At 68.4% G+C, this 57,671-nt stretch carries 48 protein-coding genes (2 of these 48 running past the window's edge); 26 read left to right on the plus strand and 22 right to left on the minus strand.

Annotation, left to right across the window (positions count from 1 at the left end):
* Positions 1–1,112, plus strand: partial view of a Tet(A)/Tet(B)/Tet(C) family tetracycline efflux MFS transporter gene (tet, locus tag HWX03_RS12980; protein WP_175871498.1) — the 3' portion only. The gene continues 88 nt to the left of window position 1, outside the view; the window shows 1,112 of its 1,200 coding nt (coding positions 89–1,200); its start codon lies beyond the left edge, outside the window; the stop codon is at positions 1,110–1,112.
* 22 nt (positions 1,113–1,134) lie between these two features.
* Here the strand turns inward: tet and HWX03_RS12985 are convergent, their stop codons facing one another.
* Both HWX03_RS12985 and purM read right to left on the minus strand, forming a co-directional pair.
* Positions 1,135–1,530, minus strand: coding sequence for an SgcJ/EcaC family oxidoreductase (locus HWX03_RS12985; protein ID WP_175871499.1), 396 nt, complete (start codon positions 1,528–1,530; stop codon positions 1,135–1,137).
* Positions 1,531–1,642: 112 nt separating this feature from the next.
* Positions 1,643–2,698, minus strand: a complete 1,056-nt coding sequence (purM, locus tag HWX03_RS12990) for a phosphoribosylformylglycinamidine cyclo-ligase (protein WP_069255850.1) — start codon at positions 2,696–2,698, stop codon at positions 1,643–1,645.
* A gap of 247 nt (positions 2,699–2,945) precedes the next feature.
* Here purM and hda point away from each other — a divergent pair, with 247 nt between their 5' ends.
* Genes hda through panB form a run of 6 tightly spaced genes read left to right on the plus strand, consistent with a single transcriptional unit; the run spans position 2,946 to position 8,052 of the window.
* Entirely contained in the window at positions 2,946–3,680 is a 735-nt protein-coding gene (hda, locus tag HWX03_RS12995) for a DnaA regulatory inactivator Hda (RefSeq protein WP_012327945.1), read from the plus strand.
* 11 nt (positions 3,681–3,691) lie between these two features.
* Positions 3,692–4,369, plus strand: coding sequence for an HAD family hydrolase (locus HWX03_RS13000; RefSeq protein ID WP_175871500.1), 678 nt, complete (start codon positions 3,692–3,694; stop codon positions 4,367–4,369).
* 5 nt (positions 4,370–4,374) lie between these two features.
* The gene (gene pcnB, locus HWX03_RS13005) at positions 4,375–5,931 is read left to right on the plus strand and encodes a polynucleotide adenylyltransferase PcnB (RefSeq protein WP_175871501.1); all 1,557 of its coding nucleotides are present in this window, start codon (positions 4,375–4,377) and stop codon (positions 5,929–5,931) included.
* Positions 5,932–5,966: 35 nt separating this feature from the next.
* Positions 5,967–6,509 carry a 2-amino-4-hydroxy-6-hydroxymethyldihydropteridine diphosphokinase gene (gene folK / locus HWX03_RS13010; RefSeq protein ID WP_175820507.1) on the plus strand — a complete coding sequence of 181 codons (543 nt, stop codon included), beginning with the start codon at positions 5,967–5,969 and terminating at the stop codon, positions 6,507–6,509.
* Positions 6,506–7,192 (plus strand): deoxynucleoside kinase, encoded by a 687-nt coding sequence (locus HWX03_RS13015; protein ID WP_175871502.1) that lies wholly within the window; start codon positions 6,506–6,508, stop codon positions 7,190–7,192. Before folK ends, HWX03_RS13015 begins: the two co-directional genes overlap by 4 nt.
* 44 nt (positions 7,193–7,236) lie before the next feature.
* A complete protein-coding gene (gene panB / locus HWX03_RS13020; RefSeq protein WP_175820509.1) occupies positions 7,237–8,052 on the plus strand; it encodes a 3-methyl-2-oxobutanoate hydroxymethyltransferase in 816 nt (271 codons plus the stop codon).
* Between the two features lie 126 nt (positions 8,053–8,178).
* Here the strand turns inward: panB and HWX03_RS13025 are convergent, their stop codons facing one another.
* The 5 genes from HWX03_RS13025 to grpE all read right to left on the minus strand — a co-directional run bounded on the left by HWX03_RS13025 (position 8,179) and on the right by grpE (position 14,624).
* Entirely contained in the window at positions 8,179–10,101 is a 1,923-nt protein-coding gene (locus tag HWX03_RS13025) for a bifunctional anthranilate synthase component I family protein/class IV aminotransferase (protein ID WP_175871503.1), read from the minus strand.
* 4 nt (positions 10,102–10,105) lie between these two features.
* Entirely contained in the window at positions 10,106–11,242 is a 1,137-nt protein-coding gene (gene dnaJ, locus HWX03_RS13030) for a molecular chaperone DnaJ (RefSeq protein ID WP_174433010.1), read from the minus strand.
* A gap of 266 nt (positions 11,243–11,508) precedes the next feature.
* The gene (gene dnaK, locus HWX03_RS13035) at positions 11,509–13,461 is read right to left on the minus strand and encodes a molecular chaperone DnaK (RefSeq protein WP_175871504.1); all 1,953 of its coding nucleotides are present in this window, start codon (positions 13,459–13,461) and stop codon (positions 11,509–11,511) included.
* Between the two features lie 148 nt (positions 13,462–13,609).
* The gene (locus HWX03_RS13040; protein WP_175871505.1) at positions 13,610–14,068 is read right to left on the minus strand and encodes a thioredoxin family protein; all 459 of its coding nucleotides are present in this window, start codon (positions 14,066–14,068) and stop codon (positions 13,610–13,612) included.
* Between the two features lie 10 nt (positions 14,069–14,078).
* Entirely contained in the window at positions 14,079–14,624 is a 546-nt protein-coding gene (gene grpE / locus HWX03_RS13045; RefSeq protein ID WP_174388791.1) for a nucleotide exchange factor GrpE, read from the minus strand.
* A 352-nt stretch (positions 14,625–14,976) separates the two neighbouring features.
* On the opposite strand from grpE, the gene HWX03_RS13050 reads away from it, so the two are divergent.
* Positions 14,977–15,138, plus strand: coding sequence for a hypothetical protein (locus tag HWX03_RS13050; RefSeq protein ID WP_006476841.1), 162 nt, complete (start codon positions 14,977–14,979; stop codon positions 15,136–15,138).
* On the opposite strand, the gene HWX03_RS13055 is transcribed toward HWX03_RS13050, so the two are convergent.
* From HWX03_RS13055 to hrcA, 3 genes are all read right to left on the minus strand, one after another.
* Positions 15,110–15,517: an RNA-binding S4 domain-containing protein gene (locus tag HWX03_RS13055; RefSeq protein WP_175871506.1), complete on the minus strand. Its 408-nt coding sequence runs from the start codon at positions 15,515–15,517 to the stop codon at positions 15,110–15,112. The genes HWX03_RS13050 and HWX03_RS13055 overlap by 29 nt on opposite strands.
* Before the next feature lie 84 nt (positions 15,518–15,601).
* Positions 15,602–16,666 carry a ferrochelatase gene (hemH, locus tag HWX03_RS13060; protein ID WP_174433007.1) on the minus strand — a complete coding sequence of 355 codons (1,065 nt, stop codon included), beginning with the start codon at positions 16,664–16,666 and terminating at the stop codon, positions 15,602–15,604.
* A gap of 145 nt (positions 16,667–16,811) precedes the next feature.
* Positions 16,812–17,834 (minus strand): heat-inducible transcriptional repressor HrcA, encoded by a 1,023-nt coding sequence (hrcA, locus tag HWX03_RS13065; RefSeq protein ID WP_011544637.1) that lies wholly within the window; start codon positions 17,832–17,834, stop codon positions 16,812–16,814.
* A gap of 131 nt (positions 17,835–17,965) precedes the next feature.
* Here hrcA and HWX03_RS13070 point away from each other — a divergent pair, with 131 nt between their 5' ends.
* Both HWX03_RS13070 and recN read left to right on the plus strand, forming a co-directional pair.
* A complete protein-coding gene (locus tag HWX03_RS13070; RefSeq protein ID WP_175820514.1) occupies positions 17,966–18,868 on the plus strand; it encodes an NAD kinase in 903 nt (300 codons plus the stop codon).
* A 20-nt stretch (positions 18,869–18,888) separates the two neighbouring features.
* On the plus strand, positions 18,889–20,538 hold the full coding sequence (gene recN / locus HWX03_RS13075; protein WP_175871507.1) for a DNA repair protein RecN: 1,650 nt from the start codon (positions 18,889–18,891) through the stop codon (positions 20,536–20,538).
* Positions 20,539–20,690: 152 nt separating this feature from the next.
* Here the strand turns inward: recN and HWX03_RS13080 are convergent, their stop codons facing one another.
* Together HWX03_RS13080 and glnE are read right to left on the minus strand one after the other, a co-directional pair.
* On the minus strand, positions 20,691–22,934 hold the full coding sequence (locus HWX03_RS13080) for a putative Ig domain-containing protein (RefSeq protein WP_244132636.1): 2,244 nt from the start codon (positions 22,932–22,934) through the stop codon (positions 20,691–20,693).
* 154 nt (positions 22,935–23,088) lie between these two features.
* Entirely contained in the window at positions 23,089–25,878 is a 2,790-nt protein-coding gene (glnE, locus tag HWX03_RS13085) for a bifunctional [glutamate--ammonia ligase]-adenylyl-L-tyrosine phosphorylase/[glutamate--ammonia-ligase] adenylyltransferase (protein ID WP_175871509.1), read from the minus strand.
* A 231-nt stretch (positions 25,879–26,109) separates the two neighbouring features.
* Here glnE and HWX03_RS13090 point away from each other — a divergent pair, with 231 nt between their 5' ends.
* The 3 genes from HWX03_RS13090 (at position 26,110) to tldD (ending at position 32,751) form a co-directional block, all read left to right on the plus strand.
* The gene (locus tag HWX03_RS13090) at positions 26,110–30,309 is read left to right on the plus strand and encodes a YhdP family protein (RefSeq protein ID WP_175871510.1); all 4,200 of its coding nucleotides are present in this window, start codon (positions 26,110–26,112) and stop codon (positions 30,307–30,309) included.
* Positions 30,310–30,371: 62 nt separating this feature from the next.
* Positions 30,372–31,199, plus strand: coding sequence for a carbon-nitrogen hydrolase family protein (locus tag HWX03_RS13095; RefSeq protein ID WP_175820519.1), 828 nt, complete (start codon positions 30,372–30,374; stop codon positions 31,197–31,199).
* 85 nt (positions 31,200–31,284) lie between these two features.
* On the plus strand, positions 31,285–32,751 hold the full coding sequence (gene tldD / locus HWX03_RS13100) for a metalloprotease TldD (RefSeq protein WP_174388782.1): 1,467 nt from the start codon (positions 31,285–31,287) through the stop codon (positions 32,749–32,751).
* A gap of 110 nt (positions 32,752–32,861) precedes the next feature.
* Here tldD and HWX03_RS13105 read toward each other — a convergent pair whose 3' ends face one another.
* Positions 32,862–33,149 (minus strand): hypothetical protein, encoded by a 288-nt coding sequence (locus tag HWX03_RS13105; RefSeq protein WP_175871511.1) that lies wholly within the window; start codon positions 33,147–33,149, stop codon positions 32,862–32,864.
* On the opposite strand from HWX03_RS13105, the gene aroG reads away from it, so the two are divergent.
* From aroG to HWX03_RS13120, 3 genes are all read left to right on the plus strand, one after another.
* A complete protein-coding gene (aroG, locus tag HWX03_RS13110; RefSeq protein ID WP_006476851.1) occupies positions 33,148–34,221 on the plus strand; it encodes a 3-deoxy-7-phosphoheptulonate synthase AroG in 1,074 nt (357 codons plus the stop codon). The two genes, HWX03_RS13105 and aroG, sit on opposite strands and share 2 nt — an antisense overlap.
* A gap of 123 nt (positions 34,222–34,344) precedes the next feature.
* Positions 34,345–34,614: a type II toxin-antitoxin system Phd/YefM family antitoxin gene (locus HWX03_RS13115; RefSeq protein WP_175820522.1), complete on the plus strand. Its 270-nt coding sequence runs from the start codon at positions 34,345–34,347 to the stop codon at positions 34,612–34,614.
* Complete coding sequence (locus HWX03_RS13120) at positions 34,611–35,000, plus strand: type II toxin-antitoxin system VapC family toxin (RefSeq protein ID WP_175871512.1); 390 nt, start codon at positions 34,611–34,613, stop codon at positions 34,998–35,000. Before HWX03_RS13115 ends, HWX03_RS13120 begins: the two co-directional genes overlap by 4 nt.
* Before the next feature lie 92 nt (positions 35,001–35,092).
* Here HWX03_RS13120 and hmpA read toward each other — a convergent pair whose 3' ends face one another.
* Together hmpA and HWX03_RS13130 are read right to left on the minus strand one after the other, a co-directional pair.
* On the minus strand, positions 35,093–36,301 hold the full coding sequence (gene hmpA / locus HWX03_RS13125) for an NO-inducible flavohemoprotein (protein WP_175871513.1): 1,209 nt from the start codon (positions 36,299–36,301) through the stop codon (positions 35,093–35,095).
* Between the two features lie 94 nt (positions 36,302–36,395).
* A complete protein-coding gene (locus HWX03_RS13130; protein WP_174388779.1) occupies positions 36,396–36,947 on the minus strand; it encodes a cob(I)yrinic acid a,c-diamide adenosyltransferase in 552 nt (183 codons plus the stop codon).
* Between the two features lie 136 nt (positions 36,948–37,083).
* Between HWX03_RS13130 and HWX03_RS13135 the strand changes: the two genes are divergently transcribed.
* The 6 genes from HWX03_RS13135 (at position 37,084) to proC (ending at position 44,343) form a co-directional block, all read left to right on the plus strand.
* On the plus strand, positions 37,084–38,493 hold the full coding sequence (locus HWX03_RS13135; protein WP_175820526.1) for an FAD-linked oxidase C-terminal domain-containing protein: 1,410 nt from the start codon (positions 37,084–37,086) through the stop codon (positions 38,491–38,493).
* Positions 38,494–38,531: 38 nt separating this feature from the next.
* The gene (locus HWX03_RS13140) at positions 38,532–40,025 is read left to right on the plus strand and encodes an FAD-linked oxidase C-terminal domain-containing protein (protein WP_175871514.1); all 1,494 of its coding nucleotides are present in this window, start codon (positions 38,532–38,534) and stop codon (positions 40,023–40,025) included.
* Positions 40,026–40,210: 185 nt separating this feature from the next.
* On the plus strand, positions 40,211–41,299 hold the full coding sequence (gene glcE, locus HWX03_RS13145; RefSeq protein WP_175871515.1) for a glycolate oxidase subunit GlcE: 1,089 nt from the start codon (positions 40,211–40,213) through the stop codon (positions 41,297–41,299).
* A gap of 7 nt (positions 41,300–41,306) precedes the next feature.
* Positions 41,307–42,533, plus strand: coding sequence for a glycolate oxidase subunit GlcF (glcF, locus tag HWX03_RS13150; RefSeq protein WP_174388775.1), 1,227 nt, complete (start codon positions 41,307–41,309; stop codon positions 42,531–42,533).
* Between the two features lie 246 nt (positions 42,534–42,779).
* Positions 42,780–43,478 (plus strand): YggS family pyridoxal phosphate-dependent enzyme, encoded by a 699-nt coding sequence (locus HWX03_RS13155; RefSeq protein WP_175871516.1) that lies wholly within the window; start codon positions 42,780–42,782, stop codon positions 43,476–43,478.
* 52 nt (positions 43,479–43,530) lie between these two features.
* Positions 43,531–44,343 carry a pyrroline-5-carboxylate reductase gene (gene proC / locus HWX03_RS13160; RefSeq protein ID WP_175820528.1) on the plus strand — a complete coding sequence of 271 codons (813 nt, stop codon included), beginning with the start codon at positions 43,531–43,533 and terminating at the stop codon, positions 44,341–44,343.
* Between the two features lie 109 nt (positions 44,344–44,452).
* Here proC and ubiA read toward each other — a convergent pair whose 3' ends face one another.
* The 7 genes from ubiA to recG all read right to left on the minus strand — a co-directional run bounded on the left by ubiA (position 44,453) and on the right by recG (position 52,641).
* Positions 44,453–45,316, minus strand: a complete 864-nt coding sequence (gene ubiA, locus HWX03_RS13165; RefSeq protein ID WP_105133637.1) for a 4-hydroxybenzoate octaprenyltransferase — start codon at positions 45,314–45,316, stop codon at positions 44,453–44,455.
* Between the two features lie 207 nt (positions 45,317–45,523).
* Positions 45,524–46,012: a non-specific DNA-binding protein DpsA gene (gene dpsA, locus HWX03_RS13170; RefSeq protein ID WP_174388771.1), complete on the minus strand. Its 489-nt coding sequence runs from the start codon at positions 46,010–46,012 to the stop codon at positions 45,524–45,526.
* Positions 46,013–46,143: 131 nt separating this feature from the next.
* Positions 46,144–46,314, minus strand: coding sequence for a hypothetical protein (locus HWX03_RS13175; protein ID WP_208456803.1), 171 nt, complete (start codon positions 46,312–46,314; stop codon positions 46,144–46,146).
* A 110-nt stretch (positions 46,315–46,424) separates the two neighbouring features.
* Positions 46,425–48,611 (minus strand): catalase/peroxidase HPI, encoded by a 2,187-nt coding sequence (gene katG / locus HWX03_RS13180; RefSeq protein WP_175871517.1) that lies wholly within the window; start codon positions 48,609–48,611, stop codon positions 46,425–46,427.
* 100 nt (positions 48,612–48,711) lie between these two features.
* Entirely contained in the window at positions 48,712–48,840 is a 129-nt protein-coding gene (locus tag HWX03_RS37220) for a hypothetical protein (protein WP_279612227.1), read from the minus strand.
* A 393-nt stretch (positions 48,841–49,233) separates the two neighbouring features.
* A complete protein-coding gene (locus HWX03_RS13185) occupies positions 49,234–50,193 on the minus strand; it encodes a LysR substrate-binding domain-containing protein (protein WP_175820532.1) in 960 nt (319 codons plus the stop codon).
* 126 nt (positions 50,194–50,319) lie between these two features.
* Complete coding sequence (gene recG / locus HWX03_RS13190) at positions 50,320–52,641, minus strand: ATP-dependent DNA helicase RecG (protein ID WP_175871518.1); 2,322 nt, start codon at positions 52,639–52,641, stop codon at positions 50,320–50,322.
* Between the two features lie 167 nt (positions 52,642–52,808).
* On the opposite strand from recG, the gene queA reads away from it, so the two are divergent.
* The 4 genes from queA to secD all read left to right on the plus strand — a co-directional run.
* Entirely contained in the window at positions 52,809–53,876 is a 1,068-nt protein-coding gene (gene queA / locus HWX03_RS13195) for a tRNA preQ1(34) S-adenosylmethionine ribosyltransferase-isomerase QueA (protein WP_175871519.1), read from the plus strand.
* Positions 53,877–54,053: 177 nt separating this feature from the next.
* Complete coding sequence (gene tgt, locus HWX03_RS13200; RefSeq protein ID WP_175871520.1) at positions 54,054–55,241, plus strand: tRNA guanosine(34) transglycosylase Tgt; 1,188 nt, start codon at positions 54,054–54,056, stop codon at positions 55,239–55,241.
* A 257-nt stretch (positions 55,242–55,498) separates the two neighbouring features.
* Entirely contained in the window at positions 55,499–55,822 is a 324-nt protein-coding gene (gene yajC / locus HWX03_RS13205) for a preprotein translocase subunit YajC (RefSeq protein ID WP_006476868.1), read from the plus strand.
* A gap of 106 nt (positions 55,823–55,928) precedes the next feature.
* A protein-coding gene (secD, locus tag HWX03_RS13210) for a protein translocase subunit SecD (RefSeq protein ID WP_175820536.1) crosses the window boundary here: on the plus strand, positions 55,929–57,671 show its 5' portion. Its footprint extends 279 nt past the window's final position; 1,743 of the gene's 2,022 nt are visible here — the first part of the coding sequence; the start codon lies at positions 55,929–55,931; its stop codon lies beyond the right edge, outside the window.

Below are 57,671 nucleotides of genomic sequence, written 5' to 3' on the forward strand. Positions count from 1 at the left end.
GGCTGCTGCGCTCGCTCGCCGCTGCGGGCAGCACCGACACCCACTACGGGATCCTGCTCGCGCTGTACGCGTTCGCGCAGTTCCTGTGCGCGCCGCTGCTCGGCGCGCTGAGCGACCGTTTCGGCCGCCGCCCGGTGCTGCTCGCATCGCTCGCGGGCGCCGCGCTTGACTATCTGCTGATGGCGCTCGCGCCGACGCTCGCGTGGCTTTACGTCGGGCGCCTGATCGCGGGTATCACCGGCGCGAACGTCGCGGTCGCGACCGCGTATGTGACCGACGTGACGGCCGAGCCGGACCGCGCACGGCGCTTCGGCCAGCTCGGCGCGATGATGGGCATCGGCTTCATCGCCGGCCCGCTGATCGGCGGGCTGCTCGGCGCGCTGCACCTGCGCGCGCCGTTCGTCGCGGCCGCGTTGCTCAACGCGCTGAATCTCGTGCTCGTGTGGCGTGTATTGCCGGAATCGCGGCCGCGTTCGGCCCGGGAAGGCCGGACGGTCGGCGCGCTCAACCCGTTCGCAAGCCTGCGCCGGCTGAGCGGCGCGCCCGCGCTCGCGCCGCTGGTCGGTATCTACGTGATCGTGGCACTCGTGTCGCAGGCGCCCGCTACGCTGTGGATCCTGTATGGCCAGGAACATTTCGGCTGGTCGACGCCGGTCGCCGGGCTGTCGCTCGCCGGCTACGGCGCGTGCCACGCGCTCGCGCAGGCGTTCGCGATCGGGCCGCTGATCGCGCGGCTCGGCGAGCGGCGCGCGCTCGCGCTGGGTCTTGCAGGCGATGCGCTCGGGCTGGCGGTCATCGCGTTCGCGACCGCCGCATGGGTGCCGTTCGCGCTGCTGCCGCTGTTCGCGGCCGGCGGCATGACGCTGCCGGCGTTGCAGGCGATGCTCGCGCGGCAGGTCGACGATGCGCGCCAGGGCGAACTGCAGGGCACGCTGGCGAGCGTCGCGAGCCTGATCGGCATCGCGGGGCCGCTGGTCGTCACCGCGACTTACGCGGCGACGCGCGCGACCTGGCCGGGGCTCGTGTGGGCCGCCGCCGCGCTGCTGTACCTGCTCGTGCCGCCGCTGTTGGCCGGCGCGCGCCCGGCGAGCGCGCCGCGAGCGTCCGCGTAAGCGTCGGCATGCGCCGTCGCGCTCAGCCCGCGAGCGTGACGAGATTCGCGTCGCGCACGAGCTGCCAGCGGCCGTCGGTCTTGCGGAAGATCGTCAGCGTGTGGCCCGACCGGCGGATCGTGTCGCCGCCCGGCGGCGTCGCGTCGATCTCGATGAAATTGCGCATGTATGCCCAGTCGCCGATCACGCGCAGCTCGTCGATCCGGTAGCGGCCGTCGATCTTCGGCGCGTGTTCCGCGCCGGCGTTCGCGTCGCGCGACGCGGCCGCGAACGCCGCCTTGTCGAACGGCGGCTTGCCGGCCACCATGAAGATCGCGTCGTCGGCGATCAGGTCGAGCACGGTCGCCAGATCGCCGCGCCGGCTCGACACGAACCAGTTGTCCACGAGCTCGCGGATCGCACGTTCGTCTTCGGTCATCGTCGCCCCTCCTTCATCGGCGCGCGTCCGACCGCACGCGGCGCCCGAAAAAAAAAACCGCCCGGATCGATTCCGGGCGGCTTTCCGTGCTGCATTCTGCTGCTGCCGTGCGTCAGACCACGACCGTCTGCGCCTCGCCTTCGCGGGTCGCACGCACGGTGCCGATCTTCCACACCTGTTCGCCGGCGGCGGTCAGGTCGGCGATCGCTGCGTCGGCATCGGCCGCCGAGACGATCACGGCCATGCCGATCCCACAGTTGAACACGCGGTGCATTTCCGCGTCGGCGACGCCGCCGTGCTCCTGCAGCCACTTGAACAGCGGCGGCAGCGGCCATGCTTTCTGGTCGAGCTCGGCGGTGAGGCCTTCGCGCAGCACGCGCGGGATGTTCTCGACGAGACCGCCGCCCGTGATGTGCGCCATGCCCTTCACCGACAGCTTCTGCATCAGCGCGAGCAGCGGCTTCACGTAGATGCGCGTGGGCGCCATCAGCGCGTCGGCCAGCGAGCGACCGTGGAAATCGGCCGACAGATCGGGATTCGCGCGCTCGATGATCTTGCGCACGAGCGAGAAGCCGTTCGAGTGGATGCCGCTCGATGCGAGGCCCAGCACCACGTCGCCTTCGGCGATCGTGCTGCCGTCGATGATCTTGCTCTTCTCGACCGCGCCGACCGCGAAGCCGGCCAGGTCGTATTCGCCGTCCGGGTACATGCCCGGCATTTCGGCCGTTTCGCCGCCGATCAGCGCGCAGCCCGACAGTTCGCAGCCCTGCGCGATGCCCTTGACGACCGTTGCGGCGGTGTCGACGTCGAGCTTGCCGCACGCGAAGTAGTCGAGGAAGAACAGCGGCTCGGCACCCTGCACGAGGATGTCGTTCACGCTCATCGCGACGAGATCCTGGCCGACGGTGTCGTGTTTGTTCAGATGAAAGGCCAGCTTGAGCTTGGTGCCCACGCCGTCGGTGCCCGACACGAGCACGGGCTCCTTGTACTTCTTCGGCACTTCGAACAGCGCGCCGAACCCGCCGATGCCGCCGAGCACGCCGTCGCGCAGGGTTTTCTTCGCAAAAGGCTTGATCTTGTCGATGAGCGCGTCGCCTGCGTCGATGTCGACACCTGCGTCGCGATAGGACAGACCCTGAGCGTCGGGAGCGGATTTCGGAGGATTCATGGGGGAATGCAAGAAGGTCGGTAAAATGCGATTTTACCCGAAGCCGGCCCGTTGGCCGGAATTCCCAGCACCGAATCGTCAGGGATTGCATCTTGGTCGACACGTCCCCGTTTTCTTCGCTACGCGAGCCGCGCCGGAACCCGCGCGTCGCCGTGCGTGCGGCCGCGTGGTCGAGCACCGGAGCACTCCCCCGCGCGTGCCCGGCGTACGGCACGCGTTTTTTCAACCGACCCGCATTGTGACTGCTGTGTCCCGTCAACTGACGCTCGATCTCGGCACGCCGCCGCCCGCCACGTTCGACAACTTCATCATGAGCGACGAGAACGACGAGCTCGTCACGCGCCTGCAGAAGCTCGATCTCGCGCTCGCGGCCGGCCCCGTGCCGGACCGGTCGTTCTATATCTGGGGCGAGCCGGGCAGCGGCCGCACCCATCTGCTCCAAGCGCTCGTGAGCGACGCGTCGTACGGCTATGCGCGCTACCTGACGCCGCAGAGCCCGCTCGGCGCGTTCACGTTCGACCCGCGCATCGGCATCTATGCGATCGACGACTGCGACCGGATGAGCGACACGCAGCAGGTCGCGCTGTTCAACCTGTTCAACGAAGTGCGCGCGCACCCGTCGAGCGCGTTCGTCGCGGCGGGCCCGGCGGCGCCGCTCGCGCTCGACGTGCGCGAGGATCTGCGCACGCGCCTCGGCTGGGGGCTGGTGTTCCACCTGTCGCCGCCGTCCGATGCCGGCAAGATCGCCGTGCTCAAGCTCGCGGCGAAGGAGCGCGGGATCGCGCTCACCGACGACATCGCCGCGTACCTGCTGACCCATTTCCGCCGCGACATGCCGAGCCTGATGGCCTTGCTCGACGCGCTCGACCGCTTCTCGCTCGAGCAGAAACGCGCGGTCACGCTGCCGCTGCTGCGCCGGATGCTCGCGCGTCCCGGCGACGACATCACACCACCGGGCACCGGCCCGAACCGCTTCGAGTAAAATGCGCTTCCATGACTAATCTGGCACTCTTTGACCTCGACCACACGCTGATCCCGACCGATAGCGACCACGAATGGGGTCGCTTCATGGTGAAGCTCGGTATCGTCGACGCGGAAAGCTTCTCGCGTCAGAACGACCAGTTCTTCGCCGACTACAAGGCCGGCCAGCTCGACATCCACGCGTACCTCACGGCGATGCTCACGCCGCTCGCGAAGTATTCGCGTGCACAGCTCGCCGAGTGGCACGCGCAGTACATGCACGAGGTGATCCGGCCCGCGATGACACCCGCCGCACTCGAACTCGTGCGCGGGCACCTCGATGCGGGCGACCTGTGCTGCGTCGTGACGGCGACCAACGAATTCATCACGCGCCCGATCGCGACCGCGTTCGGCGTCGACACGCTGATCGCGTGCGAGGTCGAAACGACCGACGGGCATCCCGATTCGCCGTACACGGGCCGCCCGACCGGCACGCCGAGCTATCGCGAAGGCAAGATCGTGCGCACCGAAGCGTGGCTCGCGTCGCTCGGCAAGCACTGGGACGACTTCGAACACAGTTATTTCTACAGCGACTCGCACAACGACATCCCGTTGCTCGAGAAAGTCACCGACCCGATCGCGACCAACCCCGACGACACGCTGCGTGCGCATGCAAGCAACCGCGGCTGGCGCATCCTGGATCTCTTCTGAACGTCGTGATCAAAAAATTCATTCGCAAGCTGCTCGGGCAGGACGAAACCGAGCAAACGTCTCCCGCCGCGGCCCAGGCCGACGAAGCGGCCCCTGCTGCCCCGCGCGCCTCGAAGGGCGCCCGCGGCGGCGGCACGAAAAAACCGCGCAGCAACCATGAGCCGACCGTCGTGCCGGCCAGCGTGCACGGCATCAACCCGGCGCTGATCTCGAAGAACGCGGTGCGCGTGACCGATACGCTGCAGCAGGCGGGTTTTCGCGCGTTCATCGTCGGCGGCGCCGTGCGCGACCTGCTGCTCGGCATCGCGCCGAAGGACTTCGACGTCGCGACCGACGCGACGCCGACCGAGGTGCAGCGCCTGTTCCGCCGCGCGCGCCTGATCGGCCGCCGCTTCCAGATCGTCCACGTGCAGTTCGGCCAGGAACTGATCGAGGTATCGACGTTCCGCGCGCTGGTCGACGCGCCGCCCGAGGCGGCCGCGGCCGCCGCCGAGCCGCCGAGGCGCCTGAAGCGCGACGAACTCGATCGCCGCACGCACGCGGTCGATGCGAGCGGCCGCGTGCTGCGCGACAACGTGTGGGGCGAGCAGCACGAGGACGCCGCGCGCCGCGACTTCACGATCAACGCGATGTACTACGACCCGTCGACGCAGACGGTGCTCGACTATCACGACGGGATGGCCGACGTCCGCGCCCGCCTGTTGCGGATGATCGGCGATCCGGCCACCCGCTTCCGCGAGGATCCGGTGCGGATGCTGCGCGTCGTGCGCTTCGCGGCGAAGCTCGATTTCGAGATCGAACCGCATACGCGCGAGCCGATCAACGCGCTCGCCGACCTGATCAACAACGTGCCGGCCGCGCGCCTGTTCGACGAAATGCTGAAGCTGCTGCTGTCGGGCCACGCGCTCGCGTGCCTGCAGCGGCTGCGCAAGGAAGGCCTGCATCACGGGCTGCTGCCGCTGCTCGACGTCGTGCTCGAACAGCCGCAGGGCGAGAAGTTCATCACGCTCGCGCTGAACAACACCGACGCGCGCGTACGCGCCGGCAAGCCGGTGTCGCCGGGCTTCCTGTTCGCGACGCTGCTGTGGCACGACATGCGCCAGCGTTTCGAGCAATACACGGCCGCGGGCGAAATCCCGGTGCCGGCGCTCCATCGCGCGATGGACGACGTGCTCGACATGCAGACCGAGAAACTCGCGATCCACAAGCGTTATTCGGCCGACATGCGCGAGATCTGGGGCCTGCAGCTGCGCCTCGAGAAACGCTCGGGCCGCAGCGCGATGCGGCTGCTGGAACACCAAAGGTTTAGAGCGGGGTATGATTTCCTCCTGTTACGCTGCGAATCCGGCGAGCTCGATACGGAAGTCGGACAGTGGTGGACGGATTTCATCGAAGGCGACGCGGCCGCTCGCGAGGCATTGCTCACGCAAGGTGGCTCGAAGGAAAAATCGCCCCGCAAGCGGCGCCGCCGCGGCGGTGCGCGAAATCGCAATCCGGGTGAAGGTGCCGCCGAGCAGGCGCCGGATACCGCGGGCGGTACCGCGAGCGGTTCCGACGACTGACGCGTGCGCCGGCGAACGACGTAGGAAGTGATGCCATGACGGTTGCATATATCGGATTGGGGGCGAATCTCGGCGATGCGCGCCAGACCCTGAAGGACGCGGTGGTGTGCCTCGCGCAACAGCGCACCATCTCGATCCTCGGCAAGTCGAGCCTGTATCGCACGGCGCCGTTCGAAGCGGGCGGCGACGACTACTACAACTGCGTCGTCAAGCTCGACACGACGCTGTCGGCCCGCGAGCTGCTCGCGCTCTGCCAGAAGATCGAACATCACTTCGGCCGCGAACGCCCGTATCGCAACGCGCCGCGCACGCTCGACCTCGACATCCTGCTGTTCGGCGCCGATTCGATCGACGAACCCGACCTGATCGTCCCGCATCCACGCCTCACCGACCGTGCGTTCGCGCTCGTGCCGCTCGTCGAAATCGAGCCGGCGCTCGACATCCCCGCGCGCGGCCGTGCCGACGCCTTTCTCGCCGCCGTCGCGGATCAGCGCGTCGAAAAGGTGCAGACCTGCCAGTGCCTGATGCAGAAGGCGCTCGCTGCCGGCGACGACGCCGACAAGACCCGCTGCCGATGAATTCCACTCCCCTGACCGTCACCGCGCCCGACCTGCGCGCCCCGCACCGCTATCTCGTGATCGAAGGCCCGATCGGCGTCGGCAAGACGACGCTCGCGCGCCTGCTCGGCGAGCGCTGGTCGATGCAGGCGCTGCTCGAGCGCCCGCAGGACAACCCGTTCCTCGAACGCTTCTATCGCGACACCGCGCGCTACGCGCTGCCCGTGCAGCTGTCGTTCGCGCTGCAGCGCGCGCAGCAGGCGCGCGAGCTGATCGGCGCGCTCGACACGGGCCGCCCCGTGATCGCCGACTTCATGCCGCAGAAGAACGACATCTTCGCGCGGCTGAACCTGCCGGAAGACGAGTGGCAGCTGTATCGCTCGGTCGCCACGCACGTCGACGTGCCGCAGGCGCCGTCGCCCGATCTCGTCGTCTATCTGCAGGCCAGCCCCGAAGTGCTGTTCTCGCGCATCCAGAAGCGCGGGACGCCGATGGAACTGCAGATCAGCGACGCGTACCTGCGCTCGCTCGTCGACGCGTACAACGAATTCTTCTACCACTACGACCGCACGCCGGTGCTGACGGTCGCCGCCGAACACCTGAACCCGCTGGATTCCCCCGAAGATCTCGCCCTGCTGATCGAGCGCATCGAGACGATGCGCGGCCGCAAGGAATTCTTCGTCAAGGGCGAGACGACGCGCTGACGCGTCCCGCCTGTTGTTCCTCACCCATCGACCCGGATTTCCCCATGACCTATCTCCAGGAATCGAGCCGGCCTGCCGTGACGGTCCCCAAGCTGCAGGCAATGCGCGACGCCGGCGAGAAGATCGCGATGCTCACGTGCTACGACGCGAGCTTTTCCGCGCTGCTCGATCGTGCGGGCACCGACGTGCTGCTGATCGGCGATTCGCTCGGCAACGTGCTGCAGGGCCACACGACCACGCTGCCCGTGTCGCTCGACGACATCGCATACCATACCGCCTGTGTCGCACGGGCCCAGCCGCGCGCGCTCGTCGTCGCCGATCTGCCGTTCGGCACGTACGGGACGCCGGCCGACGCGTTCGCGAATTCGGTCAAGCTGATGCGCGCGGGCGCGCAGATGGTCAAGCTCGAAGGCGGCGAATGGCTCGCCGATACGATCCGCTTCCTCGTCGAACGCTCGGTGCCCGTCTGCGCGCACCTCGGCCTCACGCCGCAGTCGGTGCATGCGTTCGGCGGCTTCAAGGTCCAGGGCAAGACCGAAGCCGGCGCCGCTCAACTGCTGCGCGATGCGCGCGCGATCGAGGATGCCGGTGCGCAACTCGTCGTGCTCGAAGCCGTGCCGACGCTCGTCGCGTCCGAAGTCACGCACATGCTGAAGATTCCGACGATCGGCATCGGCGCGGGCGTCGACTGCTCGGGGCAGGTGCTCGTGCTGCACGACATGCTCGGCGTGTTCCCCGGCAAGCGGCCGCGTTTCGTGAAGGATTTCATGCAGGGGCAGCCGAACATTCAGGCGGCCGTCGAAGCCTACGTGAGCGCGGTGAAGGACCGGTCGTTCCCGGGTCCGGAACACTCGTTCTGACGTAACAGGCCGGATGTAAAAAAGCGCGGCACCCTTTGCGGAGCGCCGCGCTTTTCGTTGGGATGCCACGTTGCCGAAGGCCAGTGGCAGCGAGTGTTCGGACACACGGCCCGAATCGTCATCGCATCACTTCAATACCGCGTCGAGTGCGCCGCGCAATGCATTGGTCAGCAGCAGCGCTTGCGCCCGCGCCAGATCGTCGAGCGTGACGATGCGCTCCACCGCGCCGAATGCGGGATCATCGAGCAGCACGCCGCGCATCACGCCCGGCAGCACGCCGGACGCCAGCGGCGGCGTCACCCACTGGCCGTCGAGCTTCACGAACAGGTTCGAGCGCCCGCCTTCCGTCACCTCGCCGCGCTCGTTGACGAACAGCATGTCGAAACCGCCGAGCGCCTCCGCAGCCTGCCACGCACGGTCGTATTCGGCCCGGCGCGTGGTCTTGTGCAGCAGCAGCGCATCGCTCGCGCGGGTCGGCGCGAAGCCGTGCGCAGAGGCCAGCAGCACGCCGACCGGCCCCGCCGGCAGCGGCTTGAGCGGTGCCGCGACGATCTCGACCGTGCCGTCCTTCGCGAGTGAGAGCTTCATCCGGTACGGGCCATCGCCGTCGAGCGCAGCGCAACGCGCGTCGATCTCACGACGCAACGCATCGGCGTCGAAGCGAAAGCCGAACGCATCGGCGCTGCGCTGCAGCCGCGTGAGATGGCGATCGAGATGGCGGATCCCGTCCGCCTGCGTGGCGGCCGTCGTTTCGAACAGCTGGAAGCCAGGGTCGGCGTCCGTCAGGAATCGCGCTTTCAATTCGCACTCCGCATATTCGTCGGCCGCGACGCTGTCGAGCACGATGCCCGCGCCGACGCCCATCGTGCCGCGCCGCCGGCCGGCAGCGGCCGTTGCCGCGTCGCGCGTGGCGATCGTCGCGGCAGCATCGGCTGCGACCGCATCGAGCGTCAGCGTCCGGATCGCGACCGACAGGCAAAAATCGCCGCAACCGGCCGCGCCGGCGGGCGCCGCAGCGCCTGCCGACGCGGCCTCGTCCTTCGGCGCATCGAGCCAGCCGATCGCACCGGTATACAGCCCGCGCGGCGTCGACTCGATCGCATCGATCAATTCCATCGTCTTGTACTTCGGCGCACCGGTGATCGACCCGCACGGAAACAGCGCGCGCAGCATCTGCGCGAACGTCGTGCCGTCGCGCCAGCCGGCTTCGACCGTCGACGTCATCTGCCACACCGACGCATACGGCTCGACGGAGAACAGCGCCGGCACCTTGACGCTGCCCGTGCGCGCGATCCGCGACACGTCGTTGCGCAGCAGGTCGACGATCATCACGTTTTCCGCGCGGTTCTTCGGGTCACTTGCGAGGAACGCAGCGGCCGCCGCGTCTTCACGTGGGTCGGCCGAGCGCGGTGCGGTGCCTTTCATCGGCCGCGCGCGCAGCACGTCGCCATGCTTCTCGACGAACAGCTCCGGCGAGCACGACACGACCCATGCGCCGTCGGGCAGCGCGATCAGCGCGCCGTACCGCACCGGCTGGCGCGCGCGCAGCCGCCGGTACAGCGCGAGCGGCGTGCCGAACACGTCGAAATTCAGCCGGTACGTGTAGTTGACCTGATACGAATCGCCTGCGCGCAGCGCGTCGTGCACCGCGCCGATCGCCGCGTCGAACGCGTCGCACGACACGCTCTTCGCGACGTGCGCGACGCCCGCGATCGACGGCGTGCCGCCGCCGTCCTGCTGCGCGAGCCATGCGTCGACGTCGTCGCGCGACAGCCGCTCGCAGCGCGCATACAGCAAAAAGCGCAGCGGGGCATCGCCCGGCTGCGCCCGTTGCAGGTTGCGTCCGAATTCGTAATCGCCGACGACGACCGCATGCAGCCCGTCGCGCAGGTCCTGCACAAGCGCCGCGTCGATGGCGTCGAGCTGCGCCGGGTCCGTGCACACGCGTTCGCGCACGAAACCCGAATACAAACGACTCGACCGCGCGGACGCGGTCGAGTCGCAATCGTCCAAGAGCGCGAACGACGCGCTCTCGTTGCCTTCAGTCATGCCGTTACTCGAAGAAGCTCTTCACCCGGTCGAACCAGCTCTTGCTCTGCGGGCTGTGACGCGCGCCGCCCTCGGCCAGCGACTTCTCGAACTGCTTGAGCAGGTCGCGCTGGTGGTCGGTCAGCTTCACGGGCGTCTCGACCTGCACGTGCACGTACAGATCGCCCGCAATGCTCGAACGCAACCCCTTGATGCCCTTGCCGCGCAGGCGGAACGTCTTGCCCGACTGCGTGCCTTCCGGCACCGGGAACGACGCACGGCCGGCCAGCGTCGGCACCTCGATCTCGCCGCCGAGTGCGGCGGTCGTGAACGGAATCGGCATCTGGCAGTGGAGATCGTCGCCGTCGCGCTCGAACACCGCGTGCGGCTTGATGTGGATCTCGACGTACAGGTCGCCCGGCGGCCCGCCGTTGATGCCCGGCTCGCCGTTGCCGGCCGAGCGGATCCGCATCCCGTCGTCGATCCCGGCCGGGATCTTCACTTCGAGCGTCTTGGTTTCCTTCACCTTGCCCGACCCGTGGCAATGCGCGCACGGCTCGGGGATGTAGGTGCCCGTGCCATGGCACTTCGGGCAGGTCTGCTGGATGCTGAAGAAGCCCTGCGACATGCGCACCGTGCCCTGGCCGTGACAGGTCGGGCAGGTTTCCGGCTTCGTGCCGGGCTTCGCGCCCGACCCGTGGCAGACTTCGCACGACACCCAGCTCGGCACGCGGATCTGCGTGTCGTAGCCGTGCGCGGCCTGCTCGAGCGTGATTTCCATGCTGTAGCGCAGGTCGGCGCCGCGGTACACCTGCGGGCCGCCGCGGCCGCCGCGCGCGGCGCCGCCCGCGGCCTGGCCGAAGATGTCGCCGAAGATGTCGCCGAATGCATCCGCGAAGCCGCCGAAGCCCTGCGCGCCCGCACCGCCCATGTTCGGATCGACGCCCGCGTGGCCGTACTGGTCGTACGCGGCCCGCTTCTGCCCATCCGACAGCATTTCATAGGCTTCCTTCACCTCCTTGAAATGCTCTTCCGCATCCTTGCTGTCCGGATTGCGGTCAGGGTGATACTTCATCGCAAGCTTGCGATATGCCTTCTTGATTTCGTCGTCGCTCGCATTCTTCGCGACGCCCAGAACCTCGTAGTAATCCCGTTTCGCCATATCGATTCACTGTGCCGCCACGCATCGCGCACGCGGCGGCTCCTTTCGCCCGCAGTAAAGTCTCTCGACTCGTCTGGCGCTGCACCGTCCGCGGACGGCTCGCGCAGCACCCGCCAAAAAACAAATGTGCCCGGAGGGCCGCAAGGCCCGCCAGGCGTGGAGTCGATCCGGCCATCCGGAAGGAAAGACAGACCGCTTTTCAGTCGCTTGTCAGCCGCGCCGCGCGCGTTTTGCGCGCGCGGCGTACGCTGCCATGGCAACCCGGCTTAGTCCTTCTTCACTTCCTTGAACTCGGCGTCGACGACGTCGTCGGCAGCCTGTTGCGCACCACCCGCGTGAGCCGCGCCTTCCGCCGCACCGGCCGCGCCGGCGGCACCCGCCTGCTGGGCCTGCATGTCGGCGTACATCTTCTCGCCGAGCTTCTGCGACACCTTGCCGAGCTCCTCGACCTTCGCGTCGATCGCAGCCTTGTCGGCCGACGAGTCCTTCAGCGCTTCCTCGAGCGACTTCAGCGACGCTTCGATCGCTTCCTTCTCGCCCGCGTCCAGCTTGTCGCCGTACTCGGTCAGCGCCTTCTTCGTGCTGTGGACCAGCGCGTCGCCCTGGTTGCGCGAATCGGCCAGCTCGCGCAGCTTGTGATCTTCCGCTGCGTTCGCTTCCGCGTCCTTGATCATCTGGTCGATTTCAGCCTCGGACAGGCCCGAGTTCGCCTTGATCGTGATCTTGTTTTCCTTGCCGGTCGCCTTGTCCTTCGCGCCGACGTGCAGGATGCCGTTCGCGTCGATGTCGAAGGTCACTTCGATCTGCGGCACGCCGCGCGGTGCGGGCGGGATGCCTTCGAGGTTGAACTCGCCGAGCAGCTTGTTGCCCGCCGCCATTTCGCGCTCGCCCTGGAACACCTTGATCGTCACGGCGCCCTGGTTGTCGTCGGCCGTCGAGTACACCTGGGCGTGCTTCGTCGGGATCGTCGTGTTCTTGTTGATCATCTTCGTCATCACGCCGCCGAGCGTCTCGATACCGAGCGACAGCGGGGTCACGTCGAGCAGCAGCACGTCCTTGCGGTCGCCCGACAGCACTTGGCCCTGGATCGCCGCGCCGACCGCGACGGCTTCGTCCGGGTTCACGTCACGGCGCGGATCCTTGCCGAAGAACTCCTTCACCTTCTCCATGACCTTCGGCATGCGCGTCTGGCCGCCGACCAGGATCACGTCGTCGATGTCCGACACCTTGACGCCTGCGTCCTTGATCGCGATGCGGCACGGTTCGATCGTGCGCTCGACGAGGTCTTCCACCAGCGCTTCCAGCTTCGCGCGGGTGATCTTCAGGTTCAAGTGCTTCGGGCCCGACGCGTCCGCCGTGATGTACGGCAGGTTGATTTCGGTCTGCTGGCCCGACGACAGCTCGATCTTCGCCTTTTCGGCGGCTTCCTTCAGGCGCTGCAGCGCGAGCACGTCCTTCGACAGGTCGACGCCCTGCTCCTTCTTGAACTCGCCGATGATGTAATCGATGATGCGCTGGTCGAAGTCTTCGCCGCCGAGGAACGTGTCGCCGTTGGTCGACAGCACTTCGAACTGCATTTCGCCGTCGACGTCCGCGATCTCGATGATCGACACGTCGAACGTGCCGCCGCCGAGGTCATACACGGCGATCTTGCGGTCGCCCTTCTCGACCTTGTCGAGACCGAACGCGAGCGCGGCTGCCGTCGGCTCGTTGATGATCCGCTTGACTTCGAGGCCCGCGATGCGGCCGGCGTCCTTGGTCGCCTGGCGCTGGCTGTCGTTGAAGTACGCCGGCACCGTGATCACGGCTTCCGTGACCGGCTCGCCGAGGTAGTCTTCGGCCGTCTTCTTCATCTTGCGCAGCACTTCGGCCGACACCTGCGGCGGCGCGAGCTTTTCGCCGTGCGCTTCGACCCATGCATCGCCGTTGTCGGCCTTGATGATCGTGTACGGCATCAGGCCGATGTCCTTCTGGACTTCCTTCTCTTCGAAGCGGCGGCCGATCAGGCGCTTCACGGCGAACAGCGTGTTCTTCGGGTTGGTCACCGACTGGCGCTTGGCCGGCGCGCCGACGAGCACTTCGTTGTCGTCCATGTACGCGATGATCGACGGCGTGGTGCGCGTGCCTTCCGAGTTCTCGATGACCTTGACCTGGTTGCCTTCCATGATGGCGACGCACGAGTTCGTGGTGCCGAGGTCAATACCGATGATCTTTCCCATTTTTTCCTAATCTCCAGAAATGCTTGTTTGCTGCACGAAACGCCGCGTTTTTGGGCGGTTTCGCACGCCAGAATTCAACTCTGTTCCCGAAATGCGTCCGTCCGATCCGTTTTCAAGACCCGACGAGCGATGCGGATATTAAATTTTTTCAATCGCCGCCGGCTAGCGGATCGTGCGGGCCGCCGGTACCCTCGCCGGACGGCGCACCGGCCGCCGCGGCATCGGCCGCCGCGGCAATCTTCGCGCGTGCCGCCGCGACGGCTGCCTGGAACTGCGCGAGGCCATGCCAGCCGGTCGCGCGGCCCAGCCGCTTGCCGCGGTGGAAGAAGAACCACGTCGGCACGCCGTGCAGCCCGAAGCGGCGCCCCAGCTGATGGTGTTCGTACACGTTGCAATGGAACCACTTCAGGCCCAGCGCGCGGATCGCGTCGGGCTGGGCGAGCATCGCCTTCTTCGCGATCTCGCAGTTGAAGCAGTCGACGCCCCAGAAGAACACCACGGCCAGCGCATCGCCCGCGCCGCCGACGGCCGCGTCGAACGTGCCGGCGTCGAGCGCCTGCATGTCGAACGCGTCGAACGCGGCCGGATCGACGCCGGCGGGCACCATGCCGGCCGCCTTACTTCGGCTGGGCCACGGTGACGAGCGCCGGGCGCAGCACGCGGTCGGCGATCATGTAGCCCTTTTGCAGCACCGTGACGACGGTATTCGGCTCCTGCTCGGCCGGCACCATCGAAATGGCCTGGTGCTGGTGCGGATCGAACTTCTCGCCGACCGGGTTGATCGCGACGACGCGGCCCTTCTCGAGCGCGCTCGTCAGCTGGCGCAGCGTCAGCTCGACGCCCTCGCGCACCTTCGCGATGTCGCCGGAGGTATCGCCGACGGCCGCTTCCAGGCTGTCCAGCACCGGCAGCAGGTGTTCCGCGAAGCTCTCGATTGCGAACTTGTGCGCCTTCGACACGTCGTCCTGCGCGCGGCGGCGCACGTTCTCGGTCTCGGCCTTCGCCCGCAGGAAGCTTTCCTGGAGCTCGGCGACCTTGGCTTGAGCCTCCGCGAGCGCCGCGTCGGCGGCTTCGGCGGCGGGTGCGGCGCCTTGCGCCGTCTGCTTCTCGCTGCCGATGTCTTCGGCCGATTGGGTAGCCGGATTCTCTTGCGTGTTTTCCATGTCGCTGAAAGTCGATTAGAGGTTGAAGCCAAATCGGCGACCGCCGGACGTATACCCGGCGGCACCGCACATTACTGGTGCAAATAAGGGCGAAAACTGCGGTTTCAAGTCGGTCATTCGCCGACATTCGCCAATGCCGCGAAACAACCGCGCGTTTTCCGGTGCAGGCGTCGCATAGTCCGCCGGATCGGGCGAAACGGCCTGTAACAACGCTTACCCGGCAAGTACTAGCTCCGCACAGGCCGGCTGAACTACACTCCACTCAAGCGTCGGAAAAGCGTGTTTACCCTAGCTGACCGTCGCCTGACATCCACCTGGCGCCGTTTTCACCCTTGTTCTCGAGGGGAGTACCGTGAAACTGACCTTTGCGATATCGGTGGTCGCGCTGGTACTCATTGCCGGCACCACCACCATCTGCCTGTCGGGAGCCGTCACCGACCGCACGACCGAATACGGAAGCGCGCGGGCGACGTTCGACCAGATGTTCAGCTCCCACCAGAAAATCTGTCGATGATGCGCCGGTCGCGCTTCGTCGGCCGGCCGTGCAGTTCGGCCGCCGGCTCGCGATACGTGCGGCGCCGCTCCAGTTCGGCGAGCCGCGCGGCCCGCCCCGCTTCCGTTTCCGCGTAGAGCGTCTGCGCGACGCTCGCGGGCCCGCGCACGTCGCACACGCCCAGCACGGCAATGTGCCAGACGATGCCGTCGATCGCAATCTCGACCTCGTCGCCCACCCGTACATCCTTCGCCGGCTTGACCGACGCGCCGCCGATCTTCACGTGTCCCTTGTCGACCGCATCGGTCGCGAGCGAGCGCGTCTTGAAGAACCGGGCCGCCCACAGCCATTTGTCGATGCGCAGCTTCGCGCCCGGGTCCGTGGAAATCTTGTAGTTCATGTCAGCCTCCGCCGGGCCGCCCTGTGAAGGCTGACCGCTCCCTCGGAAAACGGCGAACAAAAAGCGCGTGGAAATCGTTTCATCTCAACCCACCGTTTCGGGCTGCGCGGCCTTGACCGGCCAGCCCTGCAGATTCTCCGCGACGATCTCGCCGAGCGCGCCGATCCATGCAGATGCGCCGTTCAGGCACGGAATGCGGTGGAAGGTCTTGCCGCCGCCGGCGAGGAACTCGTCGCGCACTTCCATGCCGATTTCCTCGATCGTCTCCAGGCAATCGGCCGTGAAGCCGGGACAGAACACGTCGGCCCGCCGCACGCCGGCCTCGCCGAATTCGCGCAGCGTCGGCGCGGTGTACGGCTGCAGCCATTCGGCCTTGCCGAAGCGCGACTGGAACGTGATGCGGCATTCGGTGCCCGACAGCCCGAGCGCGGCCATCAGCAAGGCGCCCGTCTGCTGGCACTGGTCGTGATACGGGTCGCCGAGGTCGAGCGTGCGCTTCGGCACGCCGTGGAAACTCAGCACCAGCTTGTCGCCGGCCGCGAAATCGGGCCGGCCGTGCTGCGCCCAGTACTGGCGCACCTGCTCGGCCAGCGCATGGATATAGGCCGGATGGTCGGCGTAGTGCCGCACGGTGCGCACTTCCGGCTGATTGCGCATGCGCGCGAGCGCGTCGAATGCGGCATCGAACGCGGTGGCCGTGGTCGACGCCGAGTATTGCGGATACATCGGCATCAGCAGCACGCGCTCGACGCCCGCGCGCTTGAACTGCGCGAGCGCATGCGAAATGTTCGGGCTGCCGTAGCGCATCGCGTAGTCGACCGTCACGTGATAGCCGTTCGACACGAGCAGGTGCCGCACGCTGTCGGTCTGACGCTCGGTGTACACGCGCAGCGGCGAGCCCTCGGGCATCCAGACGGCCGCGTATTTCTTCGCGGACGCACGGCCGCGCAGCGGCAGGATCAGCGTGCGCAGCAGCACCTGCCAGACGGCCTGCGGGATTTCGACGACCCGCGGATCCGACAGGAATTCGGCCAGGTAGCGCCGCACCGCGCGCGGCGTGGGCGCGTCGGGCGTGCCGAGATTGATCAGCAGCACACCGATACGATGGGCGGCCGCGATACTCGAAGGCGGCTCAAGATCGAAACGCATGGGCAAGAACGTGCTCGGGGCACGGGACCGGACGGCCCTCAATTATAGCGGGCCGCCCCGTGCCGTTCGGCCGACTGTCGCCGCAAGCGGCGCCGCGGCACGATAGCGGGGCGGGATCGGGCTGGCGATCGCCGGCCATCGCCGGTCATTGCTGGCTCAGCGTGAGCGACAGCAGGCGCGCGGTGATGTCGACGATCGGGATCACGCGGTTGTACGCCATGCGGGTCGGCCCGATCACGCCGAGCGTGCCGACGATCTGCCCATTCACCTCGTACGGCGCGGTGACGACGCTCATTTCCTCGATCGGCACGAGCGTCGATTCGCCGCCGATGAAGATCTGCACGCCCTGGGCGTGGCTCGATACATCGAGCAATTGCAGGAGGCCCGTCTTTTGGTCGAATACGTCGAACAGCTTGCGCAGCCGCGCCATGTCGGACGACAGGTCCGCCACTTCGAGCAGGTTGCGCTCGCCGGAAATCAGCACGGTGTCCTCGGTGTCCGGCACCTCGGTGCTGGCCGTCACGGCCGCGTGCATCAGCGTCGTCATGTCGCCGCGCAGCTGGTCGATCTCGTCGCGCAGGCGGCGGCGCACCTCGTCGAACGACAGGCCGGCGAAATGCGCATTGATGTAGTTGGACGCCTCGGTCAGCTGCGACGGCGAATAGTCGCGCGGCGTCGCGAGCATGCGGTTCTGCACGTCGCCCTCGGGCGTGACGATGATCAGCAGGATGCGCTTGTCGGACAGGCGCATGAACTCGATCTGCTTGAACACGTGGCTGCGGCGCGGCGTCAGCACGACGCCCGCGAACTGCGACAGGTTCGACAGCACGCTCGCGGCGGCCGCGACCACCCGCTGCTGCGGCTCGCCGGCCTGCAGCGTGTTCTGCACCTGGCGCGCGACGGCCTCGGCGTCGATCGGCGCCTCGACCGTCAGCATCGTATCGACGAACAGCCGGTAGCCGCGCGGCGTCGGCACACGGCCGGCCGACGTGTGCGGGCTCGACACGAGGCCGAGCTCCTCCAGGTCGGACATCACGTTGCGGATCGTCGCCGGGCTCAGCTCGAGCCCGGAGTAACGGGACAACGTGCGCGATCCGACTGGCTGACCGTCGGCGATATACCGTTCGATCAGGGTTTTCAGGAGGGTTCGTGCGCGAGGATCTAGCATGGTGGAAAATTTTAGCGCAACGGCGCGACCGCGGCGAGTGGCGTCGGCCACCGTTGCGCGGGCCGGGCCGATCCGGCCCCGTCGGGGCACTGCCGGTTCTTTTCGTCAACGAGCTATGGTGTAATGCCGGCATGAAAACCGGTAATCAGTTCAAGACTGTCGCGCTCGTCGGCCGGAGCAACACGCCCGGCATCGCCGAGCCGCTCGCCACGCTGGCGGACAGCATCGCCACGCTCGGCTTCGAGGTCGTCTTCGAAGGCGAGACCGCGCGGGAAATCGGCATCGCCGGCTACCCGGCGCTCACCCCGGCCGAAATCGGGGCGCGAGCAGACGTGGCGATCGTGCTCGGCGGCGATGGCACGATGCTCGGCATCGGCCGCCAGCTTGCGCCATACCGGACACCGCTGATCGGGATCAACCACGGGCGGCTCGGCTTCATCACCGACATCGCGGCATCCGACATGCACGCGCTCGTGCCCGTGCTGCTGGCCGGCAAGTTCGAGCGCGAGGAGCGCTCGCTGCTCGAGGCGCGGATCATGCGCGACGGCGAACCGATCTACCACGCGCTCGCGTTCAACGACGTCGTCGTGAACCGCAGCGGCTTCTCCGGGATGGTCGAGCTGCGCGCGTCGGTCGACGGCCGCTACATGTACAACCAGCGCTCGGACGGCCTGATCGTCGCGACGCCCACCGGCTCGACCGCGTATGCGCTGTCGTCGGCCGGCCCGATCCTCCATCCGCAGCTGGCGGGCATCGTGCTCGTGCCGATCGCACCGCACGCGCTGTCGAACCGGCCGATCGTGCTGCCCGACGATTCGAAGATCGCGATCCAGATCGTCGGCGGCCGCGACGTCAACGTGAACTTCGACATGCAGTCGTTCACGTCGCTCGAACTGAACGATACGATCGAGGTGCGCCGCTCGAAGCACACGGTGCCGTTCCTGCACCCGATCGGCTACAGCTACTACACGACGCTGCGCAAGAAGCTGCACTGGAACGAACACGCATCGAACGAAGACGACAAGGCGTCCTGACGCACCACCGCCCCGACACCATGCTCCGCCACCTCTCGATCCGCGACTTCGTCATCGTCGCCGCGCTCGATCTCGAATTCGACAGCGGCTTTTCCGTCTTTTCCGGCGAAACCGGCGCCGGCAAATCGATCCTGATCGATGCCCTCGCCCTCGCGCTCGGCGAACGCGCCGACGCGAGCGTCGTGCGCACCGGCTGCGGCCGCGCCGACATCACGGCCGAATTCACGCCGCACGACCGCGTCGCGCGCTGGCTCGACGAACACGCGTTCGACGCCGAGGACACCGTGATGCTGCGCCGCGTGATCGACGTGAACGGCCGCTCGCGCGCGTTCATCAACGGCACCAGCGCGACGCTCGCGCAGCTGCGCGAACTCGGCGAGATGCTCGTCGACATCCACGGCCAGCACGCGCACCAGCTGCTGATGCGGCCCGACGCGCAGCGCGAGCTGTTCGACACGCACGCGGGGCTCGTCGCCGATGCCGCGAACGTCGCGCGCGCGTGGCGCATGTGGCGCGACGCGACGCAGGCGATCGACGCCGCGAAGGCGCACGAGCGCGAGTTGCAGCTCGAACGCGAAAAGCTCGCGTGGCAGCTCGCCGAACTCGACAAGCTCGCGCCGCAAGCCGGCGAATGGGACGAAGTCAGCAACGAACACAAGCGCCTGTCGCATTCGGCGAACCTGATCGAAGGCGTGCGCGGCGCGCTCAACGCGCTGTCCGAGTCCGACGACGCGATGCTCGCGCAGCTCGGCGCGATCGTGTCGAAGCTGCGCAGCCTGGCCGACTACGACACCGCGCTCGGCGATGCGCTCGCGTCGCTGGAGCCGGCCGAGATCCAGTTGCAGGAAGCCGTCTATTCGCTGTCGCACTACGCACAGCGCGTCGATCTCGACCCGGAGCGGCTCGCGCAGGTCGAAACGCGTCTCGACGCGCTGCACTCGACCGCCCGCAAGTTCCGGCTGCCGCCCGACACGCTGCACGAAGAGCATGCGGCGCGCCGCGCGCAGCTCGCCGCGCTCGATGCGGCCGCCGATCTGGGCACGCTCGAGGCGGCGCAGGCCAAGGCGCGGGAAGCCTATCTCGCCGACGCCAAACGCCTGTCGAAGGCGCGCGCTCAGGCCGCCAAGGCGCTCGGCACGGCCGTCACGGCCGGCATGCAGGAATTGTCGATGGCGGGCGGCAGCTTCGAAGTCGCGCTCGTGCCGCTCGCCGACGGCGGCCCGCACGGGCTCGAGCAGGTCGAATTCCGCGTGGCCGGGCACCCGGGCGTGCCGCTGCGGCCGCTCGCGAAAGTCGCGTCGGGCGGCGAACTCGCGCGGATCAGTCTCGCACTCGCGGTGATCGCGAGCGCGGCGAGCCCGACGCCGACGCTGATCTTCGACGAAGTCGATACGGGGATCGGCGGCGGCGTCGCCGAAGTGGTCGGCCGCCTGCTGCACCAGCTCGGGCGCGACCGGCAGGTGCTGTGCGTGACGCACCTGCCGCAGGTCGCCGCGCGCGGCGACCATCATTTCCAGGTGGCGAAGGGCGCCGACGAGCGCGGCGGCACGGTATCGTCGGTCGTCCCGCTCGACAAGGCGAGCCGGGTCGAGGAAGTCGCGCGGATGCTCGGCGGGCTCGAGATCACCGCGACGACGCGCAAGCACGCAAAGGAAATGCTGGCGGCCTGACCGGCTCGCAAGCGGGCCGCCCGTCGAAGCGGCGCGCGGCGTCCGCGCGACGGAAGCGCCGCTGTCCGTTGCCGCGGCAGGCGGCGCGGCGCGTGACGGCCACCCGCGGCTTCCGCCGTCACGGCAAGCCCGCACCGCGGCCGCGGCCGCGCTTACTTGCTCTTGCACATCGCATGCATGTTCGCGACACCCTTCTCGCGCCATGCCGCCCACTCGCCGCCCGTCCCGGGCATGTCACCGAGCACCCACCAGCCGTTGAGCCAGGTCTTGCCCGCATGGCTGACCTCGTGGCACGGCGTCGCGTAAGTCCTCTTCGGATCCCATGCGGCCGCGCCCTCGCCCGCCGACGCACGCACGGTCACGTCGTGAGCCGCGTTCGCGGTGCGGCCCTGTGCATCGGTCACCACCAGCCTGAACGCATAACGACGCTCGTCGACCGCCTTCGGCGCGGTGAACGTCGCGGTCGCGCCGTTCTGGGCGATCGACACCCCGGCCGGCCCCGTCCACGCATACGTCAGCCCCTTGCCCGTCGACGACGCGCCGGACAGCGTAACCGTCGCGCCGCCGTCGACCGACGCCGGCCCGCTGATCGCCGCGCGCGGCGGCGCGATGACCTCCTGCGCCTTCACCTTGACGACGTGCGTGGCCCGCGCCGTATAGCCGTTTTTATTGCTCACGGTCAGCTCGAACGCGAATTCGCGGTCCTGTTCGAGCGTCGGCGCGACAAAGCGCAGCTCCGCGCCGTCCGGCCGTGCGTCGATGCCGGCCGGCACCGTCCACGCGTGGCGCAGCGACTCGCCGGCCGACGCGGCGCCCGACAGCACGACCGCCGCGCCCGCGGCCGCGTGCTGCGGGCCGGTCACCACCGCCCGCGGCAGCAGCAGGCCGTCGTTCGTCACGTCGACCACGGCGCCGTCGGGCCCGACCGACTGGACGGTGATGATCTTGCCCGACAGCGTGTCATGCAACGCGTGGCCCGGCATCAGCGGCGCGTCCTTCATCCCTGCCGGGCTGCCGGGCATCGCATCGACCAGCGTATTCGTCACGACGTTGCCGGCATGCGCGACGGTCCGCACGATCACGCCGTTGACGAACGGATCGTCCGACTTCCAGTCGTCGAAGCCGCGCTGCGGCTGACGAAACTCGAGCCACAGCGTCGAACCGTCGGCGCGCGCGATGCGGTACGCCTTCGCACCGGGCGCATCGCCCCACAGCGGGGCGAGCCGGTAGGTGCCGTCCGCGTTGATCTCCGGCACGTCGGCCGCGCCGAGCCAGCCGGCGAACAGCTGATAGCTCGCCGGATACAGGCGCCGGCCGCCGCCGCCCATCGTGTCGGCCGGGTCGTCGATCTTGCCGGCGCGGCATGCACCGCCGATCTCGACCGTGCCGCCCGGCGTCGGGCAATCGACCAGCGAGCCCGGATGCTTCGCGCCGAGGTTGTGCCCGAATTCGTGCGACCACATCCAGTAGCCGTGGCCGCTCGCGTTCGACAGGATCCAGTTGCCCGGCGTCGCCGCCAGCGCGCCCCAGCCGCAATGGCTCATTTTCGGCAGGTCGACGAACAGATAGTTGAACTTGTCGGGGTTCACGCCGCGCGCGAGCGCGGCGTTGCGTGCAGCCGTGCGGATCGCGCCGGCGTCGCAGGTCGCCGGCCGCTCGCCGAGATTGACGCTGTCGAGCGTCTGCCCGTGCAGCGTCAGCTTGCCGCGCGACGCGACCTCGAGATAGCGCCGCAGCGACGCATAATCGTCGCCGTCGCCGAACACCGCCTTGCGCACGACCTCGCCGTCGGCCGGCTTCGAGTCGTTGAAGTGGGTCACCATCAGCAGCACGGACTTGTCGCCGAGCAGCGGACGCTGCGACGGCGCGATCGACACGGCCGACTTCCAGATCGACGACGGCTGGCCGCGCAGGTTCTGCGTCGCGACGCCGGCGCCGCCGTCGCGCGGGGCCAGCACCTCGGCAGTCCGGCCGGTATTGGCCCGGTACCGGTTGCCGAACACCATCTGGCCGTCCAGGCCGCGGTCCGGCCGCCAGTCGCGCATCGTCTGGTCGCCCTCGCTGCAGACGCCGACCGCCACGCGCCCCATGCCGGTATCGCCGGCGGCCGAGTGCAGGCACATCTTCGTGCCGCGCGCGGCGCTCGCGCCGGTGTTGACGATGCGCTGGAAACCGTCGCGCGGCTCGAAGGTCCAGTCCTGTGCGGCACCGCCGTCGCATGCGGCGAGCACCGCCGCGTTGTCGGCCGGCCGCCATGCGAGGCACTGGCCGTCGCCGCGCGACAGGTTCGTGAGGGTCGTGGAAGCCGGCTCGGCGGCACCGGCGGAAGCGGAGAACAGTCCGGCGGCAGCCGCGGACAGCGCCGTCGTGGCGAAGGCAAGGCGAAACGGTTTCAAGATGGTACGGGCTCGTTGAGGGCGCGCGGCGCCGGTTGAACGGAAAGCCCACATTCTTTCGATCCAGGCGCTGCCGCTCAAACAATCTCAAACGATTCTCAACGCGGCCGGACCGGCCGCCCCGCACGACAGCCGGCGCCGTGCCCGCCGCCCGTCACGCGCCCCCGAACACGCGTTCCCACAGCGCCGTCACGGCCGCCCGCTCGTCGGCCACCAGGGCCGGCTCGACGCGCGCCTTCTCCATCCCGTCGAGCCGCAGCTTGTGCTGCAGCTTGCGGTATTTGCGGTACGCCGCGCCGACGCGCTCGGCCTCGTCCTCGCCCATCAGCCCGAAGCGCGCGACCTCGCGCAGCAGCGCGATGTTGCCGGTATTGCGGATCAGCTCGGCGTCGCTCGACGCATGCAGCAGCACCCAGTACTGGACGATGAACTCGATGTCGACCATCCCGCCGCGATCGTGCTTCAGGTCGAACAGCTCGGTGTGGTTCGGATGGCCGGCGAACACCTTGCCGCGCATGTCGACGATCTCCTTCGCGAGCACGCCGCCGTCGCGCGGCGTCGTCAGCACCTGCTGGCGGATCGCCTCGAAGTCCGCGCCGATCTGCGCGTCGCCCGCGCTGTAGCGGGCGCGCGTCAGCGCCTGGTGCTCCCACACCCACGCGGTGTTGGCGGCGTCGCCCTCGCGCAGCTGATAGCGGCGAAACGCGTCGAGATCGGTGACGAGCAGCCCGGCCTCGCCGTTCGGCCGCAGCCGCAGGTCGATGTCGAACAGCGCGCCCGCGCCGGTCGCGGTCGTGAGCCACGTGATCAGGCGCCGCGTGAAGGTCGTGTAGACGTCCGCCGAGCGCTCGTCCGGATCGTCGTACAGGAAGATCAGGTCGAGATCCGACGCGTAGCCGAGCTCCTTGCCGCCGAGCTTGCCGTACGCGATCACCGCGAACCTCGGCACGTCGCGATGGCGCTTCGCGAGCTGCGACCAGACCACTTCGATCGTCACGTCGAGCACCGCGTCGGCCAGCTCGGACAACCGGTCGCTCACGTGCTCGACCGACAGTTGCCCGGCCAGATCGATCAGCAGGATCCGGAACACCTCCGCGTGCTGCGCGTGGCGCAGCAGGTCCATCTGCTGCTCGGGGCCGTCGGCCGCCGCGAGCCGCGCGCGCAGCGCGTCCTTGAACGCGGGCCAGTCGAACGGGCTCGCGATCGCCTCGTCGTCGAGCAGCTCGTCGAGCAGTTGCGGATGGCGGATCAGGTAGCCGCCGCCCCAACGCGTCGCGCCGAGCACCGACAGCACGCGATCGAGCGCGGCCGGATATTCGGTCAGCAGCGCGAGATAGACGCCGCGCCGGCTGACCGTCTCCAGCAGATCGAACAGGCGCACGATCGTGTCGTCGCGACGCGCGGCGTCGATCTTCGGCGCGGCGTCGAGCGCGCGCTGCGCGACGCTGTCGAAGCGCTGCCGGCTCTTTTCCGGCAGCCCGGTGTAGCGCGACGATTGCCAGATCGCGCGCAGCCGCGCGAGCACGGCGGCCGGATCGGCGAAGCCCAGGCCGTCGAGGCGCGCGACCAGCGCGTCGTCCTCGCCGTCGTCGGCCAGCGCGCCGCTCCAGATCCACGCGGCCGCCGTGTCGTCGCCGGCCGCGCAGGGCGCGCCGCTCGCCTTGTCGGCGAAAATCTGGTCGAACTGCGCTTCGACGAACGTGCGGTGGCCGTCCAGCACCGTCATCAGCGCCGCGTAATCGGCAAACCCGAGCGACGCGGCCAGCGCCGCACGCTCGTCGGGCTCGACCGGCATCGCGTGCGTCTGCGCATCGTTGCGGTACTGCAGCCGGTGCTCGAGCGTGCGCAGGAAGTTGTACGCGTCGGTCAGGCGCTCGCGCACGTCCTCGCCGATCAGCCCGCGCGCCTGCGCATGGCGCAGCACCGCGAGCGTCGGCCGCACGCGGAATTCCGCATCCTGGCCGCCGCGGATCAACTGGAACACCTGCGCGCTGAACTCGATCTCGCGAATCCCGCCGCGCCCGAGCTTGATGTCGTCGGCCTTGTCGGGCCGCATCGACGCGCGCCGCGCGGCTTCGTGCCGGATCTGCTGATGCAGCGACCGGATCGCGCCGATCACACCGAAATCGAGATAGCGGCGGTAGACGAACGGCTTGACGATCGATTCCAGCTGCGCCGCCAGCCGCTGCGCCGCGTCGCTGTCGCCTTCCGACACGAGCCGCCCCTTGATCCATGCATAGCGCTCCCACTCGCGCCCCTGCACGTAGAAATATTCCTCGAGCATGCCGATGCTGCAGACGAGCGGCCCCGAATCGCCGTTCGGGCGCAGCCGCATGTCGACGCGAAACACGTAGCCGTCGGCCGTGACCTCGGACAGCACGCCGATCAGGCGCCGGCCGAGCCGCGTGAAGTATTCCTGCGTGGACAGCGGCGAACGCGTGCCGCCGGTGGTCTCGCCGTCGTCCTCGTAGACGAAGATCAGGTCGATGTCCGACGACACGTTCAGTTCGCGGCCGCCGAGCTTGCCCATCCCGACCACGCCGAGCGCGACGCGCTGGCCGTCGGCGCCGCGCGGCTCGCCGTACAGCGCCTCGAGTTCGGCCGACAGCAGCGCGAGCGAGCGCTGCACGGCCACTTCGGCGAGATCGGTCATCGCGCCCGTGACCTCGGCGACGTCCGCCAGCCCGCGCAGGTCGCGCTCCGCGACCGCGCCGAACGCCTCGGCGCGCAACTGCCGCAGCGCGCGCTTCAGTTGTTCGTCGCCCGGCGCGGCCGTGCCGGCGGGCGTCGCGAGCAACTCGGTCAAGCGCGCGTCGAGCTGCGCGCGGCCGAGCGGCGCGGCCGCCCACGCGGCGACCTGCTCGGCCAGCGCGGGCCGCGCGGCAGCCGCGCGGGCAAGGTATCGGGAATAGGACGTGCTGATCAGGGCGGAAGCGTCGGTCATCGAGAAGCGGGCCTGGCGGAAAGGCCGGCGGGCAGCGGGCCGGCGCGTGCGCGCCCCGCTGCCCGCCGGCCCCATGGACTCGGCGCGGCCTCGCCGGACGCGCGTGCGCCCGTCGCGACACCGCGCGCCGGAAAGCCCGTGCCGTGCTGCCCCAACGGCCGCCGGCACGAACCCGTGTGATACATTTCAACGTCAGTCTGCAAAACTACCATATCGCCGCCCGTCCGCCGCATGTCCGACCGTCAGGAATCCGCCGTAGCTGCGCCCGAAGCGGGACCTCCGAAGCACGATCATCCGGTCCTGCGTCGCGTGTTCAGGGTGACGCTGGCAGTCGGGATCGGCACCTACTTCGTCGCGGCCGGCGCCTTCCTCGGGCTGCGCTACGTGCTGCTGCCCCGCATCGACGAATTCCGCCCGCGCATCGAGCGCGCCGTGTCCGACAAGCTCCACGCGCAGCTTTCGATCGGCAAGCTTTCCCCGAACTGGTCCGGCATGCAGCCGGGCGTCGAACTCACGAACCTGACGATCCGCGGCCGTGACGGCCAGGTCGCGCTGTCGGTGCCGCACGCGACGGCTGCGCTGTCGTGGATGTCGCTGCTGCGGCTGTCGCCCGCGCTGTCGAGCCTGATCGTCGACCAGCCCGACCTCGTCGTCGCGCGTGCGACCGACGGCTCGCTGAGCGTCGCGGGCGTCGGCGTCGCGACCACCCACGGCGGCAACGACACGTTCGGCACCTGGTTGCTGAAGCAGGAGGCGATCGTGCTGCGCGGCGGCACGCTGCGCTGGCGCGACGCGCAGCACGCCGCACCGGAGCTGGTGCTGTCGGGCATCCGGATCGCGGTGCTCAACGACGGCCGCGTGCACAAGGTCGCGCTGCAGGCGCCCGCGAACGGCACGCTGCTGCTCGGCCCGCTCGATTTCCGCGCGCGCTTCAAGCACAAGCCGCTCGCGCCGATCGGCAAACCGGCGAACTGGACCGGCGACGCCTACCTGTCGACCGGCCCCGTCGACCTGCAGACGCTGACGCGCTATCTCGACGTGCCGCTCACGATCCACGCGGGCCGGATCGACAACGCGATCTGGGCGACCTTCGGCGACGGCCACCTGCACTCGGCGGGCGGCGACCTGCAAGGCGCCGACGTCGCGCTGCGCGTGCGCCCGACGCAGCCGCGGCTCGACGTGCCGACGGTCGGCTTCGGCTGGGACATGGTGCTCGATGCGGGCCACGACTACACGCTGCACCTGACGCGCTTCAATGCGGAGCTCGGCCAGCCGCCGCTGCCGGACGGCACGCCGCTCGCCCGCTCGCTCGCGCTGTCGACGCTGACGGCGCGCTACCGCGTGCCGACCGCGAACCAGGGGCAACTGCTCAGCGTGGTCGGCGACCGCGTCGATCTCGGCATCCTCAGCGAATTCATCCGCGGGCTGCCGCTGCCGGCGCGCCTGCGCAACGAGCTGATCAAGATCGACCCGCGCGGGATGGTGTCGAACTATCACATCGAGGTCGAGCGCGCGAAACCCGCGCATGCCGATCTCGTCGACGAGGAGCGGCGCATGGGCGCCGCGCCGATCGTCCGCTACCGCTTCCTCGGCGATCTGCAAGGCATCAGCTTCGCCGCGCAGGAGCCGCCGCCCGGGCTCTCGCCGCGCGGCCACCCGCGCGCCGGCTGGCCGGGCGTCGAGAACCTGTGGGGCCGCGTCGATGCGAACGAGACGGGCGGCGCCGCGCATATCGACACGGTCAACGCGGCGGTCACCGTGCCCGGCGAATTCGACGAGCCGCGCCTGACGTTCGACCGGCTGCGCGGCAACGCCAAATGGACGATCACGCCCGCGCCCGGCGACAAGCACGCGCGCGTCGACGTGTCGCTGCCCGACTTCCTCGTGTCGAACCCCGATGCCGAAATCGCGGTGTCGGGCTCGTACACGAACCCCGGCCACGGCCGCGGCTCGCTCGACCTGCGCGCCGAGTTCGCGCGCGCGTCGGTCGCGCGCATTCCGCGCTACCTGCCGACCGGGATGTCCGAGCACCTGCGCGACTATCTCGGCCACGCACTGCAGGACGGCAAGGTGACCAAGGGTGCGTCGATCGTCGCGCGCGGCCCGCTCGAGAAATTCCCGTTCGAACACGAGCCGGACGCCGGCGTGTTCCACATCGTCGCGCCGTTCACCGGCGGCCGCTTCGAGCCGACGCCGTACCCGCCGCGCAAGCTCGCGAACGGCACGCCGAGCGTCTGGCCCGCGCTCGACGGGATCGACGGCGTGTTCGAGCTCGCGCAGAACAAGCTGCGCTTCGACATCGCGCGCGCGCACTACAAGCACGTCGCGCTGACGAAGGTCACCGGCCGCATCGACGATCTCGGCAATCCGTCGCACTCGCCGCTGATCATCGACGGCCACGCGCAGGGCCCGCTCGCCGACCTGATCGACTACGCGGACAACAGCTCGCTCGGCACGATGAGCGGCCACATCGGCCAGCGCATCGATGCGCAGGGCCCCGCGTCGCTCGCGCTCAAGATCACGATTCCGCAGCACGTCCCCCATCCGCACACGCACGTCGAAGGCGCGCTCGCGTTCGGCGGCAACACGCTGTCGACCAGCGGCGTGCCGCCGTTGTCGGCGCTGCGCGGCAGCGTCCGCTTCACCGAGGCCGGCGCGTCGCTGCACGCGCTGTCGGGGCGCTTCCTCGGCGGCCCGGTGCGCGCGAACGGCACCTTCCAGTCGCACGGCCCGTACGCGGTGGACGTCGACGGCCGGCTCGCGCTCGACGCCGCGCGCGGCCTGAACCTGCACGGCGCGGCCGCCGCGCTGCTCGAGCACGTGGTCGGCGACGCGCCGTACAAGGTCGCGGTGCGCGGCGCGCCGGGCCGCCTGCCCGACGTCAGCGCGCAATCCGACCTGACCGGGGTGGCACTGAACTTCCCGGCACCGTTCGCGAAACCGGCCGGCACGCCGATGCCGTTCCGCTTCACGCTGCAGCCGGCGCCGCAGGCGGACGGCAAACGCCTCGAACACGCCGACCTGACGCTCGGCCCGGTGACCGCGACCTACCTGCTCGACGCGACGCGCGGCCAGCCGCTGCGCGCGGTACGCGGCGCGATGGGCATCCACCGGATGCCCGACATGCCGCAGGACGGCGTGAGCGCGGCCGTCGACGTCAACGAGCTCGACGCCGACGCGTGGCTCGCGCTGGCCCGCACGCTGCAGCCCGACACGCCGCGCGCACCGGAGCCGCCGGCCGCGCCGCGCATCGATTTCGCGAGCTTCACGCCGAAGCGCTTCGCGCTCCACTTCGGCACGCTGAAGCTGCTCAAGCGCAACTGGGAGAACGTGATCATCGGCGCGTCGCACGTCGACGACCTCTGGCAGGCGAACATCGCATCGAACCAGGTGTCGGGCTACCTGTCGTGGGCGCCTGGCGGCGGTCACAACGGCGCGGGCGTGCTGAACGCGCGGCTCGCGAAGCTCGTCGTGCCGCAGAGTGCGCAGCACGACCTCGTCGGCCGCGCGATGAACCTGCCGACGCCGACCGACCGCCCGATGCCGTCGATCGACCTGATCGTCGATCAGGTCGTCGCACGCGATCACGACATCGGCCGGCTCGTCGTCAACGCGCGCAACCTCGACGAGGACGGCACACCCGTGTGGCAGCTCGACAAGCTGGAACTGTCGAACCCGGCCGCGAAGCTCACGGCGACCGGCAACTGGCGCACGTCGCGCCGCGCGCTCGCCCGCGGCGCCGGCGAAAACGACGCGCCGCGCCGCACCGTGTTCGACTTCAAGCTCGACATCGACAACGCGGGCGCGCTGCTCGACCGCGTCGGCCTGCCGCGCACGCTCGCGGGCGGTCACGGCTCGGTCACGGGCAAGGTCGGCTGGCACGGCGGCCCGACCGCGCTCGACTTCCCGTCGCTCGGCGGCCAGGTCGCGGTCGACCTCGAACACGGGCAGATCCTGAAGGTCGATCCGGGCGCGGCGAAACTGCTCGGCGTGCTGAGCCTGCAGAGCCTCGCGCGCTTCCTGACGCTGAACTTCCGCGACGTGGTCGGCAAGGGGCTGCCGTTCGACAAGATCACCGGTACCGGCCGGATTTCGAACGGGATCGCGCGCACCGACGACTTCTCGATGATGACGGGCCCCGCGAACGTCACGGTGCGCGGCGCGGTCGATCTCGGCGCCGAGACGCAGGATCTGCATGCGCATGTCGCGCCGAAGATCAGCGCGGGCGCGGCCGCGATCGGGGCGGCCATCATCAACCCGCTGCTCGGCGTCGGCGTGCTGGCCGCGAACTACGCGCTGTCGGAGACGCTGTCGCACGCGTTCGCGCTCGACTACGCGATCACCGGCTCGTGGGCGCACCCGCACATCGAGCGGGTGCGCAGCGATCAGGGTAAGATGAATCACGGTCCGGCCGATGCGGCGAGCCATTGAGCGCGCATCGAACCGCGCAAGGCGCCGGGCCGCACCCCATTTATGACGCAACCGATTCCGCGATGACCGACCACGCCCGTTCCGCCACGCCCTTCCGGGTCGCCGCGCTGCAGATGGTGAGCACGCCGGACGTCACACGCAATCTCGCCGAAGCGCGCCGCCTGATCGCGGAAGCCGCCGGCGAAGGCGCGCAGCTCGTGCTGCTGCCCGAGTATTTCTGCTTCATGGGCCACCGCGACACCGACAAGCTCGCGCTTGCCGAACCGTACCGGGACGGCCCGATCCAGCAGTTCCTCGCCGACGCCGCGCGCCGCCACGGCATCTGGGTGATCGGCGGCACGCTGCCGCTGAAGGCGCCGGAACCCGATCGCGTGCTGAACACGACGCTGGTGTTCGATCCGTCCGGCAACGAGGTCGCCCGCTACGACAAGATCCACCTGTTCAACTTCGAGAAAGGCGACGAATCGTTCGACGAGGCGCGCACGATCCGTGCGGGCGACACGGTCGTCACGTTCGACGCGCCCTTCGGGCAGGTCGGCCTGTCGGTCTGTTACGATCTCCGCTTTCCGGAGCTGTATCGCCGCATGGGCGACTGCGCGCTGATGGTCGTGCCGTCGGCGTTTACGTATACGACGGGCCGCGCGCACTGGGAAACGCTGCTGCGCGCGCGGGCCGTCGAGAACCAGTGCTACGTGCTCGCGGCCGCGCAGGGCGGCAAGCACGAGAACGGCCGGCGCACGTGGGGCCACAGCATGCTGATCGACCCGTGGGGCGAGCTCGTCGCGGTGCGCGACGAGGGCGCGAGCGTCGTGCTCGGCACGCTCGATCCGCAGCGCATCGCCGACGTACGCCAGAGCCTGCCCGCGTGGCGGCACCGCGTGCTGACCTGAATCCGCCGCACCGCTTGAAACGCCGCGCGGCCCACCCATCTGCCCGGCAGCACCCGACAACTTTTTGAGAACTCCCGATATCCGCATGAACATCATCGAACCCGGCATCCGCAACCTCGCGCTGGCGAAGGACATCCTGCTCACGCCGTACGGCCTCGACGAAAGCCTGCTCACGCGCACGATCGCCGACATCTTCACGCATCGCGTCGACTACGCGGACCTGTACTTCCAGGCGACCCGCAGCGAAGCGTGGAGCCTCGAGGAAGGCATCGTCAAATCGGGCAGCTTCAGCATCGACCAGGGCGTCGGCGTGCGCGCGGTCGCGGGCGACCGCACCGCGTTCGCGTACTCGGACGACCTGTCGCCCGAAGCGATCGCGCAAGCCGCCGCTGCCACCAAGGCGATCGCGGCAGCCGGCGGCGGCCGCCAGAAGATCAAGGCGGCCACGTCGCTGACGGGCATCTCGGGCCGCGACCTGTACCTGCCGTCCGACCCGCTCGCGTCGCTCGACGCGACGGCCAAGGTCAAGCTGCTCGAACGCATCGAGCAGATGGCACGCGGGCGCGACCCGCGCGTCACGCAGGTGATGGCCGGCCTCGCCGGCGAATACGACGTCGTGCTGGTCGCGCGCAGCGACGGCGCGCTCGCGGCTGACATCCGGCCGCTCGTGCGCGTGTCGGTCACGGTGATCGCCGAACAGAACGGCCGCCGCGAGATCGGCTCGGGCGGCGGCGGCGGCCGCTTCGACTACGGCTACTTCACCGATGAAATCCTGTCGCGCTACGTCGACGACGCCGTGCACGCGGCGCTCGTCAACCTCGACGCGCGCCCCGCGCCGGCCGGCGCGATGACGGTCGTGCTCGGGCCGGGCTGGCCGGGCGTGCTGCTGCACGAGGCGATCGGCCACGGTCTCGAAGGCGACTTCAACCGCAAGGGCTCGTCCGCGTTCGCGGGCCGGATCGGCGAGCAGGTCGCCGCGAAGGGCGTGACCGTCGTTGACGACGGCACGCTGCCGAACCGCCGCGGCTCGCTGAACATCGACGACGAAGGCAACCCGACGCAGTGCACGACGCTGATCGAGGACGGCATCCTGAAGGGCTACATCCAGGACACGCTGAACGCGCGCCTGATGAAGATGCCGGTCACGGGCAACGCGCGGCGCGAGTCGTACGCGGCGCTGCCGATGCCGCGCATGACGAACACGTACATGCTGAACGGCGACAAGGATCCGCAGGAAATCCTCGCGTCGGTGAAGCACGGCCTGTACGCGGTGAACTTCGGCGGCGGCCAGGTCGACATCACGAACGGCAAGTTCGTGTTCTCGGCGTCCGAGGCGTACATGATCGAGAACGGCAAGATCACCTACCCGGTCAAGGGCGCGACGCTGATCGGCAGCGGCCCGGAATCGCTGAAGTACGTGAGCATGATCGGCAACGACATGTCGCTCGACACGGGCGTCGGCGTGTGCGGCAAGGAAGGCCAGAGCGTGCCGGTGGGCGTCGGCCAGCCGACCCTGCGGATCGACAAGATGACGGTCGGCGGTACGGCATAACCGCATCGCAGCGCAGACAATCCGCGCATTTTGAAGAAAACGCGCGGATTGTCCGCATTTTCGACGCCTCCTGGTTGCCAGCCGCCCGGGGACCGGGTATAAATTCCGAATCAACTTTTTTGACGAGCCGAATTTCCGTCATGTCCGCCAAGTTTTACTTTTACTTTTTTTGGTATCTCAGACCGCTGGCGGATCGAGAGGGTTGATGGCGCGTAACGCGCAACCGAAATTCCCGAAAAAACCGCCGGCGAACCCGGCGGTTTTTTTTCGCCCTTCGCCAGCCGGTCGCCGCCGCAGCGGTCCCGTAGCCCCGACCGGCACCACTGAATTGCCTGAATCGATGAATCTGCCGCACGCCCACTGACCGAACGGCGCCCGGAACCAAGGAGAAACAGCATGCCCCCGCACAACACCGACGACGTCCGCATCCGCGAACTCAAGGAACTGACGCCGCCCGCCCACCTGATCCGCGAATTCGCGTGCTCCGAAGCCGCGTCCGAACTGATCTACCACTCGCGCCAGTCGATGCACCGCATCCTGCACGGGATGGACGACCGGCTGATCGTCGTGATCGGGCCGTGCTCGATCCATGACACGAAGGCGGCGATCGAATACGCGGGCCGGCTCGTGAAGGAACGCGAGCGCTTCAAGGGCGAGCTGGAAATCGTGATGCGCGTGTACTTCGAGAAGCCGCGCACGACGGTCGGCTGGAAGGGGCTCATCAACGATCCGCACCTCGACAACAGCTTCAAGATCAACGAAGGGCTGCGCACCGCGCGCGAGCTGCTGCTGCAGATCAACGAAATGGGGCTGCCGGCCGCAACCGAATACCTCGACATGATCAGCCCGCAGTACATCGCCGACCTGATCTCGTGGGGCGCGATCGGCGCGCGCACGACCGAGTCGCAGGTGCACCGCGAGCTCGCGTCGGGGCTGTCGTGCCCGGTCGGCTTCAAGAACGGCACCGACGGCAACGTGAAGATCGCGGTCGACGCGATCAAGGCCGCGTCGCAACCGCACCATTTCCTGTCGGTGACGAAGGGCGGCCATTCGGCGATCGTGTCGACGGCCGGCAACGAGGATTGCCACGTGATCCTGCGCGGCGGCAAGGCGCCGAACTACGACGCGGACAGCGTGAACGCCGCCTGCGCGGACATCGGCAAGGCCGGCCTCGCCGCACGCCTGATGATCGACGCGAGCCACGCGAACAGCTCGAAGAAGCACGAGAACCAGATCCCGGTGTGTGCCGACATCGGCCGCCAGATCGCGGCCGGCGACGAACGCATCGTCGGCGTGATGATCGAGTCGCACCTCGTCGAGGGCCGCCAGGACCTGAAGGAAGGCTGCGCGCTGACCTACGGCCAGAGCATCACCGACGCGTGCATCGCGTGGGACGACAGCGTGAAGGTGCTCGAAGGCCTCGCGGAATCGGTCAAGGCACGCCGCGTCGCGCGCGGCAGCGGCAACTGAAGGACGCCCACCGGCTGACCGTATGGCCCCGCCTGGCGGCGGATTGGCCATGCGGCCAGGCTGCGGTCGGCGTGTCGCTCTGCTAGACTAGCTAACATCATCTAGCTAACCACAGGATCGACCATGCCGATCGTCAACATGCACGATGCCAAGTCGCGGCTTTCAAGCCTCGTTGAAGCGCTGGAATTGGGGCGGGAATCCGAAGTCGTGATCGCCCGCAATGGTCATCCGGTCGCCCGGATCGTTCCTTACGCCGCGCCGAAGCGGATCGGCGCAGCCCGTCAGTTGCTTGCCGGACTGAACATCCCGACCACCGTCGAAGCATTCAATGCCGGCGATGAATCGATCGCCGCCGACTTCGATGCCAGCTCGGACCAAGGGCTCGCACCGTGAAGCTGCTGCTCGATACGCACATCGCGCTCTGGGCGGCTGAAGGCGCGCCGCAACTTTCGGCAACCGCGGCCGCATTGATCGAGGATCCCCAGAACACGCTGTACGTCAGTGCCGCATCCATCTGGGAAATTGCAATCAAGTATCGCAAGGGCAACCTCCCCGTTCATCCGCGGGATGCCCGTTCAGCGTTCCGGCTCGCCGGTTTTGCGGAGTTGCCAATCAGCAGCGATCACGCGGAGGCGGTCACCGCGTTGCCGGATTTCCCGGACCATGCCGATCCGTTCGACCGCGTGATGGTCGCGCAGGCGCTACACGAAGGCATGCCGCTCGTCAGTGCCGATCCGAAGGTGTGGCGCTACCACGCCACGCTGATGTTGCGCGCCTGAAGTCGCCCGTACAGTGTTGCAAGTAAAAAGCCCGGCTCGCGCCGGGCTTCGTCATTGCGTCGTTGCGCCGGCTGAAACCGGCCGTCAGCACCTCACTCGAGCGCGCCCGAACCGAAGATCTCGGTGTTCACGCGTTCCGGCGCGACGCCGAGGGAGACGAGCGCATCGCGCTGCGCCTTCATGAACGCGACCGGGCCGCAGATGTAGTAATCGGCGTCCGGCACCAGCGCGTATTGCTTCACGCGCTCCGACGTGAGGCGCCCTTCGAGGTCGTGATCGACACCGGCACGGTCGTTCGGGCCTACCAGCTCGTACAGCACCGTGCGCTTCACGTTCGCGTGCTCGCGCGCCGCGTCGTTCAGCCAGTCGCGGAACGCGTGCACCGCACCCGAACGGCACGCGTGGACGAACCGTACTTCGCGCCGGCTGCCTTCGGCGATCAGCGTCGACGCCATCGACATCATCGGCGTGATGCCGACCCCGCCCGAGATCAGCACGACCGGCGTATCCACGTCGCGCTTCAGCGAGAAGTCGCCCATCGGCGCCGTGACCTCGACGATCGCGCCCTCTTCCACGTCGTCGTGCATCAGCGTCGACACCTTGCCGGCCGGAATCGCTTCCGGCTTGCCGGCCTCGCGCTTCACCGAGATGCGCAGCCACTTGCCGTGCGGCGCATCGGACAGGCTGTACTGGCGCGGCTGATCGACGCCGAGATCGCCGACGAAGCGCTTCACCGTGACGTACTGGCCCGGCTCGAACGTCGGCGCGTCGCCGGCGTCGGCGGGCGTCAGGTAGAACGACGTGATCTCGTCGCTTTCACGCACCTTGCGCGCGACCTTGAACGGGCGGAAGCCGCTCCATGCGGCGTTCGCGTACAGGTCGGCCTCGGCGCCGATCATGATCTGCGCGAGCTGGCCGTACGCGACGCGCCACGCTTCGAGCGTATCGGCATCGACCGCGTCGCCGAGCACTTCGACGATCGACGCGAGCAGGTTCTCGCCGACGATCGGGTAATGCTCGGGACGTATATTCAGGCTCGCGTGCTTGTGCGAGATGCGCGACACCGCGCCGCCCAGCGCGCCGAGGTTGTCGATGTTGGCCGCATACGCATAGACGGCCTTCGCGAGCGTCTCGGGCTGGCTGCCGGTCTTCTGGTGCGTCTGGTTGAACAGGTTCTTCAGTTCCGGATGACGCGCGAACATGCGCTGATAGAAATGCTTCGTGATCGTCGCGCCGTGCTCGGCAAGGACGGGGGCGGTGGCCTTCACACGGGCCATCTGGTCAGCGGTGATGTGGGTCATGTTCGTTCTCCGTTAAACATGCACATACAATACATGTTTAAAAGCAATCGCCCGCCGGGCAAATTGTCGCAGTGCGCAAAAACGTGACGGCGCGCTAGCGGACGCGCCCGCGCTCCCACAGCACGTCGGCGCCACCGCCGGCGCGGTTCAGCACGCGCGCCAGCACGAACAGCAGGTCGGACAGCCGGTTCACGTACCGCCGCGGCGCATCATTGAGCGTGTCGCCGCGCCCGAGCGCGACGATCGAGCGCTCCGCGCGGCGGCACACGGTTCGGCAGACGTGCGCGAGCGATGCCGCGCGCGAGCCGGCCGGCAGGATGAATTCCTTCAGCGGCGGCAGCGTCGCGTTGTAGTCGGCGAGCCACTGATCGAGGCGCGCGAGATGCGTATCGTCGAGCACCGTGTGGCCGGGAATGCACAGCTCGCCGCCGAGATCGAACAGGTCGTGCTGGATCGTGACGAGCGCCGTGCGCACGTCGTCCGGCAGCGTCTCGGCCAGCAGCACGCCGAGATTCGAGTTCAGTTCGTCGACGTCGCCGATCGCGGCGATCCGCGCGTCGTCCTTGCCGATGCGCCGCCCGTCGCCGAGCCCGGTGGTGCCGTCGTCGCCCGTGCGCGTCGCGATCTTGCTCAAGCGGTTGCCCATGCGAATGTCCTCTCGTGCGCGGCCGCCACGCGGCCCGGTTGGCTGGAACACAATTATCGCAGCCCGCGGCGGGAGGCGCAGCGGACGTTACAGCGTAGAATGGGCCGAAAGTTCGACAAGCAGTCAGGAGACATTCGTGAATCACCCTGCCCCGCCGGTCGCCACGCGCCGCCCGCTGCCCCCCGCCATGCTCGATGCGCTGCGCGCCGCTTTCGGCGAGCGCGTGTCGACCGCCGACGCGGTTCGCGCCCATCACGGCCGCGACGAATCCCCGTTCGATCCGCAACTGCCCGACGCCGTCGTGTTCGCGCGCAGTACCGACGACGTGCGCGAAGTCGTGTCGCTGTGCTCGCTCTACAGCGTGCCGCTGATCCCGTACGGCGCCGGCTCGTCGCTCGAAGGCCACCTGCTCGCGGTGCGCGGCGGCGTGTCGCTCGACCTGTCGGAAATGAACCGCGTGCTGTCGATCAACGCCGAAGACCTGACCGTGACGGTCGAGCCGGGCATCACGCGCAAGGCGCTCAACGAAGCGCTGCGCGACACCGGCCTGTTCTTCCCGATCGATCCGGGCGCCGACGCCAGCATCGGCGGGATGACCGCGACCCGCGCATCGGGCACCAATGCCGTGCGCTACGGCACGATGCGCGAGAACGTGCTCGGCCTGACCGCGGTGCTCGCGGACGGCCGCGTAGTCAAAACCGGCTCGCGCGCGCGCAAGTCGTCGGCCGGCTACGACCTCACGCGGCTGTTCGTCGGGTCCGAAGGCACGCTCGGCGTGATCACCGAGATCACGCTGCGCCTGCACCCGCTGCCCGAGGCTGTGTCGGCCGCGATCTGCACGTTCCCGACGATGGGCGACGCGGTCCGCACCGTGATCGAGACGATCCAGATCGGCGTGCCGATCGCGCGCGTCGAATTCGTCGATGCGCTCGCGGTGCGCTCGATCAACCGTCACTCGAACCTGACGCTGACCGAAGCACCGACGCTGTTCTTCGAATTCCACGGCACCGACGCCGGCGTGAAGGAACAGGCCGAACTCGTGCAGGCGCTCGCCGGCCAGAACGCCGGCCAGGGCTTCGAATGGGCGACGCGCCCCGAGGATCGCACGCGGCTCTGGTCCGCGCGCCACAACGCGTACTTCGCGATGCTGCAGCTGAAACCGGGCTGCCGTGCGGTGACGACCGACGTGTGCGTGCCGATCTCGCAGCTCGCCGCATGCGTCGAGGAAACCGAGGTCGACCTGCGCGCGTCGTCGCTGCCCTGCCCGATCGTCGGCCACGTCGGCGACGGCAATTTCCACGTCGCGATCCTGATCGATCCCGACAAGCCCGAGGAGCTCGCCGAAGCCGAGCACATCAACGACCGGATCGTCGAGCGCGCGCTGCGGCTGGGCGGCACCTGCACGGGCGAGCACGGCGTCGGGCTGCACAAGATGCGCTTCCTGCCGAAGGAGCACGGCGACAACGCGATCGACACGATGCGCGCGATCAAGCTCGCGCTCGATCCGCGCAACCTGATGAATCCGGGCAAGATCTTCACGTGCTGACCCGGCGGCGCGAGCTCGCGCCCCACGCAGGAGGCCCTATGAACGCTCCCGTCGAACTGTCGAGCGCCGCACGCGCGCAGCGCCAGCGCGAAGTCGTGCAGGCGCTGATGGCCGTGCTGCCGACGCACTGCCTGCTGTACCGCGACGAGGACACGGCGCCGTACGAATGCGACGGCCTGTCCGCGTACCGCCGGCTGCCGCTCGCGGTCGCGTTGCCGGAAACCGAATCGCAGGTGCAGCGGATCGTGCAGATCTGCCGCCGCATGGAAGTGCCGATCGTGCCGCGCGGCGCCGGTACGAGCCTGTCGGGCGGCGCGCTGCCGATCGCACTCGGCGTCGTGCTGTCGCTCGCGCGCTTCACGCGCATCGTCGAAGTCGACCCGTACGCGCGCACGGCGATCGTGCAGCCCGGCGTGCGCAACCTCGCGATCTCGGAAGCGGCCGCGCCGTATGGCCTCTATTACGCACCCGATCCGTCGTCGCAGATCGCCTGCACGATCGGCGGCAACGTCGCGGAAAATTCCGGCGGCGTCCACTGCCTGAAATACGGGCTGACCGTGCACAACGTGATGCGCGTGCGCGCGGTGACGATCGACGGCGAGGTCGTCGAATTCGGCTCGCTCGCACTCGACATGCCCGGTCTCGACCTGCTCGCGGTGATGATCGGCAGCGAAGGGATGTTCGCGATCGTCACCGAGGTCACGGTGAAGCTGATCCCGAAACCGCAGACCGCGCAGCTCGTGATGGCGAGCTTCGACGACGTCATCAAGGGCGGCGAGGCGGTGGCGGCGATCATCGCGTCGGGCATCATCCCGGCCGGGCTCGAAATGATGGACAAGCCGGCCACGCAGGCCGTCGAGGCGTTCACGCACGCGGGCTACGACCTCGACGCGAAGGCAATCCTGCTGTGCGAATCGGACGGCACGCCGGAAGAAGTCGCCGAGGAAATCGTGCGGATGACGGCCGTGCTGCGCGAACACGGCGCGACGCGCATCCAGGTGTCGCGCAACGAAAGCGAGCGGCTGCGCTTCTGGTCCGGCCGCAAGAACGCGTTCCCGGCCGCCGGCCGCATTTCCGCCGATTATTACTGCATGGACGGCACCGTGCCGCGCCGCGCGATCGGCCCGCTGCTCGCGCGCATCGAGCAGCTCGAAACGCGCCACGGGCTGCGCTGCATCAACGTGTTCCATGCGGGCGACGGCAACATGCATCCGCTGATCCTGTACAACGCGAACGATCCGGACGAGCTGCACCGCGCCGAGCAGTTCGGCGCGGAAATCCTCGAATGCTGCGTGGAATTCGGCGGCAGCGTGACGGGCGAGCACGGCGTCGGCATCGAAAAACTCAATTCGATGTGCGTGCAGTTCTCGCCGCAGGAGCGCGATGCGTTCTTCGCGGTCAAGCGCGCATTCGATCCGGCCGGGCTGCTGAACCCGGACAAGGGCATCCCGACCCGCGCGCGCTGCGCCGAATACGGGCGCCAGCACGTGCGCGGCGGGCTGCTGCCGCACCCCGACCTACCGCGCTTCTGAGCGGCGCGCGCGGGTCGCGGCCCGCACCGGTGGCCGCGCCGCGGCGGTCTGCCGTGCCCGCGCGGCGCGTTCGCGTGCCGGCGCGAGCATGCCGCATGCGACACGGGGCTTAGGGATAGTCACGATGTGGAATCGCGCCACCCCGGTACAATCGACCGGACAACGAGACGAGAAAGCAACGGAACATGGAAGAGGACGACATCGTCGCCGGATGGGCCGAGCGTGTGCGCGCCGCCAGCGCCGACGGCCGGCCGCTGCGGATTCGCGGCGGCGGCACCAAGGACTGGTACGGTCAGGCGCTCGAGGGCGAAATACTCGACACGCGCGCGTTTCAGGGCATCGTGTCGTACGACCCGGCCGAACTCGTCGTCACGGTCCGCGCGGGCACGCCGCTCGCGCAGCTTGAAACCGTCCTCGCCGAGTGCGGCCAGATGCTGCCGTTCGAGCCGCCGCACTTCGGCCGTTCGGCCACCATCGGCGGCTGCGTCGCGGCCGGCCTCGCGGGCCCGCGCCGCGCCACCTGCGGCGCACCGCGCGATTTCGTGCTCGGCACCACGCTGATGAACGGCCGCGGCGAAAGGCTGCGCTTCGGCGGGCAAGTCGTGAAGAACGTCGCCGGCTACGACGTGTCGCGGCTGATGGCCGGCGCGCTCGGCACGCTCGGGCTGATGCTCGACCTGTCGATCAAGGTGCTGCCGATGCCCGTCGCCGAAGTCACGCTGAAGTTCGAGATGACCGCGACCGACGCGGTGCGCAAGCTCAACGAATGGGGCGGCCATCCGCTGCCGGTCAGCGCGAGCGCGTGGCGCAACGGCACGCTCGTGCTGCGCCTGTCGGGCGCGGAAGCCGCCGTGAAATCCGCGAAAACGCTGCTCGGCGGCGAAGTCGTCGACGCGGTCGAGGCCGAGCGCTTCTGGTCCGGCGTGCGCGAGCATACCGATCCGTTCTTCAACGGCATCCCGCCCGGCTACGCGCTGTGGCGCCTGTCGCTGCCGTCGATCACCGAACCGATGCACCTGCCCGGCACCCAGTTGATGGAATGGGGCGGCGCGCAGCGCTGGTGGATCACCGACGCCGACGCGCAAACCGTGCGCATGAGCGCGAAGCAGGCCGGCGGCCATGCGACGCTGTTCCGCGCGGGCGACACCTACGACCGCAGCGCGGGCGTGTTCACGCCGCTGCCCGCGCCGATGATGAAGATCCACCGCGGGCTGAAGAGCGCGTTCGATCCCGCGCGCATCTTCAATCGCGGCCGGCTTTACCCCGACCTCTGAGGGATCGATGCAAACGAACCTCGCCGATTTCATTCGCAACACGCCCGACGGCGACGAGGCCGACGCGATCCTGCGCAAGTGCGTGCACTGCGGGTTCTGCACCGCGACCTGCCCGACCTATCAACTGCTCGGCGACGAACTCGACGGCCCGCGCGGACGCATCTACCTGATCAAGCAGATGGTCGAAGGCGCCCCCGTCACGCGCAGCACGCAACAGCATCTCGACCGCTGCCTCACCTGCCGCAGTTGCGAGACGACCTGCCCGTCCGGCGTCCAGTACGGCCGGCTCGTCGAGATCGGCCGCAAGCACGTGGAGGCGCAGGTAGAGCGCCCCGTCCAGCAGCGGCTCATGCGCCGCGTACTCGCGAGCGTCGTGCCGAACGCCGCGCTGTTCTCGCCGGTGATGCGGCTCGGCCAGCACGTGCGGCCGCTGCTGCCGAAGCGGCTGCGCGACAAGGTGCCGCCGCGCACGCGGCTGCTCGAATGGCCGCACCGCACGCATACGCGCAAGATGCTGATGCTCGGCGGCTGCGTGCAGCCGTCGATGCTGCCGAACATCAACATCGCGACCGCGCGCGTGCTCGACGCGCTCGGCATCGAGACGGTCGTCTCGCCCGATGCGGGCTGCTGCGGCGCGATCCGCCTGCACCTGAACTATCACGACGAAGCGCTCGACGACGCGCGCCGCAACATCGACGCGTGGTGGCCCCACGTCGAACAGGGCGCCGAGGCGATCGTGATGAACGCGTCGGGCTGCGGCGTGACGGTGCTCGAATACGCGCACCTGCTGCGCGACGATCCGGCCTACGCGGAGAAGGCGCAGCGCATCGTGTCGCTGACCCGCGACATCTCCGACGTGCTGCTCGCGTTCGAGGCCGAACTCGCGACGATCGCGCGGCGCCGCGCGATCCATACGGTCGCGTACCACCCGCCGTGCACGCTGCAGCACGGCCAGCAGTCGCGCGGCAAGGTCGAGCGCCTGCTCGAAACGCTCGGCATCGATGTGCGGCTGCCGGCCGACAGCCACCTGTGCTGCGGCTCGGCCGGCACCTACTCGCTGACGCAGCCGTCGCTGTCGTACCGGTTGCGCAAGCAGAAGCTGCTGAAGCTGCAGGCGCTCGAACCGCAGATGATCGTGTCCGGCAACATCGGCTGCATCGCGCACCTGCAAAGCGGCACGCAGATTCCGGTCACCCACTGGATCCAGCTCGTCGAGCATTTGCTGTACGGTTAGGGCCTGTTCACGCTAATAACGGGCTTGCGCTGGCCCCCAGAAGGGCCGAGCGCAAGGATTGCAACGAAGCGAATACTCGACGCATTCGCGAGGCGCATGGCGCGGTAAGGCCTGTTCACACGTAACGGGCCGGCGCACGGCGTCCGTATAATGAGCGGATCGATGCGCCTCGTATCGCGGCGCATCGGCTTCATGCCCGTTTCTGCCCGTTTCCGTGCTGCCTCCGTGCCTGCTTCCGTGCCCGTCATGTCCGATCTCGCCGCCCGTCTCGACTCCGTTCACCGCCGCATCGCCAACGCCGCCCGCGCGGCCGGCCGCGATCCCGCCACCGTATCGCTGCTCGCCGTGTCGAAGACGTTTCCGGCCGACGACGTGCGCGCCGCGCATGCGGCCGGGCAGCGCGCCTTCGGCGAGAACTACGTGCAGGAGTCGATCGACAAGATCGACGCGCTCGCCGACCTGCGCGCGCGCCTCGAATGGCATTTCATCGGGCCGCTGCAATCGAACAAGACGCGCCCCGTCGCCGAGCGCTTCGACTGGGTCCATTCGGTCGACCGGCTGAAGATCGCGCAGCGCCTGTCGGAACAGCGCCCCGCGCACCTGCCGCCGCTCAACGTGTGCGTGCAGGTGAACATCAGCGGCGAGGCGTCGAAGAGCGGCGTCGCGCCGGCCGACGTGGCCGAGGTCGCGCGGGCGGTCGCCGCGCTGCCGTCGCTGCGGCTGCGCGGCCTGATGGCGATTCCCGAACCGGTCGGCGACACCGACGCGCAACGCGCGCCGCATCGCGCGCTGCGCGCGTTGTTCGACACGTTGCGCGCCGACGGCCTGCCGCTCGACACGCTGTCGATGGGCATGTCCGCCGATCTCGACGCGGCCGTGCTCGAAGGCGCGACGATCGTGCGCGTCGGCACCGCGATCTTCGGCGCGCGCGATTACGCGCGTTGAACGCCGCGCCCTTTCCGCCTTTCCGTTCACTCACTCGCTCATTCCCGACATCATGAAAATCGCATTCATCGGCGGCGGCAACATGGCCGCGGCCCTGATCGGCGGCCTGATCAAGCGCGGCGTCGCCGCGGACGGCCTGTATGCCATCGACATCAACGAAGACGTCCGCGCGCGCGCCGCGCAGCAATTCGGCGTGCGCACCGGCGCGGCCGTCGACGCCACGCTCGCCGACTACGACGCGATCGTGCTCGCGGTGAAGCCGCAGGTGCTGAACGACGTCGCGCAGGCGCTCGCGCCGCACCTGAAGTCGCAGCTCGTGATCAGCATCGCGGCCGGCATCCGCGGCACCGACCTCGCCCGCTGGCTCGGCGGCTATGCGCGCGTCGTGCGCACGATGCCGAACACGCCCGCGCTGGTCGGCATGGGCGTGACCGGCCTGGCCGCGCTGCCGGGCGTCGACGCGGCAGGCCGCGAACTCGCGTCGAGCGTGCTCGGCGCGGTCGGCGAGATCGTGTGGTTCGACGACGAAGCGCAGCTCGACGCGGTCACGGCGATTTCGGGCAGCGGCCCCGCGTACGTGTTCTATTTCATCGAAGCGCTGCAGGAAGCCGCACGCCGTCTCGGCATGAACGACGAGCAGGGCCGCGCGCTCGCGGTCGCGACGTTCACGGGCGCCGCGCAACTCGCCGCGCAATCGGGCGAACCAGCGAGCGTGCTGCGCGAACGCGTGACGTCGAAGGGCGGCACGACGGCCGCCGCGCTCGCGGCGTTCGACGCGCAGGGCGTGAAGGAAGCGATCGTGCGCGGCGCGCTCGCGGCCGAAGCGCGCGCGAAGGAAATGGGCGACGAGCTCGGCCGCGCGTAAGCGCGACGGCGGCGCCGGCTTGGCCGGCGCCGGACGTAAAAAAAGCGACCGTCAGGTCGCTTTTTCGTTGGCGCCGCGCGCACGAACGCGCGGTATGCCGGTGTGTCGTTCAACTGCCGGCCAGCAGGTAATGCGCGGCGATGCCCGCGAACAGCACGCCGCCGAGCCAGTTGTTGTGGCGGAACGCCGCGAAGCACGGCATCCGTTCGCGATCCTTGATCAGCGTGTAGTGATACAGCGCGCAGCCGACCGCCGCCGCCCAGCCGGCCCAGTACGCGAGGCCGAAGCCGAGCGTCACGCCGATCCACACGTAGATGCCGAGCGTCACCGCGTAGCACGCCATCACGGCCGCGACGTCGAAACGGCCGAACGTCAGCGCGGACGTGCGGATGCCGATCTTGATGTCGTCGTCGCGATCGACCATCGCATATTCGGTGTCGTACGCGACCGACCAGAAGATGTTCGCGACCAGCATCACCCACGCCAGCACCGGCACCGTGTCCTGCACGGCCGCGAACGCCATCGGGATGCCGAAGCCGAACGCGATGCCGAGATACGCCTGCGGAATCGCGAAGAAGCGCTTCATGAACGGGTAGGAGCCGGCGACGAACAGCGCGACGACCGACAGCTCTTTCGTCAGCGTATTGAGCGGCAGGATCAGCAGGAACGCGATGAACGACAGCCCGACCGCGATCGCGACGGCTTCCCATGCCCGGATCTTGCCCGACGTCAGCGGCCGGTCGGCCGTGCGCTTCACGTGGCGGTCGAAATCGCGGTCGGCATAGTCGTTCATCGCGCAGCCGGCCGAGCGCATCAGCAGCGTGCCGAGCGTGAAGATCACGAGCAGCGGCCAGCGCGGATGGCCGTCCGACGCGATCCACAGCGCGTTGAGCGTCGGCCACAGCAGCAGCAGGCTGCCGATCGGCTTGTCCATCCGGACGAGCCGCAGATACAGGGGAAAGCGGGCAAGCATGGCGAAGCACCGGGAAGAGAATCCCGGCATTTTAGAGCCGAGCGGTGCTTCGCGTCATGTCGGCGCGACCCGCGGCCGACGGTCGCGGCGGGCTGGCCGGCCGCCGCAGCCCGCTGCGCGCGGCCACGCCGCGGCGGGAATCAATCCGGGGACAGATTCAAAGCCAACCCACATTGGGCCATGCCTGACGCCCAGCCCACGCCGGCCTTACGCGAGCAGCGACCGCAGCATCCATGCGGTCTTTTCATGCGTCTGCAGGCGCTGCGTGAGCAGGTCGGCGGTCGGCTCGTCGCTCGCCGCGTCGGCGATCGGGAAGATGTCGCGCGCGGTGCGCACGACCGTCTCGTGCCCTTCGACGAGCTGGCGGATCATCTCCTCGGCGGCCGGCACGCCCTTCGCTTCCGGCACCGACGACAGTTTCGCGAATTCGCCGAACGTGCCGGGTGCGACGACGCCCAGCGTGCGAATGCGCTCGGCGACGGAATCGACCGCGAGCCACAGTTCGTTGTACTGCTCCTCGAACATCAGGTGCAGCGTGTTGAACATCGGTCCGGTCACGTTCCAGTGGAAATTGTGGGTCTTCAGGTACAGCGAAAACGTATCGGCAAGCAGGCGCGACAGGCCGTCCGCGATGTTCTTGCGGTCCTTGTCGCTGATACCGATGTTGATCTGCGTGGCGTTGCCTTTCTTGGCCATCTTCGGGACTCCTCATTCGAAAAAATGTTGAACCGGCGAAAATGCGTCGAGCAATCCGCATGCCGCGTCGCGGCATCCGTTCGCGACTCGCCAGTCTAGCGTCGCGAATTCATCGTCGCCCTCGACCGCCCTCAACCGCCGGCGATCGACATCACCGGTGCGAGCGCGTGCAGCGCCTGCGAGACCAGCTCCGCCGCCCCGCCGACGACGATCGCGAAGCCGACGACGTAGCGCGCCAGCTCGCCCGGCGATCGCAGAATGGGCGATGCGACGGCACGCATGTTGAGCATCATTTGCGTCATGATCGTCACTCCTTTGACAAGACATCGTTCAGAGAAGAAACGGCCGGTCGTTGGACCGGCCGCTTCACGTTACTGCATGACTGCATCACCGCGTCAGGATGCGGCCAGGCTCATGCGAGGTCGAAGCGGTCGAGGTTCATCACCTTGTTCCAGGCCGCGACGAAATCGCGCGCGAACTTCTCCTTCGCATCCGCGCTGCCGTACACCTCGGCCAGCGCACGCAGTTGCGCATGCGAGCCGAAGATCAGGTCGACACGCGTGCCCGTCCACTTGACCGCGCCCGTCGCGCGATCGCGCCCTTCGAACACGTCGTTCGCGGCCGACGCCGGCTTCCATTCCGTGCCCATGTCGAGCAGGTTCACGAAGAAGTCGTTCGTCAGCGTTTCCGGACGATCGGTGAACACGCCGTGCTTCGCATCGCCGGCATTCGCACCGAGCACGCGCAGGCCGCCGACGAGCACCGTCATTTCCGGTGCGCTCAGCGTCAGCAGCTGGGCCTTGTCGACCAGCAGCGCCTCGGCCGGCGTCTTGTACGCGCTCTTCAGGTAGTTGCGGAAACCGTCGGCGAGCGGCTCGAGCACGGCCATCGCGTCGACGTCGGTTTCTTCCTGCGACGCATCCATCCGGCCCGGTGCGAACGGCACCGTGATCGCGATGCCCGCGTGCTTCGCCGCCTGCTCGACGCCGGCCGCACCGGCCAGCACGATCAGGTCGGCCAGCGACACCTTCTTGCCGCCCGTCTGCGCGTCGTTGAACGCCTTCTGCACGCCTTCGAGCGTTTCGAGCACCGTCGCGAGTTCGGCCGGGCGGTTCACTTCCCAGTCCTTCTGCGGCGCGAGGCGGATGCGCGCACCGTTCGCGCCGCCGCGCTTGTCCGAGCCGCGGAACGTCGCCGCCGACGCCCAAGCGGTCGACACGAGCTGCGACACCGACAGGCCCGTTGCCAGCACCTTCGCCTTCAGCGCGGCGACGTCGGCGTCGTCGATCAGCGGGTGATCGACGGCCGGGATCGGGTCCTGCCACAGCAGGTGTTCCGCCGGAACGTCCGGGCCGAGATAGCGGGCACGCGGACCCATGTCGCGGTGCGTGAGCTTGAACCAGGCGCGTGCGAACGCGTCGGCGAATTCGGCCGGATTCTCGTAGAAGCGGCGCGAGATCTTTTCATAGGCCGGGTCGAAACGCAGCGACAGGTCGGTCGTCAGCATCGTCGGACGATGCTTCTTCGACGCGTCGTACGCATCGGGGATCACCTCGCCGGCATCCTTCGCGACCCACTGGTGCGCGCCGGCCGGGCTCTTCGTAAGCTCCCACTCGTAGCTGAACAGGTGCTTGAAGAAGTCGTTGCTCCACTGCGTCGGCGTCGACGTCCACGTGACTTCGAGGCCGCTCGTGATCGTGTCCTTGCCCTTGCCCGTGCCGAACGTGCTCTTCCAGCCGAGGCCCTGCTGCTCGAGGCCCGCGGCTTCCGGCTCGGGACCGACGTTCGAGGCCGGGCCGGCGCCGTGCGTCTTGCCGAACGTGTGGCCGGCCGCGATCAGCGCGACCGTTTCCTCGTCGTTCATCGCCATCCGCGCGAACGTCTCGCGGATGTCGTGCGCGGCGGCGACCGGGTCGGGGTTACCGTCCGGGCCTTCCGGGTTCACGTAGATCAGGCCCATCTGCACCGCGGCGAGCGGGCTTTCGAGCTCGCGCTTGCCCGTGTAGCGGCTGTTCGGGCCGCCGCTCAGTTCCAGCCAGATCTTTTCCGAGCCCCAGTAGACGTCGTCCGGTTCCCACGTATCGACGCGGCCGCCGGCATAGCCGAAGGTCTTGAAGCCCATCGATTCGAGCGCGACGTTGCCGGTCAGGATCAGCAGGTCGGCCCACGAGATGTTGCGGCCGTATTTCTGCTTGATCGGCCACAGCAGGCGGCGCGCCTTGTCGAGGCTCACGTTGTCCGGCCAGCTGTTGAGCGGCGCGAAGCGCTGCTGCCCGCCGCCCGCGCCGCCGCGGCCGTCGGCCGTTCGGTACGTGCCGGCGCTATGCCATGCCATGCGGATGAACAGGCCGCCGTAGTGGCCGAAGTCGGCCGGCCACCAGTCCTGCGACGTCGTCATCAGCGCGTGCAGGTCCTGCTTCACCGCGGCGAGATCCAGCTTCTTGAACGCGTCGGCGTAGTCGAAATCCTTGTCCATCGGATCGGACAGCGCCGAATGCCGATGCAGGACGTTGAGGTTCAGCTGATTCGGCCACCAGTCCTTGTTCGTCGTGCCGCTGCCTGCGGTGTGGTTGAACGGGCACTTCGTTTCGTTCGACATGCTTTTCTCCTTGACTTGCTCGTAGGCCCCCACGTGCCGGGCGCGGTTCGTGGAGCATTGCGGGGGGTAAGAAACGGAACAGGCGGGTCCTCCTGTCGTACTACGGGACGTCGTGCGCGGCCTTCGGCACGTGTTCCCGTTGCCACGCGCCGCAGGCGGCGCGCTCGGGGAAGCGGCTGCCGGCAGTCGTCGTGCCGGCGAGGCGGACGGCTTTTCGGGTATCGGACATGCAATGCTCCCTCATGGCTCGACGGCAGGTGAATCGGGGGAACACAGGACCGGCGTGCGGCGGCACTCATCCGCCATACACACGGTCCGCCAGGTACGCGAACGCAATCGGGCGCAGGCCGCGAACCGCCGCCCTGGCGCGATGTACGACCGTGTCGCGCGACGGGATGTTCCGCTGCGCGTGCTGCAATACCGACCGCATCATGACATCCTCCCTTGACGCTTGCATTCAATGTGCATCCCGCACACCGGCTCCACGCCGATCCATGTAGAGGATTCTATCTACATCTATCAATTATTTGAATTTGATAAATTTCATCTATGCGATAGGGAAAAATAAACGGGGTCGCACGACCCCGTTCATCACGCTGCCACACCCGCATGCGCGGGCGCGTCAGTTCATCGTGGCCGGCATGTCGAGCTTCGCGACGCCCGGCAGCGCGCACGCGGCAATCGCGTCGCTGATTGCGTCGATCGCGGGCATCCGCGTGAAGCTCTTGCGCCACACGAGCACCACGCGGCGGTCGGGCACCGGTTCGTTGAACGGCACGTACGACAACAGCTCGGCATCGGGGCCGTTCGCGCGCGGGCCGACCTCGGCGACCGACATCCGCGGCAGCACGGTGATGCCGACGCCGCTCGCGACCATGTGGCGAATCGTCTCGAGCGACGAGCCCTCGAAGGTCTTCTGGATGCCGTCGGCCGTCTGCGAGAAGCGCATCAGTTCCGGACACACGCCGAGCACGTGATCGCGGAAGCAGTGGCCGTTGCCGAGCAGCAGCATGGTTTCCTGCTTCAGGTCCTCGGCGTCGATTTCGTCGCGCTTCTCCCACGGATGGCCGGCCGGCAGCGCGACGACGAACGGCTCGTCGTACAGCGGCCGCACCATCAGGCCGGTTTCGGGGAACGGCAGCGCCATGATCGCGGCGTCGATCTCGCCCTGCTTCAGCAGTTCGAGCAGCTTCAGCGTGTAGTTCTCCTGCAGCATCAGCGGCATCTGCGGGACACGCTGGATCATCTGCTTGACGAGCGTCGGCAGCAGGTACGGCCCGATCGTGTAGATCACGCCGAGGCGGAACGGGCCGACGAGCGGGTCCTTGCCCTGCTTCGCGATCTCCTTGATCGCGAAGGTCTGCTCCAGCACGCGCTGCGCCTGGGTGACGATCTGGTCGCCGATCGGCGTCACGCTCACTTCGCTCGCGCCGCGCTCGAAAATCTGCACGTTGAGCTCGTCTTCGAGCTTCTTGATCGCCACCGACAGCGTCGGCTGGCTCACGAAGCACGCTTCGGCCGCGCGGCCGAAATGCCGCTCGCGCGCGACCGCGACGATGTACTTCAATTCAGTCAGGGTCATTGTGGGTCAATCAGAGATATACAGGCGATAGGTTTAATTTATACACCCTCTGGCACCGGTTCGCCAAGTTTCTCTGCATCGCGATGCGTCGAGTGGCGGCTTTCGATCCGGCCCCAAGCCGGTCGATCAGGCCTTCAGGTACTGCTCGCGCGCGCCGAGCCAGCGCGCGAGGTGCTGCGTGACGACCTCCGGATACGCGGCAATCAGCCGCGCCGCGGCCTCGCGGGCCGGATCGATCAGCCAGCCGTCGGTCTCGAGGTTCGCAAAGCGCAGCATCGCCGCGCCCGACTGGCGCGCGCCGAGGAATTCGCCGGGGCCGCGGATTTCGAGGTCGCGCCGCGCGATCTCGAAACCGTCGGTCGTCTCGCGCATCGTCTTCAGCCGCTCGCGGCCGGTAAGCGACAGCGGGCCCGTGTACAGCAGCACGCACACGGACGCCGCGGTGCCGCGCCCGACGCGGCCGCGCAACTGGTGCAGTTGCGCGAGGCCGAAGCGCTCCGCGTGTTCGATCACCATCAGCGACGCGTTCGGCACGTCGACGCCGACCTCGATCACGGTCGTCGCGACCAGCAACTGCACTTCGTTGCGCGTGAATGCTTCCATCACGGCCGCCTTGTCGGCCGGCGACAGGCGGCCGTGCACGAGGCCGACCTTCAGTTCGGGGAGCGCCGCGGCCAGCGTCTCGTAGGTTTCGACGGCCGTCTGCAGCTGCAGCGTCTCGCTCTCCTCGATCAGCGGGCACACCCAGTACACCTGGCGCCCGGTCAGCGCGGCCTCGCGCACGCGGGCGATCACCTCCTCGCGCCGCGCGTCGCCGACGAGGCGCGTCAGCACGGGCGTGCGGCCGGGCGGCAGCTCGTCGATCGTCGACACCTCGAGATCCGCGTAGTACGTCATCGCGAGCGTGCGCGGGATCGGCGTGGCCGACATCATCAGCTGGTGCGGCTGAAAGTCGCGCGCGCCGTTGGCGGCATTCGCGGCCTTCGCGCGCAGCGCAAGACGCTGCTCGACGCCGAAGCGGTGCTGCTCGTCGACGATCACGAGGCCGAGCCGCGCGAATTCGACCGTGTCCTGGATGATCGCGTGCGTGCCGATCACGAGCTGCGCGGTGCCGAGCGCGGCCGCCTCGATCGCCGCGCGTTTCTCCTTCGCCTTCAGGCTGCCCGCGAGCCACGCGACCGTGACGCCGAGCGGCTCGAGCCATGCGCGCAGCTTGCGCGCGTGCTGTTCCGCGAGGATTTCGGTCGGCGCCATCAGCGCAGCCTGGTAGCCGGCGTCGATCGCCTGCGTGGCGGCCAGCGCCGCGACGACCGTCTTGCCGCTGCCGACGTCGCCCTGCAGCAGCCGCTGCATCGGGTGCGCGAGCGTGAGATCGTGCGCGATCTCGTCGACGACGCGCGCCTGCGCGCCGGTCAACGCGAACGGCAGCGCCGCATAGAAACGCGTCGTCAGCGCATCGGTGTCGCTCGCGGTGCGGCGCGGCATCGCGGGCGCGGCGCGCGTGCGGCGCTCCTCGTGCGCACGCTTGAGCGACAGCTGCTGCGCGAGCAGCTCCTCGAACTTGATGCGCGTCCACGCCGGGTGCGAGCCGTCCATCAGCGCGGCTTCGTCGGAATCGACGCGCGGGTGGTGCAGGATGCGCACCGCCTGCTCGAGCGTCGGCACGTCGAGCGGCTTCAGGTAATCGCGCTGGATCTCGGGCGGCAGTAGTTCGGGCAGCGGCGTGCGCTCGACCGCGTTCTCGATCGCCTTGCGCAGATACGCCTGCGACACGCCGGCCGTGCTCGGATAGACGGGCGTGAGCACCTGCGGCAGCGGCGCATCGGCTTCGACGACGCGCACGGCCGGATGCACCATCTCCATCCCGAAGAAGCCGCCGCGCACGTCGCCGCGCACGCGCAGCCGCTGGCCAACGGCCATCTGCTTGACCTGCGACCCGTAGAAATTCAGGAACCGCAGCACGAGCTGCTCGCCGTCGTCGTCCTGGATCTTCACGACGAGCTGGCGGCGCGGCCGGTACGCGACCTCGTTGTCGAACACGACGCCTTCGGTCTGCGCGATGCCGCCGGGCAGCAACTCGCCGATCGGCGTGAGCGTGGTTTCGTCCTCGTAGCGCATCGGCAGATGCAGCACGAGATCGATCGAGCGCGTGAGGCCGAGCTTCGCGAGCTTGTCGGCGGTTTTCACCGGCTTGTCGGCGGCCGGCTTCTTCTTGCGTTTCGTGCCGGATGCGCCGGGCGCGTCCGCTTCGTCGCCGCCCGCGCCCGGTTCGACGTCGGGCGCGGCGGCCGCGGGCTGCGCGAGCCGGCCGTCGGCGCCGCGCTTCGGGCCGGCGCGGCGCGCGCCGGAGCCCGATGCGGACGGCGCGAACGAGGCAGCATCGTCCGCGTCGAACGGATCGGCGGAATCGGCAACGGCAGCGGGGGAACGGCGTGGTGACACAGGCATCGGATCGTCTGGGTGCTTCGCAAGGCAAGTACAATAGCGGCTTTCACGTCGTCCGAACGAACGACGCCGGCCAGGCCGCGCATCCCGTCATCATAGCGGCTCGCGCGCCCCGATTACGCGTTTCCGCCCTGCCGGCGACGCCCGCCGGCCGTTTCGAACCAGCCCGCATGTTCACGCTTTCCGATTTCGATTTCAATCTGCCGCCCGAGCTGATTGCACAAACCGCGCTGCCCGATCGCACCGCGAGCCGCCTGCTCGAGGTCGACGGCAGCGTCGCGCCCGCGCGCCTCGTCGACCGCCGCTTCGCCGAGCTGCCGTCGTGCATCGCGCCCGGCGACCTGCTCGTGTTCAACGATACCAAGGTGCTGAAGGCGCGTTTCTTCGGCCAGAAGGCCAGCGGCGGCAAGATCGAGGTGCTGATCGAGCGCGTGACGGGCACGCACACGGCGCTCGCGCAGATCCGCGCGAGCAAGTCGCCGGGCGCCGGCACGACGCTGCGCCTGGCCGACGCGTTCGACGTGACGGTCGGCGAGCGCGTCGAGCCGTTCTTCACGCTGCACTTCCCCGCGCCGTGCCTCGAGCTGATCGAACAGTACGGCCGCCTGCCGCTGCCGCCGTATATCGAGCACGATCCCGACGCGACCGACGAAACCCGCTACCAGACCGTCTACGCGAGCAATCCGGGCGCGGTCGCGGCGCCGACGGCCGGGCTGCACTTCGACCAGCCGCTGCTCGACAGGCTCGACGCGATGGGCGTCGAGCGCGCGACGCTGACGCTGCACGTCGGCGCCGGCACGTTCCAGCCGGTGCGCGTCGACAACATCGCCGAGCACAAGATGCACAGCGAGTGGTACGACCTGCCGCAGTCGCTCGTCGACCGGATCGCCGCGACCCGCGCGCGCGGCGGCAACGTGATCGCGGTCGGCACGACGTCGATGCGCGCGCTCGAGGCTGCCGCGCGCTCGGCCGATGAAGCGGGCCGCCCGCTCGCGGCGGCGCAGGCCGAGACCGACATCTTCATCACGCCCGGCTACCGTTTCCGCGTGGTCGACCGGCTCGTCACGAACTTCCACCTGCCGAAATCGACGCTGCTGATGCTCGTGTCCGCGTTCGCGGGCGTCGAGACGATCCGCGCCGCTTACCGGCATGCGATCGACGAACGCTACCGCTTCTTCAGCTACGGCGACGCGATGCTGCTCACGCGGCGCGACACGCCGGAGGCGCCGCGCGCGTAAGCGCGGCAGGTGCGACGGCCCGCGCCCCAGCACCGCGCGGCCGCCGTTGCACCGAAGCGCCCCGTTTTCCCGTGTGCGCGCTACGCTCGTGCGCACCCGCTTTTCCCCGCCGCCGGATTCCCGGCGGCGTTTCCAACATGCGCCGGACTGTTCTCCGGTAGCAAGGAGAATGACGCGATGACCGAAGGTTCATCCCACGATACGCACGCTCCCGTGCAGGACCGCCCCGCCAACGGGCTCGAATTCGAACTGCTGACGACCGACGGCCACGCGCGCCGCGGCCGCGTGAAGCTCAACCACGGCACGGTCGAAACGCCGATCTTCATGCCGGTCGGCACGTACGGCACCGTGAAGGCGATCCAGCCGCGCGAGCTGCACGAGATCAAGGCCCAGATCATCCTCGGCAACACGTTCCACCTGTGGCTGCGCCCGGGCCTCGACACGATCGACGCGCACGGCGGCCTGCACGGCTTCATGGGCTGGAACAAGCCGATCCTGACCGACTCGGGCGGCTTCCAGGTGTTCTCGCTTGGCGACCTGCGCAAGATCACCGAGGACGGCGTCACGTTCGCGTCGCCGATCAACGGCGACAAGCTGTTCCTGTCGCCGGAAGTGTCGATGCAGATCCAGAAGGTGCTGAACTCCGACGTCGTGATGCAGTTCGACGAGTGCACGCCGTACGCGACCAACGGCGTGCCGACGACGCACCAGGAAGCGGCCGACTCGATGCGCATGTCGCTGCGCTGGGCGAAGCGCTCGCTCGACGAATTCGACCGGCTCGGCAATCCGAACGCGCTGTTCGGGATCGTCCAGGGCGGGATGTTCGAGGACCTGCGCGACGAATCGCTCGCGGGCCTCGCGGAACTCGGCTTCCACGGCCTCGCGATCGGCGGGCTGTCGGTGGGCGAGCCGAAGGAAGACATGATGCGCGTGCTGCGGCACGTCGGCCCGAAGCTGCCGGCCAACAAGCCGCACTACCTGATGGGCGTCGGCACGCCGGAGGATCTGGTCGAGGGCGTCGCGAACGGCATCGACATGTTCGACTGCGTGATGCCGACCCGCAACGCGCGCAACGGCTGGCTGTTCACGCGCTTCGGCGACGTGAAGATCCGCAACGCGACGCACAAGAATTCGCTGAAGCCGCTCGATGCGACCTGCACCTGCTACACGTGCCAGAACTTCTCGCGCGGCTACCTGCATCACCTGCACCGCGTCGGCGAAATCCTCGGCGCGCAGCTCAACACGATCCACAACCTGCACTACTACCTGCAGCTGATGAGCGAGATCCGCGACGCGATCGAAACGCATACGTTCGACGCATTCCGGCAGCGCTTCGCGGAGGATCGCGCCAGAGGGGTCGACTGACGGGCCGGCGGGCGGCCCGCCCCATAGGACACGACCTAAAAGAAATCGATATCCGATGGGACACGCACCAAAAAAACCGATCCAACCGCCGGATCGGGCCATCAAACATTACAATTGCCTTTCCAAACAAGCCGCAACGGTATCGGTTCGCGCTTTAACAGCTTGATCCGAAAGCGCATTTGCCGCGCCGTTTGCGCATGGGGCCGGTGGTAGAATAACCGGCTTATTTTTCGATCTTCCCCTACGGAGAGACCAACGTGCCGTTCATTTCCAATGCCTTCGCGCAAGGTGCCGGTGGCGCCGAATCGAGCCTGATGAGCTTCCTGCCGCTCATCCTGATGTTCGCGGTGCTGTACTTCATCATGATCCGTCCGCAGATGAAGCGCCAGAAGGAACACCGCAACATGCTCGCGGCCATGGCGAAGGGCGACGAAGTCGTCACGAGCGGCGGCCTCGTCGGCAAGGTGACGAAGGTCACCGAAGGCTACATCGGCGTCGAAATCGCCGAAGGCACCGAAATCACCGTGCAGAAGGCTGCCGTCACGACCATTCTGCCGAAGGGCACGATCAAGTCGCTGTAAGGCTTATACCGAGCGTCCGGCTCCCCGCGCCGTGCCCGCCTGAGAGAGCGGGCCGCCGCGGCGCCGGACGCGACGCTTTCACGCCAACCACCCGTTCGGCCCCCTCATGAATCGTTATCCACTCTGGAAATATGTCGTGATGGTCGTGGCGCTCGCCATCGGCCTTCTGTACACATTGCCCAACTTCTTCGGCGAAGCGCCGGCGGTGCAGGTGTCGAGCGGCAAGGCCACGGTCAAGCTCGACTCGACCACGCTGACCCAGGTCGAATCCGCGCTCGCGTCCGCGCAGATCACGCCGGACGACGTCACCTTCGAGAACACGGCGACCAGCGCGAACATCCGCGTGCGCCTGAAGGACACCGATACGCAGCTGCGCGTCAAGGACCTGCTGCAGAAGTCGCTGAACACCGATCCGAACGATCCGCAGTACGTCGTCGCCCTGAACCTGCAAAGCGCGTCGCCGCGCTGGCTGACCGCGCTGCACGCGCTGCCGATGTATCTCGGCCTCGACCTGCGCGGCGGTGTGCACTTCCTGCTCCAGGTCGACATGACGGGCGCGCTCACGAAGAAGCTCGACTCCGACGCGTCCGACGCGCGCACGCTGCTGCGCGACAAGAACATCCGCGACGGCGGCGTGAGCCGCGTCGACCAGTCCGTGGTCGTCAACTTCAGCGATGCGCAGACGGCGGAAGACGCCCGCAAGGTGCTCGCCGCGTCGGTCACCGAATTGCAATGGGCGACCCAGCCCGGCGGCGGCGGCACGCAAGTCGTCGGCACCTTCACGCCGGCCGTGCAGAAGTCCGTCGAGGACGCCGCGCTCAAGCAGAACCTGACGACGCTCCACAACCGCGTGAACGAACTCGGCGTGTCCGAGCCGATCCTGCAGCAGCAGGGCAGCGACCGCATCGTCGTCGAACTGCCGGGCGTGCAGGACACCGCGAAGGCGAAGGACATCATCGGCCGCACCGCGACGCTCGAGGCGCGCCTCGCCGACCCGATCAACACGCACCCGAACCCGAACGACCCGGTACCGCCGGGCGAGGAGCTGTTCACGCAGGGCAATCAGGCGCCCGTGCTGCTGAAGAAGGACGTGATCTTCACCGGCGACCGCATCATCGATGCGTCGGCCGGCTTCGACGAACACCAGCGTCCGTCGGTCAACATCCGCCTCGACTCGGCGGGCGGCCGCTCGGTGCGCACGGTGTCGCGCGAGAACATCGGCAAGCCGATGGCGATGGTGCTGTTCGAGAAGGGCAAGGGCGAAGTGCTGACGGTCGCGACGATCCAGTCCGAACTCGGCGACCGCTTCCAGATCACGGGCCAGCCGACGCCGCAGGCCGCGGCCGACCTCGCGCTGCTGCTGCGCGCCGGTTCGCTGGCCGCTCCGATGGACATCATCGAGGAACGCACGATCGGCCCGAGCCTCGGCGCGGACAACATCAAGATGGGCGTCCACTCGGTGATCTGGGGCTTCTGCGCGATCGCCGTGTTCATGATCGCGTACTACATGCTGTTCGGCGTGATCTCGGTGATCGGCCTGTCGGTGAACCTGCTGCTGCTCGTCGCCGTGCTGTCGTTGATGCAGGCGACGCTGACGCTGCCGGGTATCGCGGCAATCGCGCTCGCGCTCGGCATGGCGATCGACTCGAACGTGCTGATCAACGAGCGCGTGCGTGAAGAACTGCGCGCCGGCCAGCCGCCGCAGCTCGCGATCCAGGCCGGCTACGCGCATGCGTGGGCGACGATTCTCGACTCGAACGTCACGACGCTGATCGCCGGCCTCGCGCTGCTCGCGTTCGGCTCGGGCCCGGTTCGCGCGTTCGCGATCGTGCACTGCCTCGGCATCCTG

The sequence above is a fragment of the Burkholderia sp. BCC0397 genome (genome assembly GCF_902832865.1).
In the GTDB taxonomy this organism is placed as follows: Bacteria; Pseudomonadota; Gammaproteobacteria; order Burkholderiales; family Burkholderiaceae; genus Burkholderia.

Coding starts and splice junctions, on each gene's coding strand:
- proC (WP_175820528.1), top strand. CDS start 43,531: ATGAAAATCGCATTCATCGGCGGCGGCAACATGGCCGCGGCCCTGATC.
- hmpA (WP_175871513.1), bottom strand. CDS start 36,301: ATGACCCACATCACCGCTGACCAGATGGCCCGTGTGAAGGCCACCGCC.
- HWX03_RS13055 (WP_175871506.1), bottom strand. CDS start 15,517: ATGAACTACAAGATTTCCACGGACCCGGGCGCGAAGCTGCGCATCGAC.
- katG (WP_175871517.1), bottom strand. CDS start 48,611: ATGTCGAACGAAACGAAGTGCCCGTTCAACCACACCGCAGGCAGCGGC.
- queA (WP_175871519.1), top strand. CDS start 52,809: ATGTTCACGCTTTCCGATTTCGATTTCAATCTGCCGCCCGAGCTGATT.
- glnE (WP_175871509.1), bottom strand. CDS start 25,878: ATGACCGACGCTTCCGCCCTGATCAGCACGTCCTATTCCCGATACCTT.
- folK (WP_175820507.1), top strand. CDS start 5,967: ATGACGGTTGCATATATCGGATTGGGGGCGAATCTCGGCGATGCGCGC.
- tgt (WP_175871520.1), top strand. CDS start 54,054: ATGACCGAAGGTTCATCCCACGATACGCACGCTCCCGTGCAGGACCGC.
- glcF (WP_174388775.1), top strand. CDS start 41,307: ATGCAAACGAACCTCGCCGATTTCATTCGCAACACGCCCGACGGCGAC.
- HWX03_RS13025 (WP_175871503.1), bottom strand. CDS start 10,101: ATGACTGAAGGCAACGAGAGCGCGTCGTTCGCGCTCTTGGACGATTGC.
- HWX03_RS13185 (WP_175820532.1), bottom strand. CDS start 50,193: ATGACCCTGACTGAATTGAAGTACATCGTCGCGGTCGCGCGCGAGCGG.
- HWX03_RS13090 (WP_175871510.1), top strand. CDS start 26,110: ATGTCCGACCGTCAGGAATCCGCCGTAGCTGCGCCCGAAGCGGGACCT.
- purM (WP_069255850.1), bottom strand. CDS start 2,698: ATGAATCCTCCGAAATCCGCTCCCGACGCTCAGGGTCTGTCCTATCGC.
- recN (WP_175871507.1), top strand. CDS start 18,889: ATGCTCCGCCACCTCTCGATCCGCGACTTCGTCATCGTCGCCGCGCTC.
- ubiA (WP_105133637.1), bottom strand. CDS start 45,316: ATGCTTGCCCGCTTTCCCCTGTATCTGCGGCTCGTCCGGATGGACAAG.
- dpsA (WP_174388771.1), bottom strand. CDS start 46,012: ATGGCCAAGAAAGGCAACGCCACGCAGATCAACATCGGTATCAGCGAC.
- hemH (WP_174433007.1), bottom strand. CDS start 16,666: ATGCGTTTCGATCTTGAGCCGCCTTCGAGTATCGCGGCCGCCCATCGT.
- HWX03_RS13015 (WP_175871502.1), top strand. CDS start 6,506: ATGAATTCCACTCCCCTGACCGTCACCGCGCCCGACCTGCGCGCCCCG.
- hrcA (WP_011544637.1), bottom strand. CDS start 17,834: ATGCTAGATCCTCGCGCACGAACCCTCCTGAAAACCCTGATCGAACGG.
- panB (WP_175820509.1), top strand. CDS start 7,237: ATGACCTATCTCCAGGAATCGAGCCGGCCTGCCGTGACGGTCCCCAAG.
- HWX03_RS13140 (WP_175871514.1), top strand. CDS start 38,532: ATGAACGCTCCCGTCGAACTGTCGAGCGCCGCACGCGCGCAGCGCCAG.
- HWX03_RS13070 (WP_175820514.1), top strand. CDS start 17,966: ATGAAAACCGGTAATCAGTTCAAGACTGTCGCGCTCGTCGGCCGGAGC.
- HWX03_RS12985 (WP_175871499.1), bottom strand. CDS start 1,530: ATGACCGAAGACGAACGTGCGATCCGCGAGCTCGTGGACAACTGGTTC.
- HWX03_RS37220 (WP_279612227.1), bottom strand. CDS start 48,840: ATGTCCGATACCCGAAAAGCCGTCCGCCTCGCCGGCACGACGACTGCC.
- dnaJ (WP_174433010.1), bottom strand. CDS start 11,242: ATGGCGAAACGGGATTACTACGAGGTTCTGGGCGTCGCGAAGAATGCG.
- HWX03_RS13095 (WP_175820519.1), top strand. CDS start 30,372: ATGACCGACCACGCCCGTTCCGCCACGCCCTTCCGGGTCGCCGCGCTG.
- aroG (WP_006476851.1), top strand. CDS start 33,148: ATGCCCCCGCACAACACCGACGACGTCCGCATCCGCGAACTCAAGGAA.
- HWX03_RS13105 (WP_175871511.1), bottom strand. CDS start 33,149: ATGCTGTTTCTCCTTGGTTCCGGGCGCCGTTCGGTCAGTGGGCGTGCG.
- HWX03_RS13155 (WP_175871516.1), top strand. CDS start 42,780: ATGTCCGATCTCGCCGCCCGTCTCGACTCCGTTCACCGCCGCATCGCC.
- glcE (WP_175871515.1), top strand. CDS start 40,211: ATGGAAGAGGACGACATCGTCGCCGGATGGGCCGAGCGTGTGCGCGCC.
- recG (WP_175871518.1), bottom strand. CDS start 52,641: ATGCCTGTGTCACCACGCCGTTCCCCCGCTGCCGTTGCCGATTCCGCC.
- grpE (WP_174388791.1), bottom strand. CDS start 14,624: ATGGAAAACACGCAAGAGAATCCGGCTACCCAATCGGCCGAAGACATC.
- HWX03_RS13000 (WP_175871500.1), top strand. CDS start 3,692: ATGACTAATCTGGCACTCTTTGACCTCGACCACACGCTGATCCCGACC.
- HWX03_RS13115 (WP_175820522.1), top strand. CDS start 34,345: ATGCCGATCGTCAACATGCACGATGCCAAGTCGCGGCTTTCAAGCCTC.
- tldD (WP_174388782.1), top strand. CDS start 31,285: ATGAACATCATCGAACCCGGCATCCGCAACCTCGCGCTGGCGAAGGAC.
- HWX03_RS13130 (WP_174388779.1), bottom strand. CDS start 36,947: ATGGGCAACCGCTTGAGCAAGATCGCGACGCGCACGGGCGACGACGGC.
- HWX03_RS13175 (WP_208456803.1), bottom strand. CDS start 46,314: ATGACGCAAATGATGCTCAACATGCGTGCCGTCGCATCGCCCATTCTG.
- HWX03_RS13040 (WP_175871505.1), bottom strand. CDS start 14,068: ATGGTGCCCGCCGGCGTCGATCCGGCCGCGTTCGACGCGTTCGACATG.
- dnaK (WP_175871504.1), bottom strand. CDS start 13,461: ATGGGAAAGATCATCGGTATTGACCTCGGCACCACGAACTCGTGCGTC.